Origin of the sequence: Chitinophaga silvisoli (assembly GCF_003412465.1) — a bacterium.
Taxonomy (GTDB): Bacteria; Bacteroidota; Bacteroidia; order Chitinophagales; family Chitinophagaceae; genus Chitinophaga; species Chitinophaga silvisoli.
The window spans coordinates 1-57,671 of sequence record NZ_QTJV01000021.1 but is presented as its reverse complement, the minus strand read 5'-3'; the positions used below and the strand labels follow the sequence as shown (position 1 = coordinate 57,671).

Annotated in this window: 44 protein-coding genes and 1 tRNA gene (1 of these 45 running past the window's edge); 24 read left to right on the top strand and 21 right to left on the bottom strand. The window is 42.3% G+C overall.

Features of this window, described 5'->3' with window-relative positions; all coding sequences use genetic code 11:
• On the top strand, positions 1-1,137 hold the 3' portion of the coding sequence (locus DXN04_RS33050) for an alpha-amylase family protein (protein ID WP_116857705.1). The gene continues 723 nt to the left of window position 1, outside the view; 1,137 of the gene's 1,860 nt are visible here — the last part of the coding sequence; the start codon falls outside the window, past its left edge; its stop codon occupies positions 1,135-1,137.
• Positions 1,138-1,206: 69 nt separating this feature from the next.
• Complete coding sequence (locus DXN04_RS33045; RefSeq protein ID WP_116857704.1) at positions 1,207-3,093, top strand: amidohydrolase; 1,887 nt, start codon at positions 1,207-1,209, stop codon at positions 3,091-3,093.
• A gap of 96 nt (positions 3,094-3,189) precedes the next feature.
• Here DXN04_RS33045 and DXN04_RS33040 read toward each other — a convergent pair whose 3' ends face one another.
• Together DXN04_RS33040 and DXN04_RS33035 are read right to left on the bottom strand one after the other, a co-directional pair.
• Positions 3,190-3,393 (bottom strand): helix-turn-helix domain-containing protein, encoded by a 204-nt coding sequence (locus DXN04_RS33040; RefSeq protein ID WP_116857703.1) that lies wholly within the window; start codon positions 3,391-3,393, stop codon positions 3,190-3,192.
• A 2-nt stretch (positions 3,394-3,395) separates the two neighbouring features.
• Positions 3,396-4,019 carry a DUF2975 domain-containing protein gene (locus tag DXN04_RS33035; RefSeq protein ID WP_116857702.1) on the bottom strand — a complete coding sequence of 208 codons (624 nt, stop codon included), beginning with the start codon at positions 4,017-4,019 and terminating at the stop codon, positions 3,396-3,398.
• Between the two features lie 243 nt (positions 4,020-4,262).
• Between DXN04_RS33035 and DXN04_RS33030 the strand changes: the two genes are divergently transcribed.
• From DXN04_RS33030 to DXN04_RS32995, 8 genes are all read left to right on the top strand, one after another.
• Positions 4,263-4,853, top strand: coding sequence for an RNA polymerase sigma factor (locus tag DXN04_RS33030; protein ID WP_158569284.1), 591 nt, complete (start codon positions 4,263-4,265; stop codon positions 4,851-4,853).
• Between the two features lie 76 nt (positions 4,854-4,929).
• Positions 4,930-6,084: a FecR family protein gene (locus DXN04_RS33025; protein ID WP_116857700.1), complete on the top strand. Its 1,155-nt coding sequence runs from the start codon at positions 4,930-4,932 to the stop codon at positions 6,082-6,084.
• A gap of 116 nt (positions 6,085-6,200) precedes the next feature.
• The gene (locus tag DXN04_RS33020) at positions 6,201-9,875 is read left to right on the top strand and encodes a SusC/RagA family TonB-linked outer membrane protein (protein WP_116857699.1); all 3,675 of its coding nucleotides are present in this window, start codon (positions 6,201-6,203) and stop codon (positions 9,873-9,875) included.
• A gap of 12 nt (positions 9,876-9,887) precedes the next feature.
• Complete coding sequence (locus DXN04_RS33015; RefSeq protein ID WP_116857698.1) at positions 9,888-11,471, top strand: RagB/SusD family nutrient uptake outer membrane protein; 1,584 nt, start codon at positions 9,888-9,890, stop codon at positions 11,469-11,471.
• A gap of 9 nt (positions 11,472-11,480) precedes the next feature.
• A complete protein-coding gene (locus DXN04_RS33010; protein WP_116857697.1) occupies positions 11,481-12,407 on the top strand; it encodes a hypothetical protein in 927 nt (308 codons plus the stop codon).
• Between the two features lie 53 nt (positions 12,408-12,460).
• Positions 12,461-13,807 carry a TlpA family protein disulfide reductase gene (locus DXN04_RS33005; protein WP_116857696.1) on the top strand — a complete coding sequence of 449 codons (1,347 nt, stop codon included), beginning with the start codon at positions 12,461-12,463 and terminating at the stop codon, positions 13,805-13,807.
• A gap of 12 nt (positions 13,808-13,819) precedes the next feature.
• Entirely contained in the window at positions 13,820-14,911 is a 1,092-nt protein-coding gene (locus tag DXN04_RS33000; protein ID WP_116857695.1) for a thioredoxin family protein, read from the top strand.
• A 40-nt stretch (positions 14,912-14,951) separates the two neighbouring features.
• A complete protein-coding gene (locus DXN04_RS32995) occupies positions 14,952-15,851 on the top strand; it encodes a S1 family peptidase (RefSeq protein ID WP_116857694.1) in 900 nt (299 codons plus the stop codon).
• A 152-nt stretch (positions 15,852-16,003) separates the two neighbouring features.
• Here the strand turns inward: DXN04_RS32995 and DXN04_RS32990 are convergent, their stop codons facing one another.
• The 8 genes from DXN04_RS32990 to DXN04_RS34690 all read right to left on the bottom strand — a co-directional run bounded on the left by DXN04_RS32990 (position 16,004) and on the right by DXN04_RS34690 (position 23,447).
• Positions 16,004-16,624: a Crp/Fnr family transcriptional regulator gene (locus tag DXN04_RS32990; protein WP_116857693.1), complete on the bottom strand. Its 621-nt coding sequence runs from the start codon at positions 16,622-16,624 to the stop codon at positions 16,004-16,006.
• Between the two features lie 79 nt (positions 16,625-16,703).
• Entirely contained in the window at positions 16,704-17,018 is a 315-nt protein-coding gene (locus DXN04_RS32985; protein WP_116857692.1) for a rhodanese-like domain-containing protein, read from the bottom strand.
• A 70-nt stretch (positions 17,019-17,088) separates the two neighbouring features.
• Positions 17,089-17,274: a YgaP family membrane protein gene (locus tag DXN04_RS32980; RefSeq protein WP_116857691.1), complete on the bottom strand. Its 186-nt coding sequence runs from the start codon at positions 17,272-17,274 to the stop codon at positions 17,089-17,091.
• Between the two features lie 28 nt (positions 17,275-17,302).
• On the bottom strand, positions 17,303-17,443 hold the full coding sequence (locus DXN04_RS35005) for a hypothetical protein (protein ID WP_158569281.1): 141 nt from the start codon (positions 17,441-17,443) through the stop codon (positions 17,303-17,305).
• On the bottom strand, positions 17,440-20,655 hold the full coding sequence (locus DXN04_RS32975) for an efflux RND transporter permease subunit (RefSeq protein WP_116857722.1): 3,216 nt from the start codon (positions 20,653-20,655) through the stop codon (positions 17,440-17,442). Before DXN04_RS32975 ends, DXN04_RS35005 begins: the two co-directional genes overlap by 4 nt.
• A 4-nt stretch (positions 20,656-20,659) precedes the next feature.
• Positions 20,660-21,760 (bottom strand): efflux RND transporter periplasmic adaptor subunit, encoded by a 1,101-nt coding sequence (locus DXN04_RS32970; protein WP_233525741.1) that lies wholly within the window; start codon positions 21,758-21,760, stop codon positions 20,660-20,662.
• Positions 21,761-21,781: 21 nt separating this feature from the next.
• Positions 21,782-23,125 (bottom strand): TolC family protein, encoded by a 1,344-nt coding sequence (locus DXN04_RS32965; protein ID WP_116857690.1) that lies wholly within the window; start codon positions 23,123-23,125, stop codon positions 21,782-21,784.
• A gap of 130 nt (positions 23,126-23,255) precedes the next feature.
• On the bottom strand, positions 23,256-23,447 hold the full coding sequence (locus DXN04_RS34690; RefSeq protein WP_147320138.1) for a hypothetical protein: 192 nt from the start codon (positions 23,445-23,447) through the stop codon (positions 23,256-23,258).
• A gap of 287 nt (positions 23,448-23,734) precedes the next feature.
• On the opposite strand from DXN04_RS34690, the gene DXN04_RS32955 reads away from it, so the two are divergent.
• The 4 genes from DXN04_RS32955 to DXN04_RS32940 all read left to right on the top strand — a co-directional run bounded on the left by DXN04_RS32955 (position 23,735) and on the right by DXN04_RS32940 (position 31,959).
• Positions 23,735-25,645 (top strand): glycoside hydrolase family 15 protein, encoded by a 1,911-nt coding sequence (locus DXN04_RS32955; RefSeq protein ID WP_116857688.1) that lies wholly within the window; start codon positions 23,735-23,737, stop codon positions 25,643-25,645.
• Between the two features lie 25 nt (positions 25,646-25,670).
• Entirely contained in the window at positions 25,671-27,908 is a 2,238-nt protein-coding gene (locus tag DXN04_RS32950) for a glycoside hydrolase family 3 N-terminal domain-containing protein (protein WP_116857687.1), read from the top strand.
• A gap of 99 nt (positions 27,909-28,007) precedes the next feature.
• The gene (locus tag DXN04_RS32945) at positions 28,008-31,193 is read left to right on the top strand and encodes a ligand-binding sensor domain-containing protein (protein ID WP_116857686.1); all 3,186 of its coding nucleotides are present in this window, start codon (positions 28,008-28,010) and stop codon (positions 31,191-31,193) included.
• A 1-nt stretch (position 31,194) separates the two neighbouring features.
• Positions 31,195-31,959 carry a response regulator transcription factor gene (locus tag DXN04_RS32940; RefSeq protein ID WP_116857685.1) on the top strand — a complete coding sequence of 255 codons (765 nt, stop codon included), beginning with the start codon at positions 31,195-31,197 and terminating at the stop codon, positions 31,957-31,959.
• A gap of 42 nt (positions 31,960-32,001) precedes the next feature.
• Here the strand turns inward: DXN04_RS32940 and DXN04_RS32935 are convergent, their stop codons facing one another.
• From DXN04_RS32935 to DXN04_RS32925, 3 genes are all read right to left on the bottom strand, one after another.
• Positions 32,002-33,924: a RagB/SusD family nutrient uptake outer membrane protein gene (locus DXN04_RS32935; RefSeq protein ID WP_116857684.1), complete on the bottom strand. Its 1,923-nt coding sequence runs from the start codon at positions 33,922-33,924 to the stop codon at positions 32,002-32,004.
• A gap of 9 nt (positions 33,925-33,933) precedes the next feature.
• A complete protein-coding gene (locus DXN04_RS32930; RefSeq protein ID WP_116857683.1) occupies positions 33,934-37,224 on the bottom strand; it encodes a SusC/RagA family TonB-linked outer membrane protein in 3,291 nt (1,096 codons plus the stop codon).
• A gap of 612 nt (positions 37,225-37,836) precedes the next feature.
• Positions 37,837-38,940, bottom strand: coding sequence for a glycoside hydrolase family 88/105 protein (locus DXN04_RS32925; RefSeq protein ID WP_116857682.1), 1,104 nt, complete (start codon positions 38,938-38,940; stop codon positions 37,837-37,839).
• A 538-nt stretch (positions 38,941-39,478) separates the two neighbouring features.
• Here DXN04_RS32925 and DXN04_RS32920 point away from each other — a divergent pair.
• The 3 genes from DXN04_RS32920 to DXN04_RS32910 all read left to right on the top strand — a co-directional run bounded on the left by DXN04_RS32920 (position 39,479) and on the right by DXN04_RS32910 (position 41,413).
• Positions 39,479-40,414, top strand: a complete 936-nt coding sequence (locus DXN04_RS32920; RefSeq protein WP_116857681.1) for a nuclear transport factor 2 family protein — start codon at positions 39,479-39,481, stop codon at positions 40,412-40,414.
• A 169-nt stretch (positions 40,415-40,583) separates the two neighbouring features.
• The gene (locus DXN04_RS32915; protein ID WP_116857680.1) at positions 40,584-40,793 is read left to right on the top strand and encodes a hypothetical protein; all 210 of its coding nucleotides are present in this window, start codon (positions 40,584-40,586) and stop codon (positions 40,791-40,793) included.
• 2 nt (positions 40,794-40,795) lie between these two features.
• Positions 40,796-41,413 carry a pyridoxamine 5'-phosphate oxidase family protein gene (locus tag DXN04_RS32910; protein ID WP_116857679.1) on the top strand — a complete coding sequence of 206 codons (618 nt, stop codon included), beginning with the start codon at positions 40,796-40,798 and terminating at the stop codon, positions 41,411-41,413.
• 41 nt (positions 41,414-41,454) lie between these two features.
• Here DXN04_RS32910 and DXN04_RS32905 read toward each other — a convergent pair whose 3' ends face one another.
• The 3 genes from DXN04_RS32905 to DXN04_RS32895 all read right to left on the bottom strand — a co-directional run bounded on the left by DXN04_RS32905 (position 41,455) and on the right by DXN04_RS32895 (position 44,098).
• Positions 41,455-42,237 (bottom strand): transglutaminase-like domain-containing protein, encoded by a 783-nt coding sequence (locus DXN04_RS32905; protein WP_116857678.1) that lies wholly within the window; start codon positions 42,235-42,237, stop codon positions 41,455-41,457.
• A 398-nt stretch (positions 42,238-42,635) separates the two neighbouring features.
• Complete coding sequence (locus DXN04_RS32900) at positions 42,636-43,337, bottom strand: LytR/AlgR family response regulator transcription factor (RefSeq protein ID WP_116857677.1); 702 nt, start codon at positions 43,335-43,337, stop codon at positions 42,636-42,638.
• Positions 43,334-44,098 carry a sensor histidine kinase gene (locus DXN04_RS32895; protein ID WP_158569280.1) on the bottom strand — a complete coding sequence of 255 codons (765 nt, stop codon included), beginning with the start codon at positions 44,096-44,098 and terminating at the stop codon, positions 43,334-43,336. Before DXN04_RS32895 ends, DXN04_RS32900 begins: the two co-directional genes overlap by 4 nt.
• 426 nt (positions 44,099-44,524) lie before the next feature.
• Between DXN04_RS32895 and DXN04_RS32890 the strand changes: the two genes are divergently transcribed.
• Together DXN04_RS32890 and uvrA are read left to right on the top strand one after the other, a co-directional pair.
• Positions 44,525-45,820: a hypothetical protein gene (locus DXN04_RS32890; protein ID WP_116857675.1), complete on the top strand. Its 1,296-nt coding sequence runs from the start codon at positions 44,525-44,527 to the stop codon at positions 45,818-45,820.
• Positions 45,821-46,096: 276 nt separating this feature from the next.
• Entirely contained in the window at positions 46,097-48,616 is a 2,520-nt protein-coding gene (uvrA, locus tag DXN04_RS32885) for an excinuclease ABC subunit UvrA (RefSeq protein WP_116857674.1), read from the top strand.
• Between the two features lie 299 nt (positions 48,617-48,915).
• Here uvrA and DXN04_RS32880 read toward each other — a convergent pair whose 3' ends face one another.
• The gene (locus DXN04_RS32880; RefSeq protein ID WP_116857673.1) at positions 48,916-49,476 is read right to left on the bottom strand and encodes an NAD(P)H-dependent oxidoreductase; all 561 of its coding nucleotides are present in this window, start codon (positions 49,474-49,476) and stop codon (positions 48,916-48,918) included.
• 91 nt (positions 49,477-49,567) lie between these two features.
• Here DXN04_RS32880 and DXN04_RS32875 point away from each other — a divergent pair, with 91 nt between their 5' ends.
• Positions 49,568-49,951, top strand: a complete 384-nt coding sequence (locus tag DXN04_RS32875; protein ID WP_116857672.1) for a winged helix-turn-helix transcriptional regulator — start codon at positions 49,568-49,570, stop codon at positions 49,949-49,951.
• A 383-nt stretch (positions 49,952-50,334) separates the two neighbouring features.
• Here the strand turns inward: DXN04_RS32875 and DXN04_RS32870 are convergent, their stop codons facing one another.
• Positions 50,335-50,700, bottom strand: a complete 366-nt coding sequence (locus DXN04_RS32870) for a winged helix-turn-helix transcriptional regulator (RefSeq protein ID WP_116857671.1) — start codon at positions 50,698-50,700, stop codon at positions 50,335-50,337.
• 130 nt (positions 50,701-50,830) lie between these two features.
• Here DXN04_RS32870 and DXN04_RS32865 point away from each other — a divergent pair, with 130 nt between their 5' ends.
• The 4 genes from DXN04_RS32865 to DXN04_RS32850 all read left to right on the top strand — a co-directional run bounded on the left by DXN04_RS32865 (position 50,831) and on the right by DXN04_RS32850 (position 54,024).
• Positions 50,831-51,193: a DoxX family protein gene (locus DXN04_RS32865; protein WP_199415194.1), complete on the top strand. Its 363-nt coding sequence runs from the start codon at positions 50,831-50,833 to the stop codon at positions 51,191-51,193.
• Positions 51,194-51,323: 130 nt separating this feature from the next.
• Entirely contained in the window at positions 51,324-52,037 is a 714-nt protein-coding gene (locus DXN04_RS32860) for a DsbA family oxidoreductase (protein ID WP_116857719.1), read from the top strand.
• Positions 52,038-52,067: 30 nt separating this feature from the next.
• The gene (locus tag DXN04_RS32855) at positions 52,068-52,754 is read left to right on the top strand and encodes an SDR family NAD(P)-dependent oxidoreductase (RefSeq protein ID WP_116857670.1); all 687 of its coding nucleotides are present in this window, start codon (positions 52,068-52,070) and stop codon (positions 52,752-52,754) included.
• Positions 52,755-53,097: 343 nt separating this feature from the next.
• Positions 53,098-54,024 carry an oxidoreductase gene (locus DXN04_RS32850; RefSeq protein ID WP_116857669.1) on the top strand — a complete coding sequence of 309 codons (927 nt, stop codon included), beginning with the start codon at positions 53,098-53,100 and terminating at the stop codon, positions 54,022-54,024.
• A gap of 291 nt (positions 54,025-54,315) precedes the next feature.
• Here the strand turns inward: DXN04_RS32850 and DXN04_RS32845 are convergent.
• The 3 genes from DXN04_RS32845 to DXN04_RS32835 form a co-directional block, all read right to left on the bottom strand.
• A tRNA-Ser gene (locus DXN04_RS32845) sits at positions 54,316-54,400 on the bottom strand.
• 97 nt (positions 54,401-54,497) lie between these two features.
• On the bottom strand, positions 54,498-56,186 hold the full coding sequence (ilvD, locus tag DXN04_RS32840) for a dihydroxy-acid dehydratase (RefSeq protein WP_116857668.1): 1,689 nt from the start codon (positions 56,184-56,186) through the stop codon (positions 54,498-54,500).
• Between the two features lie 20 nt (positions 56,187-56,206).
• Positions 56,207-56,764: a Crp/Fnr family transcriptional regulator gene (locus DXN04_RS32835; RefSeq protein WP_116857667.1), complete on the bottom strand. Its 558-nt coding sequence runs from the start codon at positions 56,762-56,764 to the stop codon at positions 56,207-56,209.
• Positions 56,765-57,671: the final 907 nt, after the last annotated feature.

Below are 57,671 nucleotides of genomic sequence, written 5' to 3'. Positions count from 1 at the left end.
AGTTTTCATCCCCCTCAGGTAGCTAAGTGGAGGGGTGCTACGCCGGTATGCTGGAATAGCTGGGGAGTGATCCAGACGAAGATAGATTTTGCAAAGGCGAAGGGGGTGGTGGATTTCTTTCATGATACCTGTAAGGCTTATCGTACAGCGGATCATACTTTGTATATAGACCTGGATTCTTACTGGGACAATATGAGTCCTTCGCAGTTGAAGGAGTTCGCTGCATATTGCAGGGAGAAAGGGTTTAAGCCCGGGATCTACTGGGCCCCTTTTGTAGATTGGGGAAAATATGATCGTGCAGTAGAAGGAAGTGCGTATAGGTACAAGGATACCTGGACTACGCAGGATGGTAAGTATGCAGATACGGATGGTGGTCGTGCGATGGACCCTACACATCCGGCTACCCGGCAAAGAATTATCCACTTTATGCAGTTGTTTAAAGATTGGGGTTACGAAATGGTGAAGATAGATTTTCTCTCACATGGTGCGATTGAGGGAGATCATTTTTATGATCCTGCTGTGACTACAGGTATGCAGGCTTTCCGGAAAGGGATGGAATTGATAGACAGTGTTGCGGGGAATAAGATGCTCCTGTATGCGGCTATCTCGCCTAACCTGGCGACATCGCGTTATGTACATATGCGCCGTATCGCCTGTGATGCTTTCAACTCGATAGAGAATACGGAATATACCTTGAACAGTACGGCCTATGGTTGGTGGCAGTCCCTGATGTATAATTATATGGATGCAGACCATGTGGTGTTTAAGGATGCTTCTTTGAATGCGAACAGGGCGAGGTTTGCATCGGCATTGGTAACGGGTAGTCTTGTAACAGGGGATGATTATGCTGCTGATGGCCCCTGGAAGGAGGTAGCCTTGCAACTTTTACAGGATAAGGAACTGCTGGCGATAACAAAGAGAGGAAAGAGTTTCAGACCGGTGGATGAGAACAAGGTCTTTATAAGAGATGAATATATAGCGATCTTTAACTATGATAATAAAACCCGGGAATACCGTGTGCCATTGTTAAAGGGAGGAACAGCCAGGGAATTGTTTAGTAAGCAGACAATACCTGTTACAGATACAATTCATGTAAAAGTTGAAGCGGGTACTGCCGTGATATACAGGGTGAAATAAACAATTATGCCGGATGGGTGTTATAGTCCATGTGCTTTTGCTGCAAAATAACCAAAACCTCCAATCACCATGGAACACCACCACCATTCCTGCACGCATTGTGCATGTGACAATCCTATTCTCAAGCTCTTAAAAGACGAGCTCTTTACCCCGGAAAATTTTGCAACACTTCCCAAAGAAAGCCTCGTTACAGTACAGGAACAATCGCCGCCATTCATGGTCTCTGGCGGTACCATACGGCCCATGATCAACGGATCTGTTGAAACGGTGCAGGCTATTGGCTTTGCAGAAGGCAAAGTGGTGGCTACAGGTACAATAGCAGAAGTATCTTCATACATGCAGCAGCACTATCCTGGCTATAACTCCAGGGAGTTGCCGGAGGATAATACCTTATTACCCGGACTGATAGAGCCGCATCTCCATCTTGTACCTACAGCAATGTTAATGGGATGGACGGACCTGGGTGGATTTGATGAACAGATGTTGCGTAAGCAATATGACATACTCACGGTAGGCACTACAATCAGGAAGGCAATTGTTAAACTACAGCCGAATGAATGGTTCCTGGGTTCAGGTCTTGATCCGGCATTGATGCCATTACTCATTGGTGATACAGAGATGAGTGGCAACAAAGAACTCATCACGATAGATATAAATGTGCTGGATGAAATATCCACGGTGAGGCCGATTATGATCATCAGCGCTTCCATGCATACATTGTATGTGAATTCCCCGGCGCTGTTGTTAATCTGGGAAAATGAGGCAAACCAAAAGGCCTTATCAAATTACAGTTCTTACGAAGATTATAAAACGCAGACGAAGGGACAGTTGCAGGAGGCAAAGGGAATGGACCCGGCGCTTAAAACGCTCCCTTTTGTTCAGAAGGCAGCGATGTTTTTGGACGCATTTGTAAATCTGAAAACGATCTTTGAAACTGCGAATTCCAGGGGTGTTACCTATGTGTATGATGCGGGGATGGATCATACGCAGCAATTAATGTTGAAGGCTTATTTGGCGGTGAATAAGAGCACGGTACGTATTGGTGCGGCCCAGGTATGTAATAAGGTAGAGGATGCAGCGAAGTTGCCCATCCATGAGGTGTCAACAAATTATGAAGATATTCATGTGAGTCATGTAAAGGTAATTTCTGATGGCTCTAACCAGGGCTTGACCGGCTATCAGTCTCAGGAGTATTTATGTAATCCTGCCGGCAATTTTGGCGTATACAATTTTGGCGGGGATATTAATACAAGACCGGAGACCCCACCGGCTGACTTCATGGCACTGATGAAGACGATCATCAAAGATAAAAAATGGCCTGTGATGATCCATGCGAATGGGGACCTTGCGGTGCAATTTGCCATTGAAGCGTTTAAGGAGTGTATACCTGATCCTTTCCAGGGCGTAAGGCACAGAATAGAACATTGCTCATTGACAACCCAGCAGAACCTGGATGATATGAAGCAGATGCAGGTATCGCCAAGTTTCCTGATTGGGCATGTAGGATATTGGGGATATGCTTTTAAGGAAGCAATTTTTGGAGGGAAATCAGGCATGCTGGATCTTTGTAACAGTGCCTTGCAAAGGCAGATGCGGATCACATTGCATAGTGACAATTCGGTAAGTCCGATGGGTCCTTTGAGGATGATGGAGCAGTCTATCACGAGAAGGATGGAGGCGGATCCTGAATGGAATGTACTGAATGCGCAGGAATGTATTACGCATGAACAGGCGCTGAAAGCGATTACTTATGATGCTGCCTGGCAGTGTTATGCAGAGCAGTGGACAGGGTCGCTGAAGGTGGGGAACTTTGCGGATTTTGTGGTATTGCAGCAGGATCCTTTGAAGATGAAGAATCCGTATATGCATATGCGGAATATCGGGGTGCTGGAGACCTGGGTGGCAGGGAAATTGGTGTATGGAAGTACAGTAAGTGAGACGGTAAGTATGGGATAAATGAATATAAGCTCTTTTAATCATCAAAGCCTTCAGACTTTTGGTCTGAAGGCTTTGATGATTTAGAATGCTGCCAGATTATAAAAGGGGATGACACTATTCTCTGTAATCTAAAAGATCTCCCGGCTGGCAGTTCAGTACCCTGCATAGCGCTTCAAGTGTTTCCAGTCTTATGGCCTTTGCCTTCCCTGTTTTTAAAATGGATAGGTTTGACATTGTAATGCCTACTTTTTCACTTAGCTCTGTCAGTGACATTTTCCGCCGGGCAAGCATTACGTCTAAATTTATAATAATAGGCATAATTAAACAGTTAAGTTGTTCTCCGTTTGTAATTCTACCCCGCGTTGATAAATAGCCACTATGATCCATGTAATTGCACCGATGATAAATCCACTACCGATCTCTGATTGCAGCTTAAAGCCAAGGGTTGGCATTTGTTGATGCAGGTACTGATTGAAGATGATATAATTTATCACTTTTATAAAATCAGCGATTATAAATACAGCTGCCACATATTTTAAAAGTCGCACAATCTTGCCGGTGAATGGTGCTTCCAGCTGAATTTCTTTTAGGATCTTTCTAAATGTCCGGAGGGTAAAGATGCCCAATAACAGGTAAACGAAAGTAAGGAGCATTGTATAATATCCAAATGGAGAAGATGGATTGATCTGCACATAGTATTCATTTTGGAGTAACTGGTAACGGAGCTGTTTGTTATCCGAATATTTTACTTCAGTTGTGCCCTTGTTGTCACTAAAGGATATCACCTTGTAATTATTGTTTTTGAGCGTTGGTGTATTGAATGACTGATTACTGGCAATATTTATCAATGAGAAGACGAAAAAGGCTGCTGTTATGAACAGCAGAAAATAAAAGCCAATTGTGGTCAACACTTTAAAGACAGTAATAATGTGTGTAGGTTTCATGGCGATGTAATTTACTGTCAAAGTAAAATAGAATATATTATTTCTCAAAATAAATTTATTGAATTACAATAAATAATTTACGAAAAGCAATAAATAGAAAAAGATGCATTGAGATAATAATAGTTCTTTGAGCGATTACCCACCGCAGAAGAGGTATTGTATCTTTTATTTGAACCTTTATTAAAAAATTTCGCTTTATTTTTTACTTTGTATAATTTCAAGAGAAAATATCAATATAGGAAAGTGAACATCATACACACCACCGATGAGAAGGAGCTGTTGCGCAGGTTGCGGGATGGGGATGAGTTTGCTTTTAAAGCCCTTTATGAAATCTATGCCCCTCGTCTTGCTGCGAGGTTATTACAACTGCTCCGGTCTGAAGGTGTAGCGGAAGATATCCTGCAGGATCTGTTTATTAAGATCTGGGAGATCCGTCACAATATCAATCCGGAACTTAGTTTTGGGGCTTTATTATATAAAATGGCAGCCAATCTCTCCAGGAACGTATATAGAAGAAATGTATATGATCAGTTGATGCGCAGGCAGATCAATGCGGACGATAGTCATAACCCTATAGAAGAATCCCTTAACCAATCTGAAGCCAAAGAATTACTACAGGCTGCATTAAACAAACTTACACCCAGGCAACGGGAGGTATATATAATGCATAAGATAGATGGTCTTAGCTACCAGGAAATAAGCAGCCGCTTAAATATTAGTGCATCCGCCATTAATCACCACATACAAGAGGCTAATAAGCAATTAAGAAATATATTAAGATCTAATTACATTTATCTGTTTGCAGTATTAATTCCCATTTTTTTTGAAAAATAATTGTTTTGGGGGTGCTATTTTTTATTTCTCGTGTGTATTTATCTGTAATTGGGCATAAACAGGACTGTTTGCTAAGATGGAAAACATTAATCTAAAAGAATTATTTAAGAAGTATAATGAGGAGACAATTACTGAAAAGGAATTGTCGCAACTCTATGAATTTTTCCAGCTTAACGACAATCAGGAAGAACTGGATGCCTTACTTGTCAACTACTTTTCGGAGGAAGTGGAGGAATCGCCTTCACTGGCTGAAAGAGCTGTGATCGTTAAAGAGCTTGCCTGGAAGGGTATTGAGCAACAACTGGGTATGAGGCCCGCGCCAAAATATAAGAGAATGTATTGGTGGAAGGGGGTTGCCGCAGCGGCAGGTGTATTGCTGGTATTGTCATGCGGATTTTATTTTTACAGAGAACTTTCCCGCCCATCATCCCCGCAGTTTGCAGACCTGGATATTCCTCCCGGTACTAACCGTGCGACCCTTGTCGCATCGAATGGAGCCGTCTATCAATTGAATGGTGCGAAGGAGGAAATAGTGGTAGACAAGGGGAGTATTCATTACAAGGATGGTGATATGCTGCCTGTAAAAGATTCCATCCAGCATGTGACATTAAATATTCCAAGAGGTGGCCAATACCGGGTTACATTAAGTGATGGTACGAGGGTCTGGCTGAATGCAGCGTCTTCACTGTCCTATCCAACTGCGTTCACAGGTAAGGATCGGAGTGTAACACTGAAGGGAGAGGCATATTTCGAAGTAGCGCACAACGCTTCCCAACCATTTATCGTTCATACTCCAGATGAGGATGTGAAGGTGCTGGGCACCAGTTTTAACGTCAACTGTTATAACGATGAAAGCGGGACAGTGACTACCCTGACGACCGGCAGTGTTCGCCTTGACAGCAGGGATGCGGCTCACACGACGGAATTACATCCGGGAGAGCAGGCGATACTGGATAACACAACATTTAATGTAGCAAGCGTCGACGTTTCATTATACACCGCGTGGAAAGATGGAGATTTCCGGTTTCAAGCCACACCATTAACAGAAGTCATGCGCCAGATAGGACGATGGTATGACCTGGATGTAGATAACGCCAGTATTCCAGCAGACATCAAAGTGCATGCATCTATCAGGAGAGATAAAAAATTGTCAACAGTGCTTCATGCACTCGAAAGAATAGGGGATATAAAATTTGAAGTAAAGGGAAAGAACATTAGCATAATTCATTAGTAATACCAAAGTCTTTTTATCGGCTGTCCGTCTTAAGGCTGGTGTGTATTTAGACACATCGGCAGGGGGGATCCTTATACTTATAATAATCAACCAAAAACCAACCGTTTCAATTTATGGGCAATCTCCTTTTTGTCAGGGACAAAAGGTATGTGCTGTACTGTGAGCGTTCGGGAAAGAACAATTGTAGCACATTATCTCTTACAACCAAATTTTTGTCCGTCTTTATTCCTATTCTTATCCTGCAACTGTTTGCGTCAGTAAAGGCGCAGACAGTCACACTGGATGTGAAAAATGCGCCATTTGTGAAGGTGGCGGAAGAGATCAGCAGGCAGACCAAATTCGACTTTTCGTACAATGACCGCATTCTGAAAAAGACAAAGCCGGTTACATTGAAACTGGTGAAGGAGCCGATCTCCAGTGCCATGCAAAAATTCCTGTCAGAACAGCCCTTGAGCTATGAGATCAAAGATGGCCTGATCATCATTACAGAAAAGGCACCATCGCTTTCTACCGAAGAGGAGCAGGCATTCCGTTCTGATGTAAATGGCCGTATCACGAACGAAGCAGGCCTTCCACTGGAAGGGGTTGCTATCAAGGTGAAGAATACCAAATTTGGCACGAGGACTGATAAAAACGGTGACTTCGTCATTCCTGGTCAGTATGCAGATGGGATGCTTCAGATCCATATGCTTGGTTATGCTGATATGGAAATAAGTGCAAGGAGAGCCCGGGTAGTTACACTTGCCATGGCAGCTTCAGACCTGAATGAAGTGGTAGTGGTCAACACAGGTTATCAGAAGGTAGACAGTCGTCACCTCACCAGTGCTGTTACCACCATCAAGATGGATGATATCATTACGCCGGGTGTGAATTCGATTGACAAATTGCTGGAAGGCAGGGTACCGGGCATGATGTTCATGCAAAACTCCGGTCAGGTGGGTGCTGCTCCTAAACTGAGGATCCGTGGTACGTCTACCATTCTTGGTAATCGTGAGCCACTCTGGGTGCTGGATGGTATCGTACTGACAGATCCTGTTAACGTGGATCCCCAGCAGATCAATGACCTCGATTTCGTGAACCTGCTGGGAAATGCGATCTCAGGTCTGAACCCTGAAGATATCGAGCAGATTGACGTGCTGAAAGATGCTTCTGCTACTGCGCTGTATGGTGCCAAAGCCGGTAATGGTGTGATCGTGATCACCACCAAGAAAGGAAAGCCTGGAAAGCCGACGCTATCTTATTCCTTGTCATCCGGCTATTCACGTCGTCCCAGATATTCTGACAGGAGTATGTACATGATGACCTCCAGGGAGCGCATGGATGTATCGAAAGAAATGGTAGAGCGTGGTATGCAATATAATAACGTGACGCAATGGTCAGGATATGAAAGAGCGTTGCAGGATTACTATAGCGGTAAGATCGATTATAATGAGTTCAAACGTTTAAGTGATTACTATGCCAATGTGAATACGGATTGGATGGGATTGATCACGCATGATGCTTTTACGCAAAACCATACATTAAACCTCTCCGGCGGATCTAAGGATATCAAGTATTACTCGTCTATCGGTTACCTGAACGAACAGGGCGTGATCAAAGAAGAAAGTAACAAACGTTACTCATCCATGCTGAACATTACTGCCGACTACAAAAAGTTCATGGCACAGATTGCCTTCAATGGTAGTTACCAGGTGAAGAATTATACGCCATCGGACCTGGGAATCATGAACTATGCTTATAATACCAGCCGTACTATCCCTGCGTATAATACAGATGGAAGTCTCTTTTATTATCCACAAACAAATAATACGGGTTCGCTATTTTATAATTACAATATCCTGAATGAGCGTGACAATAGTAATGATCATACAAACCTTATCTCTACCAATGTCAGAGCTTTGTTAAGGTGGCATGTGATCAGGGGGTTGGATCTGGAAGGTACTTTTGCTGTTGGCGTGAGCAGCAATGACCGGGAGGTGTATTATACCAAGAACACGTATTACATATTTAAGTTACGCGCCGATCAATCTACCAGGTCTGACCTGGCACCTGTAGGAGGTGAAATGCAGAAGTCTACAACAAGCAACAGGAATTATACCGGTCGTTTGCAGGTGAACTACATGACTACATTGGGAAATTCAGGGAAACACTCCATAACAGCAACAGGCGGTGTGGAAGTGAAATCTAATGCATACAACGGGTTTGACATTACCCGCAGAGGTTACTTCAGAGAAATGGGGGGGTATTTTGATATCGTACCTACTACCTATAGTGGGTATTACAATATGTGGATGATTACAAAACCAGCCTTGGGTTCTTATAACCGCCAGCTGACAAACGATTTTGCCTGGTTTGGTACAGCAGGTTATACTTATGATAACAGGTATATGTTTAATGTCCATATCAGGGGTGAACAATCCAATCTTTTTGGTTCCAGAACCAATAATCGCTTCCTGCCTATCTGGGCATTGTCAGGTCGCTGGAACATGAAAAATGATGTCGTGCCAAATGTAGGATGGATCAATGACCTGGCCTTTAAGGGATCATGGGGCTGGCAGGGAAATATGCTGCCAGGGCAGTCTGCCAACATGATAATCCGCCAGCAAACATATACTGATCTTTATTATAATGAACCTTTTGCCAATATTGTGAACTATCCTAATCCGGACCTGAAATGGGAACGGACATCTTCTTTCAACGCCGGCTTTGATTTTTCTCTCCTGAAAGGTAAACTGAATGGGTCAGTGGCCTATTTCTATAAAAGGACCAAGGATGCATTCCTGAACAAAACGGTGTCAGAGATCAACGGTGTACAACAATACGTGATCAACAGTGGTACGCTGGAGAACAAGGGTGTAGAAGTAGCGCTGTCAATAAAAGCGATTGATAATGTCAATGTAAACAGTTCCCGCAGGGGATTTGTGTGGCGTATAGATCCACAGCTGGGAGAGGTATTGAACAAAGTATTGAACAGGGCTATCAATAACAGGAATAACGTGCTGATGGATAATATTACCTATAGTAACTTCCTGGATGGGTCTGTACAGTTGGCCGGTAAGCCGCTCAATACTTTTTACTCCTACAAATTTAAAGGCCTGAGTCATGAAGACGGATCTCCAATTTTTTATGGCGCAGAAGCTGAACTCGCAGATGAATACAATAAGAAATACTCCCAGATGAAAAAGGAGGATGTCTACCTGTCTGTGATGACTGAATCCGGACGTAGAGAACCTTTCTTACAAGGTGGTATTTCCAACTATTTTGGCTGGAGAAATTTTGGCCTGTCCTGTAATATTACCTACTCTCTTGGTAACAAGATCAGGATGCTGAAGATAGCTTCCGGATATGCTTCTACGATTACCTATCCACAGCAGAACCTGCGCAAGGAATTTGTACGCAGGTGGCGCCGCCCGGGTGACGAAGCATATACCAATATTCCTGGTCTGCAGGCAAACAATAATCTGAATACGCCATGGTGGAATAGTTATCCGGCAAGTGCTTACTCTTTTGGTGGTACTGTATATGATATGTATGATAACTCGGATTTGAGGGTGGTTAGTGCGGATTATTTGAAACTCCAGTCAGCTTCTTTCAAATACAACTTTGATGAAAAAATGATAAAGAAGCTGGGATTTTCATCGGCTTATGTAAGTATTACGGGCACCAATATGTTCACGATCACGAACAAGTTATTAAAAGGACAGGATCCTGCACAATCAGGCGCATCTCCTAATATCAACCTTTCAGTAAGGCCTAGTTACACGGGTACTATTAACGTTTCATTCTAAAATTTAAGCACCATGAAAAATGTATTTGCGCTGCTTCTGTGCTTACTGCTACTGCCATCATGCAGTAAATTCCTGGAAGAATATACTACAGATCAGAGATATGCCACTAATACAAACGATCTTGAGCAACTGATGATTGGAGAAGCATTCATAAATAATGTTACATTCTCTATCTATAGTCAGGCTACGATGTCGGATCTGACAGGAGAATCGAGTGTCTTTGCACCGTGGCTACATGTAATGGATGATGACAGTGAAACGTTTGTAGCAGATCAGGTCGAAACAAGTCAGGCTACTCCGTTGTATATGTTTTCCGGTTTTCATAACTGGAGCCAGTTACCATCTGTTAATATCCTGAATACTGCATGGGAAGAAACGGCCTGGCGCAAGTTGTACAAACGTATCGGGTCTTTGAATGCGATCCTTTACCAGGCGACAAGAATTGCGGACAGCTCCTCACAAAATGTGCAATTGAACCATATCCGTGGAGAAGCTTACTTTCTCAGGGGGTATTATTACTTCATGCTGCAGAATATTTATGGTGCTCCTTATCGCACGAGCACTGCTGCCACAGATGGAGGTGTACCAGTGAAAGTATCTGAAAAAATTGATGATAAATATTTCTCCAGGGATAATAATCAAAAGGTCTACGATCAGATTATTGCAGACCTGAATCAGGCGGCGACTTACCTGGACGGTTACAATCCTGACAATAATATCAGGGTGGGTATTGCGGCTGTTAAAGTGTTACTCAGCAGGGTCTACCTGTATACTGAGCAATATGATAAGGTGGTTGCTACCCTGAAGGATTTTGAGACGATGGGATATAGTCTTACAGATCTCAACCAGTTTATACAGGGGTCCAATTTCAACTACCGCACTTCCGGTGAGGCTATTTTTACGATGGGCGCTAACGTTACACCGGCTGTTTTTATGGACGACTCACTTTCTGCATGGAATGGCGATGATAACCGCGTTTCTGCTTTTAAGGCTTCTGATAACCTGATGGACACTTATGATACGGCAGACCTGAGACGTAACGCCTTCTTTGACAGATCCACCAAAAATAAAGCGTTTCTGCCAAGAAAATACAGATCATGGACTACGTATAATGATGTAGCCCAGGTGTCTGACATATTTTATCTCCGCTATTCAGAAGTGATATTGAATCGTGCAGAAGCATTGGCAATGCTGGGGTCAGATGGAGAAGCTAAAACTGAGCTACAAAATCTCCGTGCTAAGCGTTTCCGAAATGCAACTGCAGACCAGGTACCTTCATCAAATGAGGCACTGGTCGATTTCATCCGCGCCGAACGTCGCCGTGAACTGTGTTTTGAAGGGCAGCGCTGGTTTGATCTCAGGCGTTATGAGGTGAATTCGAAGTATCCTTTACCCGCCAGTTTTGCTATCAAACATCCTGTGTACAACTATGATGCATCCTCCAATTCGTATTCCCTCGCAGGTTATTACGTGCTTAATTCCTTTGCGCAGGATGCTGCAGCCTGGCAGGTGCCGATCCCTGATTATGCCATCACATTTAATCAAGGCTCCCTTACAAATCCAGTTCGTCCTGTTCGTCAGATTCAACCATTTTAATCAGTGCACATGAACTACAAAATATATCTGATCGCCTTTACTTTGTTTGCTATGGCGACGTCATGCAGAAAGGAAGAAGAAACGACCTTTCCTGACTACGATAAAAACTGGCTCGTAGTAGAAGATGATCCAAACGATGCTACGATTCATGCGAATTACCTGTTCTACAAGGAAACAGGGATACCGATATATATCAATGATACGATTGGTTCTCAGCAGCGGAAGGATGTGTTCGGGCATGATTACACTTTTTACGAAGTGTTGTCCATGAGTTATTCACTGGGTGGTTCGCAGGGTTCGAGTGCGCCACCATATGTGCAGTCATTCACTTATTGTTCGAAAGACGATGTGCCAGCGGCGCTGGCATTTCTGAAAGCGGAGATTATGCCGTCGTTGCCTAAAGATGTACATGTACCTAGTATCCTGCTTGTAAATACGTTTAGCAGCTATGGGTTTGGCAGCTACGCCTTTAAGGGGTTCAATACGGTGGTGATAGGTGCGGTATCACAGATACCCACTATGGATGATGCTACCCGGGCAGCTTACAAAGGGGCTATTCTGCGTGCCTTGCTTACCAATGCGGTGCAGGATGATAAATACAAAGATATCCTGGATAAATTTTACAATGCCTCCAGGAAATTTATGACCTCGAAGGATGCCTATGGTGTATATACATTCCAGCTTTCTACTTATGTGACCGGCCTGCCACCCGGCGTTACAGCTACGCCACAGGCAATTGGGTTCCTGGGGACAGATCCGCGAAATTCATATTTCACGCCGATGTCAACCTATATGGATGTAAGTATGTACATAGAGGCAATACTCGGCGGCTCAGATGCCAAATTTAAACAGCAATATGGTACGCAGACTACTATCATGACCAAATATGGTTATATCAGGCAAATACTGACTGATTTAGGGGTACCTGTCCAATAGTCGGTTAATAAATACATCAAACAATCATATTTCAAATATTTTAAAAGTTCCAAATGAAAAAAACAGTTTTATCTGTCCTGCTGCTGGGTATTTCAGCAGCGGCATGGGCGCAGAATGCGGTGATCAAAGGTAAATTTGAGAGGGAAAAAGGCGGCAACGTGAGTGCGAGCCAGATCTATCTTTTCAAGACTGTAGAGGGTGAAATTGTGCCTTATTCCATGATCCCTTTGACCAGGCAGGATCATTCATTCCAGGTGCAGGTGGGAGACAGCGATCTGAACGTGATCAGGTATATAGGCTTTGAAGATGAAGTTTATCCTATCTATATGCGCAAAGGAGATACACTTACGATCGATGGTGGATTGGGTGAGGTAGCGTATTCTGGCACAGTCAATAATGAGAACAAAGTGTTTGCCGACTGGTATAAGATCATGATGCCATTGAGAAAGTATGGTTATACCAAAGAAGGTTGGCTAAGGGCACACGATCACTATGCTACTACACTTGATTCAATAGTTGCACCTGCTGAAAAATTTATGAGTACTGTCAATACTGGTAACAAGAAATTTGACACTTATGTAAAGATGATGTTGCCTTATAGTTTCCGGATGGATGCGATGCTACCATTTACAGAAGGCATAGGATATGAAAAGCGTGACAAATATCCTGCTTTCCTGGTGAACCTGTTTAACACGGAGAAATATTCAGATCCACAGATCTGGACACTCCCCTTTGGTTACAGCTACATACAGAGTCATGGATTCGTACGCCACTACATTTACAATGCTGAGAGTGGATTCCTTGAAGATGTAATTGTTCCTGAAATCACTGATCCAATGTTGAGAGCCAATTATGTTCTCACACTATTAGACCGCCACGAATACCAGAACATGGCTAAATTTGTGAACAAGAACAAACAGTACATGGTCACAAAGGAGCAAAAGAAAAAAATGGCGGTGCTTGAGAAGAGAGCGAATGTGAAAGAACCTGGAGGTGAGGCAATTGATTTTGCATATCCTGATATGGCAGGTAAAGTACATCATCTGAAAGATTTTCGTGGTAAAGTGGTGTTGGTAGATGTATGGGCTACCTGGTGTAAGCCTTGCCTGGCAGAACAGCCAGCACTGGAGACACTTGAGAAATCTTTCGAAGGTAAAGATGTTGTGTTCCTTAGTATCTCTATTGACACAGAGAAAGATAAATGGAAGAATATGGTAGAGACCAAGAAACTTTCAGGATTACATTTATATTCCAACAACCAGGGCAGTATGCTCAAGGACTACGAGATCGTCTCAGTACCACGCTTCATCCTGTTTGACAAGAATGGTAAAATGGTGAGTTATGATGCAATCCGGCCTTCCGATCCAAAGTTAAAAGAGTTAATCGAATCCAAAATTTAACACGTAGAATAAATGAGAGTATTCATTGTTTCGATATTCCTGGCAATAGGCGTTTTGTGTAAACAAAACACTATTGCACAGGGCATAATTTTCCAGCAGCTGACATTGAAAGAAGCAATGGCGAAAGCTGCTGATCCCGCATCACCAAAACTGATCTTCGTTGATTGTTATACCAGCTGGTGTGGCCCTTGTATTGAAATGGCCAAACAGGAATTTCCTAAAAAAGTATCAGGTGACTTTTTCAATCCGAAATTCGTTTCTGTCAAGTTCGACATAGAGAAAGGAGAAGGCATTGATATCGGAAAGAAATATGATGTTAAAATATTTCCCACATTCCTGATCCTGAATGCAAAGGGAGAAGAGATCAACAGGGTGGTAGGAAAAGCGGTTGCAGAGGAGTTTATTGAAAAGGTGAAGGTGGCTTTGAATCCTAATAATTCATTGGCTGGTTTAAAGGCGGCTTATGAGAAGGAAAAGAATATGACGACTGCATTGCCTTATGCCCAGGCGCTGTATGAGAATGCGAGAGATCCGTCTCCTGTGTTGAGTGAAGTCTTCGACAAGGCGATGGATTATGAGCGGTTCAGTGGAGACTACCTGAAGATGGCATTGGAAACAGCTGATTTCGGCAGCCCTTTTTTCAGGAAACTGATGCTGGACAAAAGACGTATTGATCAGGCAATTGGTACAGAGGTGGCTAACCGTATCATCTTCGATAAGGTTCGCAAGCATATGTACCTGATCGCAAATGAAACCGGTGCAAGGTATAATGTATTTTATACCCCTCAGCAGGTGGAAGATATCGCGTATACCATTTCATTGTTAAAGATGGAGCCGACTCCTGAGTTGCACATGTGCAGGGTTGCTTTGTATGTGGTGAATAAGGACCTGGATGGAATGATTAATTACTACAAACGGTATATTAACAGTATGCCGGATAATGATGTCTTTAAGGGCATACTGGATGGTATTCTGGCAAGTAAAGTACATAATGCTACAGATGCCCAGAAAGCCGCCATCAAGGAATATTTCCAGTTGGAGAAAAAGAATTTCGAAAGACAGGCAAAGTACAGCCAGGGTCAGTTAGACGCTCTCTCAAGATAAATGACGATACCCGGTTGTCTATACTTTAAATAACAGAAAAATGAGTTTTTTTTCAAAAGGATATACGATCAGATTAATAGTATTATTGTCAGTAAATGTTCTGTTCATAGCTGGTATAGCAGTTGGACAGGGGTTTACGGACGATGCAAAGATAGCTGCCGACTTCTTACATTCTTTTGATTCCTTATCTGCAAAAGGGGAAATCATTAGCGCAGAAGAAGTACAAAAGGCATTGGTCGCAGAACGGAGTGGTGTCACCCTTGATCTGGCAAAGCCGGCTTCGAAGGAACTGACGGGCCATGGGGTGTATGAGAAAGCTAAGAGTGCTACAGTGATCACCGGTGTAGCGTATCTATGTCCAAGGTGCTCAAATGTACATTTGAGCGAATCTACAGGTTATGTAATCGATCCGAAAGGTATCATTGTCACTAACTACCATGTCACAGCCACCTATGCATTTATGAAAGACGGCAATAAGCCAAAAGGATTTGTAGTCCGTATGGCAGATGGCCGCACCTATGCAGTCAAGGCTGTTCTCGCATCGTCTAAAAAAATGGACCTTGCCATTCTTCAATTGGAGACACATGGTGATGTCTTACCCGCTTTTGCGCTGGCAGATTCAGCTGCCATTGGTGATAAGATCTATATACTTGGTCATCCCAAAGGAATCCATTATTACTTTTCCCAGGGAAATGTGAATAATAGGTATATGGAAGAGGCAGGAGAAGGAGAGAACAAATTCTTCCGGGAAATGATGTCTGTATCGGCTGATTATGCAACAGGTTCCAGCGGTGGCCCCGTAATGGATATTTACGGTAACGTGGTGGGTACGGTCGCAAATACACGTATGTTTTTACATACTAATATAGATGCTGGTGTGCAGATGGTGCTAAAGAACACAGTACCTGTCGAATCACTTTGGAAACTGATCCGGAAATAGTTTTTAATAATTAAGTGGGTGTATCAAAAGTAAATTGAATGCATTGAGCACTACATATATGGAATTCCCACCATCCCGGATATGCAAATCCGGAGAATATTACTGCTGATACACCCGCTTTTGTTTTGTTATCGCATCTGTGTTTTACAATGCTATAATAGCTTTATTTCATTTCGATATAATAATATCCGGCCCTTATTCTCCATTATTTTTAGCAATCTGGAAATTACTACCCTGGAGGTCGCCAGATCTTCGGCTATCTGGTTGTGTGATGCTTTGATAACGTTTGAACCTGAGAGACGGCTTTTTTCTTTTAAATATGCAAGCAGCCGTTCATCTAAATTGAGGAACGCAATGCTTTCAATAGATTTTAAAAGCTCATAGAAGCGATCATTAAAGCTTCGCAAAATAAATTTCTTCCAACCTGGATATTTAATCAGCCATTCATCGAGTTTATGATGTGGAATGGCAATGATCTCAAGATCACCTTCGGCAATTGCCTTTATTTCGCTTTTTTTCTCTTCCAGGCAGCAGCTATATGCCATTGAGCAGGTCTCATTGCTGGAGAGATAATACAATAATATCTCATTACCGTTTTCGTCTCTTTTTAACACCTTTAATGATCCTTTGATTACCAGTGGCATCATACGGATATATTTACCGTAATCAATAACGATTTCTCCGTCTTTAAACGACCGCAATTCACCGGATGCCTCAATCTCTTCCATTAAGGCTGGTTCAAACAGGGAATTTAAATTCTCAGGCGTATTCATACTGCTAATTTAGTAATTAGTAAGATCCAAACGCCGGACTTCTTCGAACCAACCCCTGACTTTGCCTTATTCGTTTTTATTAGACTTTACTATACTTCGCTACATGCGTCCAGGCCCCGCCATCAATTACATTGGTAATGCCTTTTGCCTCCAGGATAGACTTTGCCTGCCTGCTTCTGCCGCCGCTCTGGCAAAATACGATGATGTGCTGTTTACCTGAAAACCTGGAAATTTGTGAAGCAAGCTGGTTGAGGGGGATGTTTACAGATCCGTGAACGTGGCCGCCTGCAAACTCCTGTGTGGTACGTACATCTACCAGGAATGCTCCTTCTTTAATGACACTTTCCAGGTCAATAGCTGGAGAACCGCCGAATAATTGTTTGAAAATATTCATAATTTGATAATTTTTATGGATGACTGTCAATACCTGTCTATACGGTAATAAATGTTACACTCAGTGATTGTTAATTTTTTATACCGGATTTTTTCAATAATATCTCCAGTGGGCAAAAACCTGTAAATGCAGATTGTAACAGGTTGATACCGACAAACGCTCCCAGCCAAAGCCAGTGAATATGGATAGTATAGCCTAATATTAAACTTACAATGACTAATATGCCGGCAAAGGCACGAACTATTCTTTCTTTCATTTTTTATTGGTTTAGTTATAAAGATTTTTCAACCGGCAGTACAAAGACGCGGATAGGAAATCTTACCGTGAGACCCGCAGGTACTAAAGACGTTGATATTTACCTGTTTAAATATGCCGGAGATTTCTTCCAGGTACTCCCTTAAACAGTTGATCACAATTAATTTCATAAATCAGATTTTAATGATTTTTTACGCATCATTTTGAAGTATAGAAGTGGTACCACAATCAATGTCAGGAAAGTAGAGGTAACAGTTCCACCCATCAGCGATATGGCCAATCCCTGGAAAATCGGGTCAAATAAAATAATAACGGCTCCCAGTGCTACAGCACCTGCTGTGAGAAGAATAGGGGTTGTCCGCACGGCTCCTGCTTCTATAATCGCCTGTTTTAAGGGAATACCCTCTCTCAATCTTATATTGACAAAATCTATCAGCAGTATCGAATTTCTTACCATAACCCCTGCCAGTGCAATGAAACCGATCATAGAAGTGGCCGTAAAATAGGCATGCAACATCCAATGCCCTAATACGATTCCAATTAATGACAAGGGGATGGCCGCCAGCATTATCAGGGGAACAGTGAAATTCTGAAACCAGCCTACAATCAGGATATAAATCATGATTATTACTACGGCGAAAGCAATCCCGAGATCCCTGAATACCTCAAACGTGATTTGCCATTCGCCATCCCATTTGAGGCTATAATTATCTTCAAGCTCAGGCTGGTGTGTATATTCTTCTTTCAGTGAATAACCATCGGGTACTTTGATGCTTTTTAATTTTCCGGATACATCTGATATGGCATAAGAAGGGCTCTCCAGTTCTCCTGCCATATCAGCCAATACATACACCAGCTCTTTTTGGTTTTTGCGGTAGATACTTTTAGGCTTGAGCTGCCGGGTTATGTGTACCAGGTCGCCTATAGGTACTGTATTCCCCTGCATATTCAACATTTTCAGGTCCAGTACGTCGTCTATACGGCTTTTGTCGGCATCATCCAGTTGAAGCTTTATGATGGTCTGTTCGTAAGCTGACGGTTGAAAAATATAACCAGCCTGCATACCGGACAATGCCGCATGAATCGTCTCTACCACCTGTGAGGATGCTATGCCATAACGCATTGCTTTTTCTTTATCCACTTCAATGTGATATTCCGGCTGGTCTGCTTCCGTCATCCAGTCCACATCTACAACATTCCCGGTTTTTTCCAGCAGCTCCTTTACCTGTTGGCCCATTCTGATCTGCTCATTGTAGTCGGGGCCATAGATTTCGGCAACCAATGTAGATTGCACAGGAGGACCTGGAGGTACCTCTACTATTTTGGCATTTGCGTTATATTTTTGCGCTATTGATTGTATTGCACTACGCATGCCTTTGGCAATGTCATGACTTTGAATATTACGGTCCTTTTTATCTATCAGGTTCACCTGGATATCTGCAACATTTTCTCCCCTGCGCAGATCATAGTGTCTGACCAGGCCATTAAAACTGATGGGGGCTGAGGTGCCGATATAGGTTTGATAGTTGCTTACCAAAGGTTGTTGTGCAATATAGATGGCAATGTCCTTTGCTGCTGCCTGTGTTTTCTCTAATGTAGTGCCCTCTGGCATGTCAATGACTACCTGGAACTCGTTTTTATTATCAAAAGGCAGCATCTTAACTGCTACAGATTTAGTATAGAACATAGATAAAGAAGCCAGCAGGATAAAGACAATACTCAGGATGAATGTCCAGCGTTTCCAGCGCGTTTCCAATAGGGGCTGCATGAACAAGCTGTATATCTTATAGATGCGGGTATCTTCCAGTATTGTAGGTTCCCCTTCTTCAGATACTATACCGTGTTTTTCTTTTTCACGCAGGAATATATAACCCAGGTAAGGAGTTAAAGTCAATGCAACGATCAGGGACAGTATCATCGCAATTGATGCGCCAATAGGCATGGGGCTCATATAAGGCCCCATCATACCTGAGACAAAGGCCATAGGCAATACGGCCGCGATCACCGTAAAAGTGGCCAGGATGGTCGGGTTACCTACTTCATTAATGGCATAAATAGCTGCCTGGAGAGGAGGAAGTCTCCTCATTTTAAAATGGCGGTGCATGTTTTCAGCAATGATAATGGAATCATCCACCACAATACCGGTTATAAATACCAGGGCAAACAGCGTGATACGATTAAGCGTATAGTGCATAAAATAATACGCGAACAATGTAAGCGCAAAAGTTACAGGCACTGACAAGAACACGACCAAGCCTCCCCGCCATCCCATGGCAAGCATCACAAATACTGTTACCACTACGATGGCAATAAACAGGTGCAACAGCAATTCACTAACTTTATCCGACGCGCTTTCTCCATAATTACGGGTGACAGTCAGGTGCACATCGTCTGGCAGGAGCTGCTTTTTAATATTTCCTATCTTGCTGAGGATCTGCCCCGATAATTGCATGGCATCCGCTCCTTTTTTCTTGGCAACAGAAAGTGTGACAGCGGGATAATTGGAGTTGAAACCATTCGCCAGTCCGGGATCCGCTTTCCCATACCCGAACAAGACATACTGCTTCGGCGTTTCTGCCCCTTCAGTGACAGCTGCCACTTGTCTCAGGTAAACGGGTTGTTGATTATTGATACCAATCACCAGGTTTCCCACATCATCAGAAGATGTCAGGAAGTTCCCGGTTTCAACAGAAAATGCGGTATCTTTTTGCAGGAGTATACCGCCAGGTAATTGTATGTTACTGCCCTGTATCTGTTTACTAAGAGACAGGAAGTCTACATGGTATTCCGCCATGCGGTTCTTATCAGGAATTACTTTCACTTCCCGGTTCCGGCCGCCGATAATGTTAACGTCCGATACATCATTGATTTTTTTGACCTCGTTGGCCAATTCCTGGCCAATTTGTTTAAGCTGGTAGTCGTCGTATTTATCGCTCCAAAGTGTTAAACCCAATACAGGTACGTCATCTATAGCCCTGGTTTTTATTAAGGGAAGCGTAGTGCCCTGAGGCATTTTATCCATATTTTTCATTAGTTCACTATATAGTTTTACTAATGAACGTTCTACATCTTCCCCTACATTAAACTGCACAATCACCATCGCCTGCCCCTGCATGGAAGTTGAATAAACATATTCAACGCCCTTGATGTTGGAAATCATTTTTTCTATTGGAGCGCTCACCTTTGTTTCTACATCTTTTGGAGAAGCGCCGGGGTATCCAATGAAGATATCTGCCATTGGTACCTGTATCTGGGGTTCTTCTTCACGGGGTATTAAAAATGTACTAAATCCACCGATCAATAAGAAGGCGATCATCAACAGTATGGTCAATTTCGACTGAATAAATCCCTTTGCTATATTTCCAGAAAAGCCTTTTTCCATGCTATTATTTTTTAATTTGAACAGCCACACCATTAAATAACCGGCCTTCTGCCTGAACAATAAACTGTTCATGTGCTGCAAGTCCACTAAGTACTTCTACCTGGTTCCCTTCCACTTTGCCAAGTCTTACCCAGCGCAACAGGGCGGTGTTATTATTCCCCACAGTATATAATCCTGTTAATGCATTTTTATGTTCAATGCAGGAAAGCGGCACGAGTACCTGGTCATTGTACGGATTAGCAGGAGCTTTCTGAATAGGGATGGAAACATTAGCATACATCCCCGCAAGCAATTGTTTTTTCTCCTGGTCGGGGATATCCAGCTTGATGATATATTGTCCGCCGGAAAATTGTGATGACTGGCTAATTTGCGCAATTGTTCCTGTAAATGTTTTATTGACCGCGCTAATATTAATAGTAGCAGCTGATCCCTGGTGGATTTGGAGAATGGCATTCTCAGGAACGGCTGCGCTTACCTGGTAGCTACCACTTTGTTCAAGGGTTAAAATGGGCATTCCTGGATTTGCCATACTGCCGGCATCCGCCAGCTTTTGGGTAATTACGCCGGCAAATGGTGCGGTCAGGCTGGTATAGTTCAGCGTGGCATTTACTTCGTTTCGCATCTGTCTTGCCCTTTCGAGGCTGGATCGGGCAGAGGTATATTGCAGGCTAATGTTGTCCAGTTCTTTTGCAGTAGCGCTTTGTTGTTTGTATAGCGTTGTAAATCGCTCATAGTCTTTCTGTGCACTTTTGTAAGCTGCTTCCGCTGCTGTAATCATTGCTTCGGTCTGGGCTCTTTTTGCAAGTATATCCTGGTTACTAATGGTTGCCAGCAATTGTCCTTTACTAACTTTATCTCCCACTTTTACATTGATCCTGGTAATAAATCCCATTATCCTGGTACTGATGTTGGCAGATTCTGCAGCTTCAACCTGGCCGCTGACGTTTAATGTCTGTTGTTCGTTAGCGGCAGGAGTAGTTACACTTACCCTTATTGCTGCATGTTCACTCGTCCTGGTATCCCTATTAACATGCGATGAACAGGAGCTTAACAGCAATAGTCCAATACCAGCAGAAATAGATGCCATTATATTTGATACGTTCATAGTATTCATTCTTTCGGATATTTATTTATTATCGCTTGTCGTTAAAAACTGCAGATAGGCCTGTGTTACATGAGCGGTAAATTGGGCCTTTGCCAGGGAGAATTTTTGTTGCGAGAGTTGGGTTTGCCCCAGCAATACGTCAGTAGTATTGACAAGGCCCTGCTCATACCTGTTCTGCAGGATGCGTAAAGCCTCTGCAGCCTGCTCTACGGCCACATTACTCCGCGTTATTGCTGCCCGGGAGTCTGCCAGGTCCCGGTAGGCTTTATCCAGTTCCAGCTGACTTTGATCTTTTTGAGTGGCTAACTGGGATACAAGTTTGTCCCGTTCCAGTTTTTGTTGGGTGATTGTGTTCTTCGTGCGGTTGCCATTGAAAATATTCCAGGTTAATTGTAATCCCAGCAGGTAAGAATTTGCGCCAAAGCCAGTAAGACGACTATCATTGTATTGATAACTGCCAAAGGCATTTAGCTTAGGCAGGTAGTTCATCCTGGTTGATTTGATCATCATAGCTGATGCGTCAATTCCTTTTTGTATGGCCATAAGGTCCGCTCTTGAAGAAGATACATGGTGAGGTAGATCTGGAAATTGCGGTAACTGTGAATCGGGATCAGTCGTTTTGTAAACAGTACCGGGTTTTTCTCCCATCAGCAGACTCAGATAGCCGGATACGTTGCGGATGTCACTGTATGCTTTATCCAGGTCACTGGTTAAAGCGGATACCTGTACCTGGGCATTTAATACATCTGATTTTTGAATCAGGCCCTGGTTATAATGGTTTTCAGTATAGGTATAGATATCCCTGGTAAATTGCAAAGCCTCGTCCAGTACACTTACGGCCTTATAAGATAATGCAAGTTGCAGATAAGCCTTTTGCACTTCAAAGGTGATATATTCTTTCGTTCGCTGTGTTTTATATCGATATACTTCGGTTTGCATTTCGGCACCTTTTCGCTGATATATCATATCCATATTGACCAATGGCTGCAATACTTCCAGCCTCGCCATATAATCTGGCGTAGCTGATGGATGATTTAAAAGATCAGGATTAAAATCGTTCTGTGTGATAGACCGTTGTTGTAACTTAAAGCCAAAAGCATTGAGCGGATTGTTTGTACTCATCGCTGTATAGGAAAAGTCCGCATGTGGCAGAAAGATGGCTTGCAGCTGATTGTATTTAAATGCGGCGATGCGTTCGTCGATCACTGCGGAATAAAGTTCTTTATTATTGACCATTGTAACTGAAATCGCTTCATCCAGACTTAAGGTTTTGGTGCTATCCTGAGCATATGCTACCTGCGAAAAGCTTTGGATCACTGGCAGCAGGCACACAAGAAGTTTTATTAAATGCGTTGTACGGTTCATCAAATGCTAATTTGAAAACAAATGTACTTTTGGCAGGATAGGTAAACTGTAACATTTGTTACTTACCGGGCGGGCTGATAAAATCCAGGGAATGTTATTTTTGATTCAAACTCATTTGGAGTTCCCGGCGTTAATCGCGTTTCCTGGTAGCACAGGCGTTATTGTCACAACAGGTGGTGTTAACAATCGCCTGTACGATAATCATAGCCCCAAAGATTCCGATTATAAGCGTATGGGTCTGTATAGCCCATATGATAACAATTACACCCACAAGGAATCTTATAATGCGGAAAAGACTCCAGGCTTTGAGTATGTTTTTCATGGTATTAAGTTTGAAGGATAAAATTGGTTTTATAAAAGATCATGTTGAATGGCTGTAAAGATCATTCGTGAGAGTATGAAAGATGGTAACAAAAGTTACACAGTATTTTAAAAGGGGATTTTTGATACTTTATTTACAATTATTTCTAAATATTGACAGCCATCAATAAAATATCCTAAAAACTGATAGAGATCAATAAAGCATGCTGCGTAATTTCCTCAGAAATGTCCATATCTTGTAGTAACACTGGTAGCTGAGACCATTATATAAGAATAAAAACCGATTCCATGAAAATGAAAACTAGACTACTATTGTCGTTCCTGGCTCTTTTAGCCTTATCTTCCTCAAGGGCTAACATCCAGCCCGAACAGAGCTATTTTAAATTTACCACCTCTAATGGCCTTATAGTAGCAGTCTATAACGAAAAGACAGGAGGTATCGACTATGTCTATCCACATATTTTTACTAATACTGATTCAAGCCATTACGTACATCCTTTTATAGGAAACATTAAGCTCAAAAGTGCAGAGAAACCGCTCCGGACAGTGTATGTAAAGAATACCCATGTTATCTCGGCTGAATTTAAAGATTTTACAGTCTATTATACCGCTTCGTTTCAGCAGCATGATAAAGTTTTCTATATAGCAGTACGAGGTCCAAAAAATATAATAGAAAACCTGGAGTTTGATGCTGAAATGGGAGCCGGAAAGCAGGTATCCGGCATCGACCATCTCGAAAATTCCCTGCAGGACTTACCCTGCCTGATAGAGGGTAATGCTATTACTGGTTCCGTTTTAAAACAATATAAAGGGGAGATCTACGAAAAATATTTCCTTTACTCATTTACTGATTCCCGGCATAAAGACCGGGATATTGTAACCAAAGCAATTAAAAATATCAGGTCTTCTCCCGGTTCATACATTGATACCGAAGTAAAATACATGAGAAAGCTGATTGACCACTGTAAATATCCTCCCACACTATCTGTAAAAGAACGGAGCCTCTTAGAACAGTCTATAACCATGCTGAAAATGTCCCAGGTATCGGAGTATGAAATATTTCCAAATTCCCCCGGGCAGATCATGGCTTCTTTACGCCCCGGCTTATGGCATACGGCATGGGTTCGGGACGCTGCTTTTGCCATACAGGCAATGACCAGGCTGGGAATGTACCACGAAGCAAGGAAAGGCCTGGAATTCATGCTGAAAGCACCTGCCAATAAATACAAGCACTATATTTATAAGGATGGTAAGGATTATGGTCCCGGAATGGACTACCAGGTATCACTTACCCGCTATTTCGGGGACGGCAGTGAAGAATGTGATACCAACGATGATGGACCGAATATAGAATATGATGATTTTGGACTTTTCCTTATTGCTTATATTGATTATGTGAACCGCAGTGCAGACTGGGCATTTTATAACAAATGGAATGATATTGCTACTCACAAGATAGCAGATGTGATCATTCACTGTATGGAATCCAACCATCTTATCAAAGCCGATTCCGGACCCTGGGAGCATCACCTGGCATTGACCAAACAATATACCTTCACTTCAGGTGTCTGTGCACGTGGTTTAGAACTACTTAGTGATGCACAAAAAAGACAGGACTTGCCTTACGAAAAATATAAAGAAGCCGCAGGAAAAATTAAACAAGCCATATTAGATCATATGCTGGTAGACCATAAATACCTAAAGGGCAATGCCGGCGACATGAATATTACCGACCATGAATACTGGGACGGCGGTTCCTTTGAACTTTTTGCTAACGGACTTATAGCTGATACAAATCTTTTTAAATCTCACATGGATGCGTACGATAAAAGGCTGAGGATAAAAGGGGAACGACCCGGCTATATACGCCTTGAAAGCGGTGATCCGTATGAAAATCAGGAATGGGTATTTATCAATCTCCGGATAGCCTATGCACATGTACAATCAGGCAATAAAAAAGCGGCTAAACCCCTCATCGATTATATCACAGCACAGGCAGCTGCAAATCACAACACGATTCCTGAAATGATCAGCAATAAACCCCAGATGGAAAAAGTGCCGGCCGAAAAACGTGACATTGAGATCTGGTGCAATTGCGTTCGTGACAAGGGGGATATGTATATAGGCATGATACCTATGGTGGGATATGGGTCGGGCGCATATACTTTGGCCCTGCTATCATATTATGGACTTAACTAAGAAATAACAAAATAGATTTAGACTGATGAAACATTTATTCTTCTTATCAGTATTAGCAACAGCTTGTCTGACTATCCCTGTTAAAGCACAAAATCCCGCTATCAGCACAAGGGTTGAAAACCTGCTGGCACAGATGACCCTGGACGAAAAAATCGGACAGCTGAACCAGTATAACGACGATGGTGCTGCTACCGGGCCTGTGACAGTTGACGGAGATAAAGAAAACCAGATCAGGCGTGGTGAACTGGGATCTATGCTCAATGTATTTACCGTATCACGCATGCGCCAGTTCCAGGATATTGCCATGCAGTCCCGCCTGAAAATCCCCCTTATGTTTGGGCAGGATGTCATCCATGGTTATAAAACTACTTTCCCTATACCACTGGGAGAAGCTGCCAGCTGGGACCTGGAAGCTATCCGGCGCTCAGCCCGGATTGCAGCTACAGAAGCTTCCGCAGGAGGGGTCCAGTGGACATTTGCCCCCATGGTTGATATCAGCCGCGATCCCCGTTGGGGAAGAGTAATGGAGGGGGCAGGAGAGGACCCCTACCTGGGATCACTCATCGCAAAAGCAAGGGTAGAAGGTTTTCAGGGAGAAAAAATAGGTGCAATAAACAGTGTGATGGCATGTGCTAAACATTTTGCCGCTTACGGAGCTGTTGAAGCTGGTCGTGACTATAATAGCGTGGATATGAGTGACAGGTTACTCTGGGAGATATATCTGCCACCCTACAAAGCTGCCCTGGATGCCGGGGTTGCTACTTTTATGACCTCTTTCAACGATCTGAATGGCATTCCGGCTACAGGTAACACCTATCTATATAGGGATATACTTAAAGGGAAATGGAACTTTTCCGGATTCGTTGTTTCCGACTGGGGAGCCATTGGAGAAATGATTAACCACGGGTTTGTTAAAAATGGAAAGGAAGCTGCCCGGGCCGCAATAACAGCGGGAACTGACATCGATATGGAAAGCAGGGCCTATAAAAATAACCTGGCACAGCTGGTTACAGAAGGCAAAGTAGATATTGCATTGGTAGATGATGCTGTCAGACGTGTATTGCGGAAGAAATTTGAATTAGGGCTCTTTGACGATCCCTATAAATACTTTGACGAAAAGCGGGAAAAAGAAGAAATGAATAACCCGGAACATACAAAAGCTGCAAGAGAAATTGCAGCAAAGAGCATTGTCCTGATGAAGAATAACAATAATCTGCTTCCAATCTCAAAAGATGTAAATAGCATTGCATTCATTGGTCCTTTAGTAAAAGAATATAAACAGAACCTGGGTTTCTGGTCAATCGAACTGAATAAGGTAGACTATGATCAATTTATTGTTTCACAATGGGATGGCCTTAAAAATAAGGTGGGAAAGAATACAAAACTGCTTTATGCCAAGGGTTGTGAAATAGAAGGTACTGACAAGGGCGGTTTTGCTGAAGCGATTGAAACAGCTAAAAAAGCGGACATCGTCATCCTGAGTATAGGCGAACGCCGGGATATGAGCGGAGAGGCTAAAAGCAGAAGTGATATACACCTGCCGGGGGTACAGGAAGATCTTGTAAAAGCTATCCAGGCAACGGGTAAACCGGTAGTGGTACTGATAAACGCGGGCAGGCCCCTGATATTCAACTGGACGGCAGATAATGTTCCTGCTATTCTCTACTCATGGTGGCTTGGCTCAGAAGCAGGGAACGCCATTGCTGACGTTTTGTTTGGAGATATGAACCCGGCAGCCAAATTACCTGTTACTTTCCCCCGTGAAGTAGGGCAAATCCCGATTTATTATAATCACTTCAATACAGGCCGTCCTGCTGAGTGTGATGATTGTACATCCTACAGGTCTGCATATACCGATTTGAAGAATAGTCCCAAATTTGCATTTGGTCATGGCCTGAGCTATACAACTTTTGAATATAAAGAGCTGAAGTTATCTAAAACAAAAATGAATAAAAATGAAACTATTGAAGTTTCATTCAAGCTGTCAAATACAGGAAAATATGATGGGGAGGAAGTTGTTCAGTTGTATCTGAGAGATAGGGTAGGATCAGTAGTACGCCCTGTAAAAGAGCTAAAAGATTTTAAGAAAATAATGCTCAGGAAAGGAGAGACAAAAACTATCACGTTTGTGATCGATAATAATAAACTATGCTTCTATGACAGGAAATTAGAATATAAATCTGAAGCTGGAGAATTTGACCTTATGATCGGTTCCTCATCTGATGACATCCTTTTGCGTAGCGAGTTTGAACTGGTGGACTGAAATAATTTTATAAAACAATATCATTCTCATTAATTATTAAGTTTCTTTAATTTTAAAGCCCAACGTATTTGATATCATGTATTATATTTGAATTCAGTTATGAGATTCCACGGTTATATTATATTGCTGAATTTACTATTGCAGATGACTATTCCTCGATGTTATGGGCAATATTATTTTAAGCATTATCAGGTAGATGATGGGCTAATACATAATTCGGTAACTGCTGTAATACAGGATAGTACAGGTTTGATTTGGGTAGGAACCCGTGGCGGTTTGAACCGTTTCGACGGGTATTCTTTTAAAGTCTTCAAAAACAAAAACGATCAATTTGGCAGCCTGGGAAACGATGTTATTAATTGTTTAGCCCAGGATAAAAACAGGATGATCTGGATAGCTACCGGCAAAGGCATTTTTAAATATAACCCGTTCAAAGAGGAGCTCTCAGAGCTGGAAACCGGTCAAAAAGAATATACCAGCAATCTTGTAATAGACAATGATAATAACATATGGTTTCTCATCCGCTTTTCCCTGTATAAATACATACAATCAGAAAACAGGGTAGAGGACTTAAAAATAAAAGCATCCTGTATTGCGCTGGATTCAAATATGAATTTATGGATGGGAGATAGTGATGGTAACATTCATATTTACAACCCCAAAGCAAAGCCTGATAGTAAAATAAGGATTGTTAATAAAAGTTTGCCTGCAAATGCCCGGTCCATCAGTAAAATATACCCTATCGGTAGTAACGAACTATTGATAGGTTGTTTTAAGCAGGGATTAAAAAGCTACAATACCAAAACCGGTACCGTCAAATCCTTATCACTGGATGCCGGTAAGAATAAAGACATATTTGTCCGGGACATTGCAGCTGGTACCGATGGGCGATACTGGATTGCTACTGAATCGGGCATTTACATTTACGACTTAGCCGCCAACAAGAGCATCAGTCTGAGAAAAAGACCAGGCGACCCCTATGCCCTGGCAGACAATGCTGTTTATGCATTATGCAGGGATAACCAGGGTGGGATGTGGGCCGGTACTTTTTTTGGCGGGTTAAATTATTATTCAAAGGTCAATGCGCGATTTGAAAAATACTATCCGCTACCGGGTGCTAATGCTATTTCAGGAAATGCGGTAAGAGAAATATGTGCCGATAGCAATGGGCACTTATGGATCGGCACTGAAGATGCAGGTATTAACAAATTGGATGTAAAGACAGGCACATTTACCAACTATTCAGCTACAGGCAGAAAAGGAAGCATCTCTTACTTCAATATACACGGCCTGCTTTCCTGGGGCAACGAGTTATTTATCGGCCCCTTTTTACAGGGCATGGAAGTAATGGATGTGCGTACGGGTTTGGTTACAGACCGGTTTAAACTCATTGGTGACAGGAAGGGGCCGGTAAGCGATTTTGTAATTTCAATCTACCGGACACGAAACAATACACTGCTGGTGGGCACTGCATATCGTAATGCCGGACTCTTTGAGTATGATCCACAACACAAAACATTTAAGCGTATCAGTCAGATTCCATACAACACTTATGTTTACGATATATTTGAAGACGCAGCAGGAAATATCTGGACAGGTAGTGTAAAGGAAGGGGCTTTCTATTATAATCCTAAAACCGGCCGGCACGGCAATTTTCGTTTCGGAGATACTACCAGGGGAAAGACTATTAACGAATTTCCTGTGTATAATATTTTTGAAGACAGCAAACATACTTTATGGTTTGCTACAACCGGCGGTGGGCTTATAAAACTAAGCCATGACATGAAAAGCATCAAAAGATATACAACCGCAAACGGGTTACCCAGCAATGTATTGTACAGCATCCTGGAAGACAATTCCAATCATTTGTGGATTAGTTCGTCCAAAGGCCTTATTTGTTTTGACCTGCAAACAGAACAGGTAAAAGTGTACACAAAAGCCAATGGATTGATAACGGACCAATTCAACTACAACTCGGCATATAAAAATACCGATGGTAAAATGTACTTCGGCTCCGTAAAAGGAATGATTGCTTTTGACCCGGCTCAATTTAGCCAAAGAGAACCCAGCCCGCCTACCTATATTACAGGTTTCCAAATTAATAATATAGAAACGGTACCAGGGGGGGACAACAGTCCCCTTTCCCAATCTATTTTATACACCGACACGGTTATATTGAAATATGATCAAAACAATTTTAGTATTGAGTTTTCCGCCTTGAACTATTCGTCGCCCGAAGCAACCCGGTACAAATACCTGATGAAGGGCATTGATCAACCCTGGACCTACCTCAATACTAATCGCAAAGCTTATTTTACCGATCTTACACACGGAACTTATGAGTTTATAGTCCACGCTGAAAGCAATACAGGTAGCTGGACGGGCAGAGAACGCCGGCTGGTCATCAAAATTCTGCCGCCTTTTTGGGAAAGCAACCTTGCTTATATTTTATACCTGCTGCTCTTAGCTACTATTATTTTCATCATGGACCGTTTATATCGTCGATACCTTGAGCGTAAAAATTTGCGAAAGCAACAGTTGTTTGAACACGAAAAGGAGAAAGAAATTTACCAGGCCAAAATCGAATTTTTTACCAATATTACACATGAAATACAAACCCCACTGACGCTTATAGTGGGGCCTATCGAATGGTTGAGCAAGAAATTTGACAAAGATCCTGATGTTAAGAAAAGCCTTACAATAGCAGAAAGAAACACCCGGCGCCTGACAGAACTGGCCAGCCAACTACTTGACTTTAGAAAAACTGAAGCCAACCAGTTCAGCCTGAATTTTGTAAAAACAGATATTGTTGGGCTGGTAGCCGAGCTGGTAAATGGCTTTAAAGCACAAGCTGCCGGCAACAATATTGATCTGGATATAGTATTACCGGAAAAACATTTTATGGCCTTTGTAGACAGAGAGGCGCTCATTAAAATTTGTACCAACATAGTGTCCAATGCAATTAAATATGCAGCTACCAGGGCCAGGGTTAATATAAATACTGTAAACGATTCAGATGAATATTTTACGATTAGCTTTTACAACGATGGTAAAGGCATACCAGCAGAGTTTAAAGATCAGATATTTGAACCCTTTGTAAGGGTACGCGGCAATGACAGACCCGGAACTGGTATTGGGCTTTCGCTGGCCAGATCGCTCACAGAGTTGCACAACGGGTCACTGCGATTGATTTCCGGCGAAGCTGATTTAGTTATATTTGAACTGCAACTGCCCATTCATCAAAAAATTGAATTTCAATTAAGCAGTTGGAAAAAGATAAAATAGCATGACCGAAAATATTCTTATTATTGACGATAATGAAGATATTCTGGAGTTCTTATCTGTAGTTTTGGGAGACTCCTACCAGTTGCATCTTGCCACCAATGGAGAATTTGCACAAAGCATTTTAGACAAGGAAATTATACACCTCATCATATCAGATATTATGATGCCGGGAATTGACGGGTTTGAGCTATGCCGGCTAATTAAATCAAATGTGGAATACTGCCACATCCCCATCATTTTATTAACATCTAAAAATACATATAAGGCGCACATCGAAGGACTTGAGGTAGGGGCAGATGCCTATATACAAAAGCCATTCTCGTCAGAATTGCTGCAGGTACAGATTGCCAACCTACTTAAAAACCGCCGTAAGATAAAGGACCATTTTGCCAGTTCACCTTTTGAGGATGTGAGGATAATGGCGCATTCAAAAACAGATGAAGCCTTTCTAAAGAAACTGGATGAATATATCAGAACAAATATTAAAGACCCCAATATTGATATTGATATGCTTGCCGGGCACATGTTCATGAGCCGCACGTCATTATACCGCAAAATTAAATCCTTATCCTCGCTATCCCCTAAAGAATTAATTGACATCACGCGCCTTAAAAATGCTGCCGATTTAATTGCCAGGAATGAATTTTCATTTTATGAAATTTCAAAGATGGTAGGTTACAGCTCGCAAAGCCTTTTCAGTCGCAATTTTCAGAAATATTTTAAAATGTCACCTATCGAATATGCTAATTCATTGCCCAGGGAGTAAGCAAGCCTGCTCCTATTGATGCTTACTGCAAAATACAGGTAGTTAATTATCGTCTTCATCATTGACAGCATCTTCCCAGTTCGTCCACATCTCTACACCCGGGTCATAACCATTGTAACCAGGGTTTTGACGCAGTTTGCCGTACAGGTTTGCATCAATAGCAGATTGAGGAATTGGCCAATAGACATTATGTGGTGCCATGGTGTAGGATCTACCTTTTACAGTTATCTTGTTTTTGTTGTAATAATTGCTGTAGTGTTGTATGCGCTGATACCAGTAACTGTTGTCTGAAAGGGTATTCACGTTATAGGTATTTCCCCATTCATCAGCTTTGCCACTTAAGGCCAGGCTGTAGGACATACGGCTTAGCTCCATGTGCCGCCATTCTTCCATCCATAATTCACGGGCACGTTCATTAGCAATGTCGCCAATAGTAATAGTCGTGTATAACTGTTGGCATTTTGCTCTTTGCCTTACGATATTTACATCTGCTGTAGCAGCGCCTATATTCCCTTTATAGAATTCGGCTTCAGCACGAAGCAGGTAGGTTTCCGCAAGACGATAACAATACCAGTCTGCCGCACCCCCTCTATTATTATTACTCGCAGGATTGCCAATATGATCGGGATCATTAACAAAAACTTTATAATGCGGCCAATCGAACCAGTTACGCACTGTATCAGTACACAAAATTTGGCTGCCATTATAAAGTCTCAGGTTTTTACCAAAGTACAATGCATCTGAAGGATCATTATATTTCAGAGAATCCATTCTCGCCCAATTACCCACACTGCTGTTGTGTCGCAGATCTGCAGTATCATCAATTCCGTTTACGCTCCAAAGTTCATGTTGTGCGAAATAGGTAGGACTAATCATAGCAATACCACGACCTACAGCCGAGTTGAAGTCAAGGTTGGCCCGGTAGGATTTGCTGGATGAAGCATAACATTGCATAAATTTCCCTGCTGGCGAAACTAAGCTGGAAATATTCCACATCGGCCCCCAGTTACGCATTGTACGCATTTTTATAGCGGCATCCGTATTATCACGGTTGGGCATAGCAAGAATGGTTTCCTTATTTGCAGGGATACATTTGTTCACGGGGCGGTGCAAATCCCATATCACATTCCGCGTAATATGCCAGGTGGATTCCAACGGGCTTTCAAACGTGCCAAATGTAGATGTCATTAAGGAATAACCTGAATTATTGATTAACGAATCGGCTTGAGCAATAGCTTTGTCCCATTGACCGGTGGCAAGGTAGCATTTGATCAATAACTGGCGGCAGGCCCCTTTATTAATCATTCCTATATAAGCCATACTTGACTGATCGGGTACCCATTTCACCGCATCTTCCATATTTTTAGTAATCATATTTAAAATAGCTTCACGACTGCTGCTCTTGTAGTTTTGCTTGGGAGTAGAAGGGATTTCGGTGATTAAAGGAACATTATTAAACTGGAAACATAAAGCCAGGTAACGGAAAGACCTGTGAAAGTAGGCCCTGCCGATATATTCATGTTTTGTGGCTTCATCCAGGCCGGGCACTTTATCAATAAACGAAGTGATTGTATTGGCATACTTAATGCCATTATAAGTCTCTCCCCAGAAAAAGCTCAGCATATTCACATCATTAGTGTACATGCCGTCTGTTGGAGTGAGGCGGGTAGCCACATCGGCAAAGATACTTCCATCGTCTGTTTTACCTGATACAGCCATGTCTGACAACATATACTCAGTGTTAATGGGCACCGAAATATCCCTTGTTGAAATATAGCTCCAGTAACTTCTCAAATGTTTGTCACACATCGCAATTGCAGCATCAAGTCCTGACCTGGTAGTGAAAGTAGCTTCCGGCTCGTAAAAAGATAAAGGATCCGGCTCAAGATATTTCTTATTACAGGAGGCAATGATCGCTGCTAGCATCAGCACGAAGAAGATATTTATTATAGAGTTGTTTTTCATGGGTAAATTTTATAATGTCACGTTTAATCCAAGTGTATAAATTCTCGGTGCAATGTCACCTGTTTCTATGTCCCAGTAATTCCAGTTTTTATCTTTTTTCCAGACTGCCGCATTACGAACCGTGGCATATATTTTCAGGTTTTCAATCCCAGCTGGTGAAAGAAGTTTGTGCGGCATTGTATAACCAATTGATACATTATCGAGCCTGATAAAAGAACGATTGAATATCCTGTTGGGAGCGGCGACTCCGGAGGGGCCTCTTGCATCCAGCCGGCCCCAGAAATTGCTGGGATGATCAGGGGTCCAATATTTTTTCTCATATGTATTGCCATTGTACGTTACTAACGAAACGGAATTATCCTGGTTCAGGTAAGAAGTACTTAAGCTCTTATTGCCCCAATAAGAATAGATATTGAATGAGAAATTGAAATTTTTGTAGGTAAAATCATTTCGCAGTGACCACATAACAGGCGAGGAAGTCTGGCCCAGGAATTCTTTATCCTTATTATTATAAACCGCCGTTGTAGTTCCATCAGGGTTCTTAATATCATCCGCCGTATAATTATTAGCTACTTTAGGATCGCCGGGTCGTTGGCCGTATTTGGCAGCTTCAGCTACTTCATCCACCTGCCATATTCCGGTAACACGGTAGTTCCAAATGGCGCTGATTGGTTGCCCGATAAACCATCCGTTGGATATATCGTCGGATTCTTTGGTGGCCACTACATTTCCATTGGCATCCAACACATCCTCATACCGGTAATAAAGGTGTTTAACGGTGTTTTTATATTTCGAAAACCCGAAGCTGGTATTCCAGTTAAAATTGGAGGTTCTTATATTTTGAGTGTTGACTGATATTTCGAAACCTTTGTTTTGTACTTCTCCTAAATTGGTAGTGATACTGGTAAACCCTGAAAAATCAGGCAGCGATTGGCTCATGATCATATTAGTGGTGGGCATATAATAATAATCGAGCGCAGTGCTGATCCGGTTATTTAGGAAAGCGAGATCCAGTCCAATATTATATGCCGTAGTCTTTTCCCATTGTAAATGAGGGTTAGCCATACGATCGATCCTTAAATAGTAATACTGGATATAACTGCCATTGGCATCTACGTAGCCCTGGGTGGTGGCACCATTGGCCAGATTGGCCAATGCAATGTAAGGGTTAGCCAATGACCTGTTTCCATTTTGTCCATATGACAAACGCAATTTACCATTGCTTAAAGGACTCCAGTGAAAGAATTTTTCATTAGTAAATGTCCAGGCCAAAGCTGTTGAGAAAAAGGTGGCCCGTGGGTTCGAAGTGCCGAAAGCAGAATACCCGTCACGGCGCACAGAGGCCGTTAACATATAACGGTCATCATAGGAATAAAACACCCGCGCAAGCATACCATCAGCAGTTTCACGGGAATCGTCCGTATCAAAACTACTATTCAGGGGATCGCCGGTAGAAGTTTCATGGAATCCCAATGCATCACTTGGCAGAATGTTACGTGCATTTATAACATCACTCCAATACCGTCTTTGTTCGGCTTCCTGGACCAGGGTTACATTTACCTTGTGCTTTTGAGCAAAAGTTTTATCCCAGCTGAGCGTATTATTCAAAGACCAGTCAAAACGTTTAGCCCAGTTGCGGTCTACCCCATGATTAATTGCCAGCCAGTCGGGATGCTCCGCGGATTCAAAATAGCGGTTATAATACCACTGGTACCTGGGAGAAATATTAAAAGAGTACTTGATATTAAAAGGCAGTTTTACCCTGGCAGAAAAAATAGTATTTAAAACAGTATAGCCTCTTTCAAGTTTCATATACTGTTTATTGAAATCAAAATTATACCCTTTGCTGGCAGTCATTTCATCGCCCATAGGATGTACTTCCAGGTTTCCTTCCTCATCTTTGTAAGATGCAAAGGGACTGTTGTTAATAATCTGTGATCCCCAGTTAACCGCAATATTTCCGTCGGACCGGTCCTGGAAATTGACATTGGCGCTGATATCCAGCCAGTCGGTGACCTTGCCGTCCACTTTTAGGTTGGAGCGTACCGCCCTGTAATTATCACCCACAACGACTCCCTGATTAGACAGGAAACCTGCAGACAAATAATAATTGATTTTATCACTGGCACCAGATACGCTGAGATTATAATCCTGGTTAAAGCCGGTTCGGAAACTATGCTTATACCAATCGAAGGTTTTACCTTTCAGATAGTTATCCAGTGTTGTAAATTGAAGACCTAAGCGTTTAGCCTGGATTTCTTTATCAGATGCATCGCTTGTATTCGTTGAATAAGCTCTCCATTGGTCTATAGTAATACCATATTTTCCCAGCATTTGATCGGTGGGCATCTCATAATATCCGGGTTTACCCGCCGTTGCCGTTTCTGATATATAAGGTTCATAAGCCCCTGTTGCTGAATTGATACCATAGGTAGCAGCCGTGTACCAATCCTGGCGGTATTGCATATAGCCGTCGGGACCAAAAACTTTCCTGTTTGCGGCCATATCGGAGAGGCCCAGATTGCTTGTCAGATTAATAGTAGGTTTTCCTTTCTTCCCCTTTTTCGTAGTGATGATAAGCACGCCGTTAGCTGATTTCGCTCCATAGATTGCAGCAGCAGAGGCATCTTTAAGGATGTCAATCTGATCAATATCGTCTGGATTAATTTCAGACAACTCTCCATAAAATATCATACCGTCCAGTATCAGCAAAGGATCATTATGCCCGCCATCTGTATAAACCGAACGCTGTCCACGGATCCGTATGGTACCTCCACCTTTTGCAGAAGGATCAAGACCTACACTCACACCGGGTGTTCCGCGTATAATGTCCTGAACGGTTTTAGGGTTCTCGTCTGCAATCTTATTTGGGCGGATAGAAGTTATTGCCCCGGTAAGATCTTTTTTCTTCATGGTGCCATAACCAATAACAACCACATTGTTTAGTTCGTTGGTAGCTTGTCGTAGTACAATAGTCAACGGCTTTCCATCCGGTATCACCTCTCTGCTGATATAACTTACATGTGACGCTCTCAGTGGTACGCCTTTGCTCACCTGAATGCTAAAATTACCGGATGCATCCGTTTTTGCATTCACTGTTGTTCCTTTAACCGCAATTGTAACATCAGCTATTCCATTACCCAGAGAGTCAGTAACCCTGCCGGTTACAACCGGATTCTGTGCAGGGGCAAAAAAGGGAAACAGCAAAAATAATAAGGCCCCGAATAATCCAGGCAATAAGCACTTCCTACGCGAAGAAGAGGGATGGCTTTTCCTGGTATTTGTATAATTTTTCTCCATAATGATCAGTTAGTCGTTATCGCGATGAAATTTATAATAGCATGCATTTTGGTTTATACTCATCCAGCTATTGTTGATAGCGGGGCATTACAATGAAGATACCCCCGGAGCTATCTCCTGTGGTTCATAATTGCGGGCGCAAAGCTTCAGGTGCAATAGCACCGAAACATTTACTTCGATTTATCAGGGAGTAATGTTTAAGAGCCTGTCATAAGTGGAATAATCATCGGCGCGAACCCTGTAAGTCTTATCTACCGCTTTTTTCAGGAAGGGATAGATCGTTTCCTCCTTGTAGTTGTCAATTGAGTACCCCCGGGATCCCTGGTTGATTCATAAGTGGACATGCCCTTTTCTATTAAGCTCACAGTACTACATGGTCGATCTACGTGGTCTGTCTTTGTGGGTAATCTTGTCCCGGATCTTGTAATACGAAGTAAAAATTCTTTTTCCGTATGTTTTATTCAACTTTTTGTCGAATTATTCCAAAATGGAGTCGTGCAAAAAGGGGAAGTATTAAATCACAGGCATAGGGAAACAGGTTCCCAGGCAAAGCCGTTGGTGTCAGGGCCTTTGGGCAAGGCCTCCAACACCAGCGGCAGCAAAAATACCCGGCTATTTCCCTAAAAGTGCAGCTGCGCACCACAGATAAGGAGCCTGCCCATGAAGGTCGCCCGCATTACGTGGGCGGTCGTGGTAATATTGTTTATCATTCTTTTTGCCTGTGCCAACGCAAACTTCGGTTACATTATTACGTTCATCGATATGCGAAACCATAGCAGTCCAGGCTTTTTGAACTGCCGGGGCATATTCGGCTGCATCCAGCCACCCTTGCTGAATTCCAATAATAAAAGCATAAGTAAACATGGCAGTGCCGGATGTTTCCGGCCAAAAATCTGCTTCATCAATCAGTTGGCTCCACATGCCATCTGGTCTTTGGTGTTCTTTCAGGCTTTTCATCATGGTAAGGTAACCTTCCATAATTCGTGGGCGGTCTTTGTGATCTTTAGGCAGGTCACGAAGCAAATTTGGCATACCCACTGCCATCCATCCAGCTCCTCTTGCCCAATAGTAGGGAACATCCGGAGCGTGGTAGAAAAGCCCGTTCGGGCGTTGCAGTTTATCCAGGTATAGAACCATTTCTTTTGCCGCTCTATCAATATATTTGGGGTCGCCCGTTACTTTATACGCCTCGTTTTGTACAACAGTAATCATATACATATCGTCGATCCACAAACGGGTTTGCCATGAATACCCTTTATCTGCCCAGGCTTTTTCGTCCGGTTTCGCATTCCTGGGTAGTTCCCACTGTGCATCAGCATAGGCTAGTCCCATTTCCTTGTAGCGTACATCTTTGGTTATCTGGTAAAGTTTCAGCGCAACGCTGCCAAACATATTGTAGTCCACATGGTTCATTGGAGGCAATAATGCTTTTTCCCGGGTAAAGAAGGGTTCGAATTTGTCCTGTAAAAGCCTGATAAGCTTTTGGTCTTTTGTTTTTACTGCATAGTCCAAAGCGCCGTTCCAGGTGCAAACTTCGGCATAGTGAATGTACTGGCCTGCATAGAGTTCATGTCTGCCGTCCACGAAGTGGTAAGCCAATCGTTTGCCCACCTCGCCGGGTGTTGATCCCTTTGGAAATTTTGTAAGGAGGTTCTGCTGGGCAGACAAAAATTGAAAAGATATAATTGCCAGCAACGATAAAAATAATTTCCTCATAACGCTTTTTTGTAAAACTTATTTAAATGATAGTGGTTATTCACAATAAATTGTATTGGTTGTTCCCAACGCCTTGCGAAGAAATAAAATATCCTTCTTAAATTTTGTTCAGTTTTTTGTCGATTTGTGTCTAAAAATGAGAGGAAGTAAAAAGCCAACAAACTAATTCTAACCACCCTGCTTTCGCCAGTTAATAGACGAACAAGGGAAAAGGCAGGTTACAGGTTCCAAAAAGGTATTTTCCCCTTCCTGATTACCGCTTAGATGAATTTAATTAAATATAACAGTTAATATTATTAACTTAGTTTAACCGAAGTAATAGCACATGTAATCTTACAACTACCAGGTATTTTCTTTCACGTTATCCTTACACCCTCAGAACATTCAGATTTTTATATCATATATGTTAATTATACTGGTAATCATTTAATGTTTTTACTTGTGGCGACCATGGCATCGGACTGCTCGCCAAAATCGCTTCAACCCTCACCGTCAGATTTTCATCGGGAAACGTATAAACAGATAAATCAGCAATAAAATGAACACAACAGTCAGAAAAATATGGGTAATTGCGTTTGCGGCCTTCATTTTTGTGCCCTTCCATCCATGTAATGCACAAAGCACCTCCAAAGATAGCGCAGCAGCACTCTACAGGATCCTTGCCATTAAAGACAGTCTTGTTTATGACGATATCCTCAACACCTGCAACTTTAATGAACTGTCTTCCATATTGGCACCGGACTTTCAATTTCTCCAGGATAACGGCGGCCCGAAATATACCGGAGTGGTCGGCCGGGACAGGTTCATCAACGACTTTAAAAGTTATTGCTCCAAAAATAATAATCCAGCTGCTATGAAAAAGGTCAGAAGGGTAGTAGCTGGCACCTTGCAAGCCTATACTACCGGGGAGAATACTGCAATACAAATGGGTGTACAAAATTATTTCCTGACCAAAGCCGGGCAACCTGACCTTCTGGTAGACGTATCCCGCTTTATCAATACATGGACATTAAAAAATGGAGAATGGAAAATGACCAGGCAGTTCATATCATTGGAAAACTTCCATGCCCCACATACGGATAGCCTGTACGCCACCATAGAAGGGCTGGACGCTAAGCTTTTTGATGCCATCAATCACAAGGATCTGGCCACCCTGAAAGATATGTATGATGAATCGTTGGAGTTTTACCACGACAAAAGTGGCCTCATGGATTACAAGACGAGCATGGAAATCAATGAACGGCATTTTAAAGATACTGCCGCCAAATATGTTGAACGGAGAGAACTGGACAAAAACAGCCTGGAGGTTTTTCCTATACCCGGATTTGGGGCGATTGAAGTCGGTATGCACCGTTTTTATACCAGCTTTAACGGTGGCCCGGAAGAAGTGACGGCATCCCCGCGATTCGTCCTGGTCTGGCAGCAAAAAGGCAATCAATGGAAGGTGGTGAAAGTGGTCAGCTACGGACATTAGTACCGGTCGGCTTCCTATCATCCAAACTGAATAACCAAAATTTACTTGTAGCGAAATATTCGGCAAATGCTGTTAGCACATAAATCAGGTTAAAGGTTGTTAATAGAAATTTTAATGCTTAAATTCACTATAAAAAAACCCGCCCTCTTTTTAAACTAAACATCTTTTTATGAGCACTTCACAAAACAATAATCCCTCCGGATTAAAGGCCCAACCCGGTACAGAAAAAGTAGTTATACAGGATGAATGTGGCGATTCAATGTGGGAGGAGGTATTGGCGCAAACTCCAGACCTTACTACTATCATCAGTAAACAAATAACTACTGGATCTGATCAGGCACCTGCTTCAGAAAATGGTGAACCATCAAATAATAAATAGAAATGAATTATGCATCATTAGCATTTACAGATGCGGTCAAAGAAATGCAGGAAATATTAGGCAGCCGTAAAAGCTATGCCCGTTTGGAAGAAAAAAGCTATGTGGATGGCCTGAAAGAAAATGAAATGGCTTTTATTTCAGACAGGGACAGTTTTTTTATGGCTTCTATTGGAGAGAATGGATATCCTTATATTCAACATAGAGGTGGCATAAAAGGGTTTATAAAAGTATTGGATGAAAAACAACTGGGCATTATTGATTATAAAGGGAACTCCCAATATATTTCTGTAGGTAATATAGCTACCAACAATAAGATCGCATTGATTATGGTGGATTATCCAACAAGGACCCGGTTAAAATTATATGCCAGAGCCAGGATTGTAGAATTGGAGGAGGATCCTGCATTATATACCCGGCTGAGCGTAGAAGGGTCTCAGTCCCGACCTGAAAGAATGATGGTTTTTGATGTTGATGCCTACGACTGGAATTGTCATCAACACATTACACCCCGCTATACAATGGAGGAGATTAATAAGGCGTTTGCCTCACAAAACAATTACATTGCTCAATTGGAAGCGGAATTGAAAAGGTTAAAACAGACACCAGCTGCCGGCGAATAATTGGGGCCGGCTTTTTCATTATTTCCTATTAAATATAAAAATCAGGTTACTTCCTTCACACTTATAATCATCTTTTTGAAGACTACATTACCAAAATGGCTTGCAAATGCTACGTCCGCTGCATCGCGGCCATAAGCCATCACAATGCGTCCGCCCATGGGTTGATCCATAAGCGCATCAAATGTATACCAGCGATCTCCCACGTATGCTTCAAACCAGGCATGAAGATCCATGGGGTCCAACCCAAGCAGGTAACCGGCTACCATTCGGGCGGGAATATCCAGATTGCGGCAAAGTGCAATGGCGGCATGCGTAAAATCACGGCATACTCCCATCCTGGTGTGCAAAACATCCAATGCAGACGTAGTACTGTTAGTAGTACCATATTGACGGGTAAAATTAGTATGGACCCACTGTCGGATACATTCTACCTGAGCATAACCAGGTTGTATTCCCCCGGTGATTGCTGTGGCGATATCAGTTACCTTATCTGATTCGCAATACCTGCTGGGTAGCAGGAACTGCAACACATTATCCGGAAGCAATTCTATAGGTACATACGCTGCATCCATATTCACCTCAATAGTTTCAGTACACTCAGCTATTACACTACTTTCCAATGTAGAATCTCCTTCCGGAATGAGTAAACGCATTGCGATATTTCCATATCCATCTATATAATCGTTGCCTTTTACCCGTGGCGTAAATGAAAACTTCTCTTCCATGATAACCTGGTTGGGGGCACTTCGGGGGCGTACCATAAAGATTCCCGGCACAAGACACGTTGTCTGCATTTCAAAGTAGGAACTGGCCTGGATTAGCATGAAAATGATTTTTTAAGTAAACTGGGTTAATGATATGCCCATTTAAATGTACTTTATTATTTCGATGGCTCAGTTCCTTTATCCAAAATACCTTTTCTTTAGGATAATAAATTTATGCAGCTGCTGATCAGTCTGTCGGGAGGCAATTCTTTTTTTCAATAATAGATCTGCTATGGTGGAAATCATATACCCTGAATCCAGCAGCTCATCGGTAGGATAGCAAAACATAGTGTTTACGGATTATTAATTTAGAGTATCCTTAAAAACTAACAAAACAAAAGGATTTGTTTTACTTTAAGAGCCGTTTTTCAGAATTGACCGGGTTACTGCCTTTGTTTCCTGCTTTCACTCCATACCTATATACTTTTAAGTGGTTTTGATGAAATAAAAGGCGAATTCTATTGTATGTTTTTCAGATACTGTTTTATCGTTTGCTGGTTCCTGCGACTTATTGGTACTTTGTGTCCTGCGATTAGAACCTTAGATTGCCCAAAGGTACTTATGTGATTTAAAGACACGATGTAGGACTTATGTATCTTTAAAAAAAGACTTTGTGGCAAACGTTCCTTAATTGCTTTCAGACTGGAGTATACTGTATATTTTCGTTTTGTTGTCACTATCTGTACATAGTTCAACATAGATTCGACAAATAGTATATCTACAAAGGCAATTTTCTCTAAGCAATTATCACATTTGACATATAAGTAATCAGGATGTTCCAGGTTATTTTTTACGGTTAACGAGCCACAAATTTTAACTTTTGCCTTTTCACAGGCTTTTGTAAACCGCTCAAACGTTACAGGTTTCATTAAGTAATCGGTGACATTCAACTCAAATCCCTGCAAAGCATATTCAGGATAAGCGGTTATGAAAATAACCTGCTGCACCACCTCATGCCCTTGCAAAAACTCAATTCCACTCATTTGAGGCATTTTAATGTCCAGAAAAATCAAGTCAACCACGTCAGTTTCTAAGATAGCTTTGGCAATAATTGGATTACGTGCAGTGCCTACCAGGTGTAAGAAAGGGATTTTCTCAATGTATCCTTCAATTTGTTTACGTACCAATGGTTCATCTTCTACAATTATACAGTTCATCATTGGTTTAAGATTAAATTTAGATAGATGTAATACTTATGATCCAGTTCTTTGGTAGTAAGTTCATATTTATTTGAATATAAGAGTTCCAGTCGCTGTCTTACATTCTGCAAACCAATTCCGGTACTATCATATGTACCTGACAAAGGTTCCTTAACAGGGCTTGTATTCATACAATAAAAATGTAGGTTCTCACCTGTAAGCTGAATATCGATTTGTATAATATTCTCCCTGCTATCATCATCAGACACGTGCTTAAAAGCATTTTCAACGAATGGCATAAGCAGCAATGGAGAAATCGTAAGGTTGTTGTTATCTACTTTTACATTTAATATAGTAGTTGCTTCTGTACGTATTCGTTGAAGATTAAAGTAATTTTCCAGGTGCATTAATTCTTTGGACAAAGGAACGAAGTCAGCACTGCATTCATATAATTGGTAACGTAATAAGTCGGCTATATTCACTAATGTAAACTTTGCCTGTGGCAAATCAAAATCTAATTGTGTATAAAGACTATTAAGGGAATTGAATAAAAAATGAGGGTTAAGCTGTGCTTTGAGGTAGGTCAGTTCCGCCAGTGAATTGGCTTTTTCCATTTCATTAAGCCTACGTTGGGTATTCACACGATCAAGAGCCAGTTTTATAGCACCTCCTCCTAACAAACCCAATAATGCAATGAAGAAACGATTATACTGCAAATCAGTGTAGTTCCAGGAAAAATTAAAGTGAATGGGAACCACCATGTGATTCAAAAATAACTTCATAGCAAACGCATATCCACCTGCCAGAAGTATGAGATATATTAACGATTGTACCACCAGTTTTGTTAGGTGCTTATGTTTAAAATAACGGGGCATCAGGTATGAATAAATGCCGTAAAAGGCACAAAGTATCAAACTTACGTCGAGCGCAGAAAAGTAAAGGCGGTTTCCCTTATCACTGATATAAAAATACGTGATCTGGTTCCATATAAAAAAGAACCCCAGCCAAAAGCTCACATGTAGTAAAAAACGTTGCATGAACCAAGTTAATGAAAATGGTAAAAAAGTGCCTTCGTTTTATAGCAAATGTCTTGTTTACAGGATTAACGGTCGTCATGCAATTGCCATTGCCTGTCGTAAAAGAGATAAGACCTTTGGTATAATTTGAGATCATTTAGTCAGACCAGTATTTAATTTTCGCAAAAAAACATGAAAGCTATCATTGGATTGTTAATGGTAATCACCATATCCTTTCGTGGAATTGCCCAGGGAGTAGATACTACCATGTTGCTTGCTGCTAAATATTTCAGACAAGCAGACTCCGCAAGCAGCCGAAATCTTATGTGGAAGTATCCCCTTTATGGCCCTATGTTACTGGTTGATCCTCATTCCAGAACCACTTATGCGAATATGCCGGATAGTGCTGGGACTTTTACTTTCATAGCAGAAGGCCTGTACAAAGGGACTTTACCTCCGGAAGTGATGATTGCCAATACATCTATAAACTGGCAAGGCCGGTTGTGGGCAATTGTGTTATGGCCATTACCACTTGATATGGAGGAACGGCTCAGTCTCATGTTGCATGAATCCTTTCACCGTATACAACATCAACTTGGCTTTCCTGCTCTTAGCCCGACAATTGACCATCTGGCAACTACTGATGGACGTGTCTTTTTTCTGTTGGAACTCCAGGCTTTAAAAGCAGCCTTAGCTAAGCCAGTCAACCAGCGCAAGAGGGATTTGGTGAATGCACTGCTTTTTCGTAAAAAGAGACAGGAATTGTTTCCTTCCACCTTTGACAATGAACGCTTGCTGGAAATAAATGAGGGACTGGCTGAATACACAGGGATGTTACTGGGTAGGCTACCTGGAAGTATAAAACAATATTTATATAATGAGATTGATAAGGCTGACACCCGGTTGTCATTGATTCGATCTATGGCTTATATCACCGGTCCTGTTTACGGGCATCTGCTATATGAGAAATCGCCAGCCTGGGCAGAATCAGTCGACTCAAATTCCTCGTTCCCAGCTTTGATCAAAAAATACTATAAGCTGGCTGTGCCTGATAAAACGACTACATCTATATTGGCTAAACTGGAAAAGCAGTACCAGGGAGATCGTATCATACATGCTGAAAAAATGAAAGAGGCGAACAGACGGCAACAGGAAGATAATTATACCCGTCTTTTCACGCATCAACCGGTGTTGACTATCAACCTGGTGAAGATGAATATAGTATTTAATCCTAACAATTTATTTGATCTGGGTGAATGGGGGACTGTATATCCAAGCGCCGAAATAAATGATGTTTGGGGGAAGTTGAAGGTAGTGGATGGTGGTATGCTTATGAAGAACTGGAAAGTAATTACATTATCGACAAGGGATAGTCTATTTGTAAAAGATAATATTGTACACGGGAAAGGATGGCAGCTGCAACTAAATAAGGGCTGGGGAATTGAAAAAATGGACAGCCTGCAATCAGCGTTGATCAGGAAGGAATAATTTCAGTAGGGATGATGCTCATGTAGATATCCTGTCCTTTTTAGTGAAGAAAGGAAGAAAATAGGATTTTTCAGGATATCCAGCCAATTGTGTTAGTTTGCATTGCCGCGGGGCTCGGGCTGCTCAAGCTTTATCTCGTGTAAGTGGCCGGATTATGACGGGCGGCACCGGGCAGGGTATCAGTACCCGGGGCCAGTTTATTTTGATAGTATGGTATTTGCTGTAAGTGCTATAGCTTAAATTGTAGAAGTACCAAAACGTTTGTAATACTCATTTATGAAGGAAGGGCAATCAAAAAAAGCATCGACCGGCGATTTTGTTCGCGTGCGGGGCGCTAGGGAACACAATCTTAAAAATATCAATGTAGACATACCGCGAAATGCCCTGGTTGTTTTCACAGGTGTATCGGGCTCAGGTAAATCTTCGCTGGCATTTGGAACTTTGTATGCTGAAGCCCAACGACGTTATCTGGAATCAGTCTCACCCTATGCAAGACGATTATTTAACCAGATGTCCATTCCAGAAGTGGATGAAATCGAAGGTCTGCCTCCTGCTGTTGCCTTACAACAACAACGCGGTGCAGTAACCACACGTTCTTCTGTTGGTAGTGTAACAACAATATCCAACCTGCTCCGAATGTTGTTTTCAAGGGCAGGCGACTATCCCAAAGGACAATCGATCATCTACGCCGAAGGCTTTTCGCCAAATACACCGGAAGGGGCTTGTCCCAACTGCCACGGACTCGGACGTATCTATGATGTGACCGAAAAATCGATGGTCCCGGATGACAGTCTTACAATCCGTGAACGCGCCATTGCAGCATGGCCTACTGCCTGGCAGGGGCAAAACCTGCGCGAGATCCTGATGACGCTCGGCTATGATGTAGATAAGCCCTGGCGAGACCTTCCGAAGAAAGACCGTGATTGGATATTATTTACGGAAGAACAGCCAACCGTTCCAGTATATTCAGGCTTTTCTGCAAAAGAAGTAAAGAAGGCGCTGAGCCAAAAATTGGAACCGAGCTACATGGGCACCTTCACAGGTGCAAAGCGGTATATAATGCAGACCTTCGCCAATACGCAAAGCCAGCTAATGAAAAAGCGGGTCATGCAGTTTATGTCAGGCGCAGATTGCCCGGTATGCAATGGCAAAAGACTTAAAAAAGAATCGCTGTCTGTAAAATTTGCCGGTTATGATATTACAGAAATATCTCGCCTTCAATTGTATGAGCTTAATAAAATTTTTAGCTCTTATGCCAGTCATGCATCGTTCGATAAAATAAATGAATTACATCCTGAAAAGGCAATGGTGGCTCAACGTATTGCTGAAGATCTTGTGGCAAGGCTGTCTATAATGCTTGATCTCGGCCTTGGTTACCTTACACCGGAACGCAGCACGCCTACGCTATCACCGGGTGAGTTGCAAAGGCTGCGGCTCGCAACGCAGGTGCGTTCTAATTTATTCGGTGTTGTGTATGTGCTCGATGAACCTTCTGCGGGCCTTCATCCGGCGGATACTGAAGCATTACTGCGCGCGCTGGATAAGCTGAAAGATGCCGGCAATTCGCTTTTTGTAGTAGAGCATGAAGTGGATATCATTCGCCACGCTGACTGGGTAGTAGATGTCGGCCCTGCCGCCGGTGTTAACGGCGGTGAAATTCTATATAGTGGCCCTTTAAATGGGCTGCAGGAAATGAAAGCCTCTGTTACCCGGCGATATATAACACAACCGATTCCGCCTAAACGAACTGCACGAACTGCAACAAGCTGGCTGCGGTTAGAAGGAATCTCCCGCAATAATCTCAGTAACCTGGATGTTTCTTTTCCCTTAGGAGTTTTAACGAGTGTGACGGGTATTTCCGGCTCAGGTAAAAGCAGTCTTGTCAGCCAGGCACTTATAGAACTTGTAGCAGGGCAGCTTGGCCAGGAAATAGATGCACCAACGGAAGATCAACAAGATTTACTTGAGGAAGAACCAGTTCTTTCATCAGGGCGGATAACGGAAGGTATGGAACAGGTTAAACGCCTGGTGCGGGTGGATCAAAAGCCGATTGGCCGTACACCAAGGTCTAATCTTGCTACATACACCGGCTTGTTTGACCATGTGCGTAAACTTTTTGCAGGAACGAAAATGGCGAAAGCGCGTCATTACGATGCAGGGCGTTTTTCGTTTAACGTAGCCAAGGGGCGTTGTCCACATTGCGCAGGTGAAGGCTTTGTAATGGTAGAATTGTTGTTCTTGCCAAGCGTGTATTCTCCATGTCCTACCTGCCACGGCACGCGGTACAACGACAAAACCCTCGAAATAAAATACAAGGACAAGAATATTGCTGAAGTACTCTCGATGTCAGTAGATGCTGCATGGGAATTTTTTAAAGAAGAGGAAATCCTGCGGCGTAGCCTGGATGTGGTGCGACAGGTAGGATTAGGTTATTTAAGGTTAGGTCAGCCTGCTACAGAGCTATCAGGCGGTGAGGCACAACGCATCAAACTGGCAACGGAACTGCAGCGTTCGCAACGTGGCCATACGCTTTATGTGCTGGATGAACCCACGACAGGATTACACCCTTCAGATGTAGAGAAACTCATGGTGCAATTAAATTCGCTGGTAGATGCGGGCAACACGGTGATTGTTGTTGAGCACGACATGCACGTTATTGCGCAAAGCGATTGGGTGATCGACATTGGGCCGGGTGCCGGCGAACATGGCGGAAGGATCGTTGCGGAAGGAATACCGGCGGCGGTGGCAAAGAATAAAAGAAGTAAAACAGCTGCTTATTTATCCCGGTATGTATAACCTGGGTCAGGAACTAAATGAAACTAACCAGGAGCATTTATTTACCTTTAAATGACATGGCCGCAGAGCTAACACCATGAACACATGGGGTCAGTAAAATAGAAGATTTTCATAATCAAATTTGAAGTAATAATGATGTAAAGATGAGGGAATGAAAAATGAGACATAATGGAAGAGTCTGACTTTCTGATGGACGTTTTACATCACATTAGCCATCTCTATCGCAAAAAATGGCCGCTTGGGTTGTTAGGCGGCCATTGGGATAAGTTGATGATGAAGAGGTGTTGTTACTGCTTGAGTCAGGCAGCATCTGCAGTATCGTGGCCACCTTTAAACCGTTCAAGAAAAGCCATATACAGAGGCACACTTTTCTCAACCCATTCATCCGAAACATTATAAGCCATTCCATAATAAGCGAAAAGTGGCCTGTAATCCGTTTTCACATACTGAAAAGTTAATTCAAACGGTCGGGTCAACTCCTCAAGGGAGTAACCGTAAGTAGAACCAGGCTGCACTTCTTCCTCATTTAATCCTAATGATATGGCCAATGTAATCTTTTTCCCTTTTAATTTATAATCGCTCTGACTGCCATAGGCCCATCCCCTGATGAACACCTCGTCTATCCACTTTTTTAATAAGAAAGGGCAATTGAACCAATAAAAAGGAAATTGAAGAACGATGTGATCATGGGCTTCGAGCAGTTTCTGTTCGGCTATAATATCGAATTGCAGGTTCGGATAAGCTTCATGCAGCTGATGTACATGATACAGATCTGGGAATTTTTGTAACTCCTCGACCCATCTTTTATTGATCACAGAATTTTTTATATCCGGATGGATAACGACAACTAATGTTTTCATTTTAAAATAATATTGTGAGACAAAAATATGTGCTCTAATTTGGACTATTTATATTTGCAACCAGTTGTAGGATACTATAAAAAATGTAAGTATGTCCAGAATCAAAGAAACCTCCACCAACTTCGCCAACAGGCAAGCTTTAGCGGATAATTGCTCAGAGGTCTATGCTTCGAACATCCTTGGCGGACAATGGGCTATTGTGATCTGCTCTTGTTTAGCGACTGGTAAGCTCAGGTTTGGTGAACTAAAAAGGCTCCTTCCCAATATCACTGAACGTATGCTTTCTCTACAGCTCCGCAAACTGGAAGACCACAAAATTATTAGCCGCTCCGTTTACGCAGAAGTACCGCCGAGAGTAGAATACGAGTTAACGGACATTGGATATGAGTTAGTGCCTATCATCAAGCAGCTTGAGCAATGGGGTGAAATGCACAAACAATATGTGAAGAAGAATGATTGCGATAACGTTTTTTAAGTTTTTCCTCTGGAAATAAATGGGCATATTTTTCACATGTTACCGTTTTTAGCGGAGAAAGATGGATTCGAACGCCCGGAGCTGTTACAGTCAAAATCATTTAAGTCATGACTGGCAAGTTCAATTTCAAATCCTAGCAAAATTTTAAAGGCCTTCAGATTATTTATCTGAAGGCCTTTAAAATTTTGCTAAACGTTACCGTTTATTTAGCGGGCTACGGGGTAAAACTTTCGAACCTATTTACAGAAGATTTATCTGAGATTCACAACTTTATTGGTAAAATGAAATTAAAAATCTGTTGAAATCCAGATATAGATCAAATTTCATTTACATCTTTGTGCCGCACGGTATTATGATGTATGCACATAAAACAGATGACCTCATTACCTTTCTTTTTTAAACAGGAATTTTCTATGCGTAACTCCCCATTCCGAAATAGCGTCAATTACCACGCTTAAAGTCTTACCATGTTTCGTTAGTTCGTATTCCACAGTTATCGGCTTCGTAGGCATCACAGTTCGGACCACTATTTCATTTTGCTCAAGTTCCTGTAACTCTTTAGAGAGCATTTTAGCAGCAATACCGTCTATCCCACGCAGCATATCCATAAAACGCACCTTACCATATAGCATCAGCCATCCAATAATCTGAATTTTCCATTTCCCCGATAATAAGATCATGGTGTCCTTTATTGCAATTAATTGCTCTCTACAATCAGGTGCTTGCGAGGATGTTTTCTTTGCATTCATGTGATTCAAATTACTGTAATTACTTTATCAATAAATACTTGATTTCATCAAGGAAACCAGTTTCTAAAAGGTAACGGATAACAATTGTAAAGTTATGTCAAATTAATTTTATGCTGTAAATATTAAACTCATGCAGAAAGAAAAAAGAATTTATTGGATTATTACTGTTATTGGAATGGCTTTGATTGTGCTTCCATCCTATTTTGCCCCGCGGACATACCTAATCGAATCCATACACAGACTTGGCTTCCCTGCTTATTTCAATCTTGAATTAGACATCTGTAAGATCGTTGGTGCGGTAATTATCCTCATCCCTGCCATACCCAGGATGTTTAAAGAATGGGCTTATGTCGCTTTCGGAATATTACTGCTTTCCGCAAGCCTGGCACATTGGCTCGCTGATGGTGTTGCAAAAGGTGTGGCACCGCTGATTCCGTTTGCAATACTATGTGTATCCTATTATTATTTCAGAAAACTAAGCTATGTCAAATAAAACGCCTGCAGTAATCGTAACCTTTATTTTGACATTGATTGTCGCTAATCTGTTCGGTGAGCGCAAGATTATAACCGGAATAAATGATAACAGAAATAATGATACCGTAAAAAAAGAAATGCAAAAAAGAATGAAAATAGAAATCTGGAGCGATGTGATGTGCCCTTTTTGTTATATCGGCAAAAGGAATTTGGAAGCTGCCCTGGCGCAATTTTCTGACAGGAAAAATATAGAGGTGGAATGGAAAAGTTTCCAGCTTGATCCTTCTATTCCTGAAGTGCCACTGCACCACGAAAACATTTACCAGTTTGTGGCTGCACGGAAAGGAATCAGTTATGAGCAGTCGGTTGAAATGCATCAGCAGGTAGTAAGGATGGCTAAGGATGCCGGGCTTGAATATCATTTCGATAAAGCGCTTGTCACTAATTCGTTGAAAGCTCATCGCCTGATCCAGATGGCAAAAACAAAAGGACTGGGAGGAAAAGCAGAAGAGCGCCTGTTTTATGCATACTTCACAGATGGAAAGGATCTTTCTGATGATGCAGTTTTAACAGAACTGGGAAATGATATAGGTCTGACGAATGGTGATGTAAAAGAAGCGCTTACCAACACTGTTTTTCAACATAAGGTGGAAGCAGACGGGGCTGAAGCATACAGGTTGGGGGCAAAAGGAGTTCCTTTCTTTGTGATAGATAGCAAGTATGCTATCGCTGGTGCTTGGTCCGGTACTGAAATGCTCAAAGTATTGCAAACTGCTTATGCGGAATGGAAGAAGGATAACTCTGGTATGCTTCAGGTTACTCAGGGTGTGACCTGTACACCCGGTAATGAGTGTACACATTAGTTAATCAATATAAAATACAAGAGAGTTAATATGAAAAAAACAATAGCCATTATCGGTGCTGGGCCGGGCGTAGGATTTGCTGTAGCAGAAAGATTTGGAAAAGAGGGGTACAATGTTGCGCTGCTTGCGAGAAACGTGGGAAAACTAAATATGCTAAAAGATGATTTACTGAAGAATGGTGTTCAGGCCGCGTCTTTCCAGGCCGACATTTTAGACAGGGAGCATTTATCCCGCTCGCTCCTGGAGGTTATCAATTATTATGGAGCAATTGATGTATTGGAATTTAGTCCAACCCCCACCTGGGAAAGTATTCGGACTGCGAGAAATATAGATGTAGCGAATGAGGAGCATCATCTCGATTACCAGGTACTCGCTGCCATAGCTGCCGTGCAGGCCGTACTCCCACAAATGCTGGAAAGAAAAGACGGCAGCATCCTGTTCACGACCGCATCATCCGCTCAGAATCCCGTCAATAGAACCGCCAGCTTTGGGGTTGCAGCAGGCGCGTTATTAAATTATGTGCGGCTGCTTAATATGGATTTGAAAGAGGACAATATTTATGCAGGTATTGTGTCCATAGGTGCCTTGGTCGTAAGTGAAGGTAAGCATAAGGGAGATTTTCCGGAGGGGATGCCAACAATAACAGCAGCTGAGGTTGCAAACGCGCACTGGAAACTTCATCAGCAGCGGGAGATTGCAGAAATTATCTTATCGTAAATTTCGCGGGAAGGTTTAATGCAGGATTGATCAAAGAGATATATTATCCATCTTTAGGAAATGACTAGGAAATTGTAAGAATGCTGAGGAAGAACAGTTTGACGGCCTATTAAGCATGCACTTTAAAGGAGTGTGCTTTCTAACCAAAAAACTTCTGCCCGATGGATAACGGTCCAGGCGCAGAATGGGCAATGGAATGTAGGACGGTAAAATATGTGTCGCTGTCACACAATTCGTAAGGAAAGAATGGACTGGGATAATAAACAGATCAGCGTGAAACCCTACTGGAATGCAGTGAAGATGGGATCGAACTAAAAACACTTCAAATAAACAACTAAAGGAAATGGCATCAAAAAACTGGTCATCTAAGGACATCCCTTCACAACAAGGGAAAAACATCATCGTCACTGGTGCCAACAGCGGCCTGGGCCTGGAAGCAACTACAGTACTGGCCAAAAAAGGTGCTAACATCATTATGGCCGTTCGTAACCTGGAAAAAGGAAAAGAAGCCGCAAAAAAAATCAAAACTCGGCAACCAGATGCAAAACTAGACTTGATGTTGCTGGATCTCTCTGATTTGCACTCTATCCATCGTTTTTCAGACGAATTTCATTCAAAATATTCCCAATTGCATATCCTGATCAATAACGCAGGGATAATGGCTCCGGCAAACCGGCTGTCGACAAAACAGCACTTCGAAGTGCAATTTGGTGCCAATCACTTGGGACATTTCGCGCTGACGGGATTACTGTTGGACATTATTAAGAAAACGCCCAATTCCCGTGTCGTCCTTCAAAGCAGTAACGCCCATAATGAGTCCTTTATGAAGCCGAACATTCATTTTGATGATCTGAACTGGGAAAAATCCTATAACCGCTATCAGGCTTACGCACAAGCCAAATTGTCGAATCTGCTCTTCGCCTATGAGTTGGACAGAAGATTTAAATCCAATAATATTTCCGCCATTGCAACGGCAGCCCATCCCGGATGGACAAGAACCAACCTCCAAAAATCGTTCGGCTTCTTAGTGTTCAATATTCTAAATTACATTGTCGGGCAAAATATACACACGGGTACCTTGCCTATTTTAAGAGCAGCCACAGAGGAAAATATATCCGGTGGCGAATATTTTGGCCCAACAGGTTTGAATGGTCTCCGGGGATATCCTAAGCTGATAAAATCAAGCGACAAATCGTACGATGAAGAGCTGGCCAGGAAGCTTTGGGACGTTTCTGAAAAGTTGACAGAAGTTAAGTGTAATTTCAGGTAAAAGGACCATTTAGCCGAATTGGAAAGCGCGGAGATGGCGGGATTAGCTTCGGGCAAAGCCCTCGCTGATCCCGTGTAAGGGGGGCTTAAGTCTTTCTAAAGGCACCTTCAGGCGGCCATTTGAAAGACTTGCGGAGAAAGAGGGATTCGCCCCCCCCGGACCTGTTACAGTCAAAAATCATTTAAGTCATGACTGGCAAGTTCAATTTCAAATCCTACCACAATATTAAGGGCCTTCAGATTATTCATCTGAAGGCCCTTAATATTATGCTAAACGTTACCGTTTATTTAGCGGAGAAAGAGGGATTCGAACCCCCGGACCTGTTACAGTCAACGGTTTTCAAGACCGCCGCATTCGACCGCTCTGCCATTTCTCCGCTGCAAATGTGAAAAACTGAATGATATTCACCAAATATTTTTTTAAAATGTGTAAAACATTTTTTGCCTTTCACTGTTTCTCCAACCTGCCCCAAGCTACAAATCACTCCTCAAAACCGCGCCATTACTAGCATTCGTCACTAAAGCCCTATACTGCCCTAACCATCTTGAATGCAACGCTTTTTTCACCGGCACAAACTCTTTCCTCCGCTTTTCAATCTCCTCAGCCCCCAATTTTACCTCCAAAATGTACTTGTCTACATCAATATGAATCTCATCTCCATCCTTTAGCAACCCAATCATCCCCCCTTCAGCAGCCTCTGGGGATACGTGTCCAATAGACGCACCTCTCGTCGCCCCACTAAACCGACCATCCGTAATCAAAGCCACAGAACTTCCCAATCCCATCCCCATAATCAAACTGGTGGGGGTCAGCATCTCCTGCATCCCAGGCCCACCTTTCGGTCCTTCATACCTGATCACCACCACATCGCCCGCCTTCACTTTCCCCATCAGGATGCCTTCAATCGCTTCGGGTTGCCCATCAAAACACACTGCTTTACCCGTAAATATCCTTGAACCTGTAATCCCTGCTGTCTTAATCACCGCACCCTGTTCCGCCAGATTTCCGTACAAAATCGCCAATCCACCTACCTGGCTATAGGGATTATCGATCCTGTGAATGACCTTGTCGTCCTTAATTTCCGCATCCTGAATCTTTTCAAAAATGGTTTCCCCGCTTATCGTCAGATTATCAATCAGTACGCCATTCCCTCTTTTATTCATCTCTTTCATCACCGCATTTACCCCTCCCGCCTTATTAATATCCTCCATATGCACAGTCGTCAGACTAGGGGAGATCTTTGCGATATGAGACACATTCTTAGAAATCTCATTAATATCCTTCAGCTGGAAATTGATATCCGCTTCATTGGCAATCGCCAGCATATGTAGCACAGTATTGGTACTGCCCCCCATCGCCATATCCACTGCGAATGCATTCCGCACGGCATTTTCATTCAGAATGTTCTTCAGTTTGAATTGCTCTCTGGCCACATCATCCTTTACAATGTCACAAATCCTTTTGGCTGCGATTCTGTATAGAGCCTCCCTTTCAGGTGTCTGGGCGAGGATCGTTCCATTTCCTGGCAGGGCTATACCCATTGCTTCCATGAGTGTATTCATAGAATTCGCGGTAAACATACCAGAGCAACTACCTCCACTCGGGCATGCATTGCACTCAATGTCTCTGAGTTCTTCATCACTCATCATCCCTGCTTCATGTTTCCCTACTGCTTCAAAAGCGGTGGCCAGGTCGATAGGTGTACCGTCTTTCTTATACCCTTTAGCCATAGGTCCGCCACTGACAAAAATGGTCGGTACATTGACCCTGAGTGCCCCCATGATCATCCCTGGCACTATTTTATCGCAGTTAGGAATTGCGATCATTGCATCCAGTTTATGTGCATTCATCACACTCTCTACAGAACTGGCAATCAGTTCCCTGCTAGGCAATGAAAACAGCATGCCGTCATGCCCCATGGCAATCCCGTCATCTACCCCAATGGTATTAAATTCAAAAGGAACGCAGCCATTTGCACGAATTTCATCTTTAATAATTTCAGCTACTTTATTCAGGAAAAAGTGTCCCGGTATGATTTCAATAAACGAATTTGCCACGCCAATAAAAGGCTTATTGAAATCTTCGTCTTTTAATCCGGTTGCTCTGAATAATGATCTGTGTGGTGTTCTTTGATACCCTTTTTTTACTTCATCACTTCTCATGATGGTATTTTGTTTTAGAATTACATATGTGATTTCAGTCTGCTAAGCGTCTCCGGCGATATATTGAGATAGGCGGCAAGATTAGCATTGGATAAGCGTTGAATGAGTTCCGGGTTGTTAATCAGCAGGTTGCGGTATCGTTCTGCAGCGTTTTGAGTAAGAAGGCTACTGAGTTTTGAGTTAATGACGGTCAGGCCGTATTCGAGAATGTAGATATAGATCTTATCCCATCCGGGAATGCGTTCTCTTAGTCGGAAGAAATCGTGATGGGTGATGACCAGCAACTCCGAGATCTCTACAGCCTGTATGTACTCAGGTGCCGGCTTTCTGGAAATAAAACTGACGATAGAAGTCAGGAAAGTATTTTCGAAAGCCATGAACCGGGTAGAGTCGTTACCATAGGAGAGGCGGAGGCAGCCTTTGGAAATGAAAAACAGCTTGTCTGCCACCATACCTTCTTCCAGCAATAGTTCGTTCTTTTTTGCTGTGACCTGTTTGAAATAGGAGAGGGCCTCAGCGAGCTGTTCTTCACTGAGGAACGTATTTTTACTTATGAGGTCTGCAAGGTCGGCCTTCATTAGTCTGCAATTGTTGGGATCAAAGATGGGGGAATTTCTTATCAAAAAGATTGACCTTGGTCAAAATCGGGGAGGGGTAAATACAGAGGCTCAAAAGTAGTCTGAAGGCATTGAGAATTACATAATCAGAAATTCTCTCCGTCAGGTACCCGAATTAAATCCCGGGAATTTTACTTTTGATACAACCTCTATAGTATTGTATTAACTATTTGAAGTAGCCGGCTTTTAATTATTGTAAATCTCTGATCATGAGAGCTAACTTGCGTTCTTCCTTTTCACTGATAAATGCAATTCCGGTTAAAAACAAGAAAACATTATTCCTTGTAATGGCCACTTGATTTGGAGGGCAGACAGAATATGGATAAACCTGGTTTGGTTTAGAATAATGTTACCCTGGAAGACCTATTTAAATACATAGTGTCTTTTGTGATAGAGAATATTTATTAAGATTTGATTAAACAGCGTCAGCTAAATATTTTTTTATACCATTCTCCAACATTTAATCGTATAAGGGAATAGTATTTACAGATAATATTGGGTAGTTTAAAGTTTGCTCTTTTAGAATTGTATTCATTTACTGTAAAGTAGCCGTAAAAACCTCCATCTTGATCAACAATTACCGGTGGATATTGGGCATACAAATTAAACGGTGAGGTGTTGCTATACTCACTTCCATAGGAACCATATTCGTTCCATATTGATAAAGAGTTGTATCGTGATCCATATTTTCCGTATTCATTCCATATTGAGCTGGCATCATATGAGTTGCAATTTAAACAACCAAGGTATACATCATGGCTATCACCGCCATAAATGTGGAGAGCTTTTTGGGATCAAGTTGAATTCTTGGGGGGAATGCTAAAAATTTGTTGCTTTGCAACTCATTAAAGAAGCAACAAACTTGGAT

Excerpts from the sequence above, each read along its gene's own strand:
- DXN04_RS33045 (WP_116857704.1), top strand. The coding sequence starts at position 1,207 with ATGGAACACCACCACCATTCCTGCACGCATTGTGCATGTGACAATCCT.
- DXN04_RS33040 (WP_116857703.1), bottom strand. The coding sequence starts at position 3,393 with ATGCCTATTATTATAAATTTAGACGTAATGCTTGCCCGGCGGAAAATG.
- DXN04_RS33035 (WP_116857702.1), bottom strand. The coding sequence starts at position 4,019 with ATGAAACCTACACACATTATTACTGTCTTTAAAGTGTTGACCACAATT.
- DXN04_RS33025 (WP_116857700.1), top strand. The coding sequence starts at position 4,930 with ATGGAAAACATTAATCTAAAAGAATTATTTAAGAAGTATAATGAGGAG.
- DXN04_RS33020 (WP_116857699.1), top strand. The coding sequence starts at position 6,201 with ATGGGCAATCTCCTTTTTGTCAGGGACAAAAGGTATGTGCTGTACTGT.
- DXN04_RS33015 (WP_116857698.1), top strand. The coding sequence starts at position 9,888 with ATGAAAAATGTATTTGCGCTGCTTCTGTGCTTACTGCTACTGCCATCA.
- DXN04_RS33010 (WP_116857697.1), top strand. The coding sequence starts at position 11,481 with ATGAACTACAAAATATATCTGATCGCCTTTACTTTGTTTGCTATGGCG.
- DXN04_RS33005 (WP_116857696.1), top strand. The coding sequence starts at position 12,461 with ATGAAAAAAACAGTTTTATCTGTCCTGCTGCTGGGTATTTCAGCAGCG.
- DXN04_RS33000 (WP_116857695.1), top strand. The coding sequence starts at position 13,820 with ATGAGAGTATTCATTGTTTCGATATTCCTGGCAATAGGCGTTTTGTGT.
- DXN04_RS32995 (WP_116857694.1), top strand. The coding sequence starts at position 14,952 with ATGAGTTTTTTTTCAAAAGGATATACGATCAGATTAATAGTATTATTG.
- DXN04_RS32990 (WP_116857693.1), bottom strand. The coding sequence starts at position 16,624 with ATGAATACGCCTGAGAATTTAAATTCCCTGTTTGAACCAGCCTTAATG.
- DXN04_RS32985 (WP_116857692.1), bottom strand. The coding sequence starts at position 17,018 with ATGAATATTTTCAAACAATTATTCGGCGGTTCTCCAGCTATTGACCTG.
- DXN04_RS32980 (WP_116857691.1), bottom strand. The coding sequence starts at position 17,274 with ATGAAAGAAAGAATAGTTCGTGCCTTTGCCGGCATATTAGTCATTGTA.
- DXN04_RS35005 (WP_158569281.1), bottom strand. The coding sequence starts at position 17,443 with ATGAAATTAATTGTGATCAACTGTTTAAGGGAGTACCTGGAAGAAATC.
- DXN04_RS32975 (WP_116857722.1), bottom strand. The coding sequence starts at position 20,655 with ATGGAAAAAGGCTTTTCTGGAAATATAGCAAAGGGATTTATTCAGTCG.
- DXN04_RS32970 (WP_233525741.1), bottom strand. The coding sequence starts at position 21,760 with ATGAACGTATCAAATATAATGGCATCTATTTCTGCTGGTATTGGACTA.
- DXN04_RS32965 (WP_116857690.1), bottom strand. The coding sequence starts at position 23,125 with ATGAACCGTACAACGCATTTAATAAAACTTCTTGTGTGCCTGCTGCCA.
- DXN04_RS34690 (WP_147320138.1), bottom strand. The coding sequence starts at position 23,447 with ATGAAAAACATACTCAAAGCCTGGAGTCTTTTCCGCATTATAAGATTC.
- DXN04_RS32955 (WP_116857688.1), top strand. The coding sequence starts at position 23,735 with ATGAAAATGAAAACTAGACTACTATTGTCGTTCCTGGCTCTTTTAGCC.
- DXN04_RS32950 (WP_116857687.1), top strand. The coding sequence starts at position 25,671 with ATGAAACATTTATTCTTCTTATCAGTATTAGCAACAGCTTGTCTGACT.
- DXN04_RS32945 (WP_116857686.1), top strand. The coding sequence starts at position 28,008 with ATGAGATTCCACGGTTATATTATATTGCTGAATTTACTATTGCAGATG.
- DXN04_RS32940 (WP_116857685.1), top strand. The coding sequence starts at position 31,195 with ATGACCGAAAATATTCTTATTATTGACGATAATGAAGATATTCTGGAG.
- DXN04_RS32935 (WP_116857684.1), bottom strand. The coding sequence starts at position 33,924 with ATGAAAAACAACTCTATAATAAATATCTTCTTCGTGCTGATGCTAGCA.
- DXN04_RS32930 (WP_116857683.1), bottom strand. The coding sequence starts at position 37,224 with ATGGAGAAAAATTATACAAATACCAGGAAAAGCCATCCCTCTTCTTCG.
- DXN04_RS32925 (WP_116857682.1), bottom strand. The coding sequence starts at position 38,940 with ATGAGGAAATTATTTTTATCGTTGCTGGCAATTATATCTTTTCAATTT.
- DXN04_RS32920 (WP_116857681.1), top strand. The coding sequence starts at position 39,479 with ATGAACACAACAGTCAGAAAAATATGGGTAATTGCGTTTGCGGCCTTC.
- DXN04_RS32915 (WP_116857680.1), top strand. The coding sequence starts at position 40,584 with ATGAGCACTTCACAAAACAATAATCCCTCCGGATTAAAGGCCCAACCC.
- DXN04_RS32910 (WP_116857679.1), top strand. The coding sequence starts at position 40,796 with ATGAATTATGCATCATTAGCATTTACAGATGCGGTCAAAGAAATGCAG.
- DXN04_RS32905 (WP_116857678.1), bottom strand. The coding sequence starts at position 42,237 with ATGCTAATCCAGGCCAGTTCCTACTTTGAAATGCAGACAACGTGTCTT.
- DXN04_RS32900 (WP_116857677.1), bottom strand. The coding sequence starts at position 43,337 with ATGATGAACTGTATAATTGTAGAAGATGAACCATTGGTACGTAAACAA.
- DXN04_RS32895 (WP_158569280.1), bottom strand. The coding sequence starts at position 44,098 with ATGAAGTTATTTTTGAATCACATGGTGGTTCCCATTCACTTTAATTTT.
- DXN04_RS32890 (WP_116857675.1), top strand. The coding sequence starts at position 44,525 with ATGAAAGCTATCATTGGATTGTTAATGGTAATCACCATATCCTTTCGT.
- uvrA (WP_116857674.1), top strand. The coding sequence starts at position 46,097 with ATGAAGGAAGGGCAATCAAAAAAAGCATCGACCGGCGATTTTGTTCGC.
- DXN04_RS32880 (WP_116857673.1), bottom strand. The coding sequence starts at position 49,476 with ATGAAAACATTAGTTGTCGTTATCCATCCGGATATAAAAAATTCTGTG.
- DXN04_RS32875 (WP_116857672.1), top strand. The coding sequence starts at position 49,568 with ATGTCCAGAATCAAAGAAACCTCCACCAACTTCGCCAACAGGCAAGCT.
- DXN04_RS32870 (WP_116857671.1), bottom strand. The coding sequence starts at position 50,700 with ATGAATGCAAAGAAAACATCCTCGCAAGCACCTGATTGTAGAGAGCAA.
- DXN04_RS32865 (WP_199415194.1), top strand. The coding sequence starts at position 50,831 with ATGCAGAAAGAAAAAAGAATTTATTGGATTATTACTGTTATTGGAATG.
- DXN04_RS32860 (WP_116857719.1), top strand. The coding sequence starts at position 51,324 with ATGAAAATAGAAATCTGGAGCGATGTGATGTGCCCTTTTTGTTATATC.
- DXN04_RS32855 (WP_116857670.1), top strand. The coding sequence starts at position 52,068 with ATGAAAAAAACAATAGCCATTATCGGTGCTGGGCCGGGCGTAGGATTT.
- DXN04_RS32850 (WP_116857669.1), top strand. The coding sequence starts at position 53,098 with ATGGCATCAAAAAACTGGTCATCTAAGGACATCCCTTCACAACAAGGG.
- ilvD (WP_116857668.1), bottom strand. The coding sequence starts at position 56,186 with ATGAGAAGTGATGAAGTAAAAAAAGGGTATCAAAGAACACCACACAGA.
- DXN04_RS32835 (WP_116857667.1), bottom strand. The coding sequence starts at position 56,764 with ATGAAGGCCGACCTTGCAGACCTCATAAGTAAAAATACGTTCCTCAGT.